We start from the raw sequence: 44,428 nt of genomic DNA on the forward strand, positions 1-44,428 counted from the left end.
CTGCGCCATCAAGAATGCCGCAAATGCAAATAGGATGAAAAGTTTCATTTAAGCTGAATTGTTTTTAAAATTTTATTAATATTCCGTATTCCTAAACCAGCCTGAAATCCTCTTTAACCGTGTTTAAAACTATGTTTGTCACCGTCTTGTCTACGTTTGGCTTTGAGGACAATGACTTGACAAATTTGCTCAGATCCTCCCTGTTTTTGAACTTGGCAACAACTACAGTGTCTGACTCTCCTGTCACGTCATATACTGCGCAAACGTTCTCGAGGCTAGACAGTTCGTTTTCAATTTCTACCATTTTGCCCTTCTTTGTAAAAATCTCAATTATTGCTGTAAGATCGTAGCCAAGCTTTTCATGGTCTATTATGGCGGTGTATCCTCTGACTATCTTTTCTCTTTCCATCTTTTTGATTCTAGTCAGGATGGTGACTGTGGACATGCCTAGCTTGAGCGCCATCTGCCTTGATGACAACCTCGCATCGACTAGCAGGTTTTTTAGAATTTTTATGTCAGTTTTATCCAGCAATGTGATCCATGATGGAATTTACAAATATTAAACCTTGCCGTGTTTTTTTGAATACTTTTTTACTCTACCCCTAATCTAGATTAAATTCATCATCCACGTATCATAAACTGTGAAAGCATGATTGAAAAATATTTTGACATTAACCGCCTTTACGGCAAAATCCTCAGGTACTACATTGACAAAAAACGCTACTCAAAGGAAGAGGCTAACGCCATTGCACAAAAAATCATCCAAAAAGAGCGACGTATGCGAATGTGCAAAAACGCAAACTGCAAGCATTTGCTCAATGACCACATTAGAAACTACGACTCGTGTCTCGTAGAGTCGTGCACATGTGAAAAATTTACTCGCTGAGGTTTTCGCCTTCTATTTTTTGCACAAAATCCCTAAGTGAGAATGGTTTTTGCAAAAAATCTACCTTTTTTTTGAGCTGCTTTGTGTTGTCGCTCCCAGTAAGAGCATAGGCTGACGCAAATATTATTTTCTGCCTTGGGTTTGCCTCAAGTATCTCCTCTGCCACCTCTGAGCCTGACTTTTTTGGCATGGACTGGTCCAATACTACGACATCAAACGGGTTATTGTCAAGCGAGTCAAACTCTGTTTTTTTGAGCTCATTTCGGTATTTTTCTAGGCACTCTGAGCCGTCCCTTGTTATGACGACATTGTGGCCGTACTTTCTCAAAATTCTGTCATACTGGGTTGCCGTAAACTGATTGTCCTCAGCAATGAGTATGTTCAAACTCATGCCTATGGTTTTACCGTTTGGCGTTTTAACCCTAGTCTGTTCTATTCAAACACACAATGATAACACAGAAACCTAGTATAGGAAGAATCACAAACGATATTGCATGCCTGATGTGAGCGAACTGGTGAAAAAAGGAAAGGCTCTGCTAGTCGAGGGAAACTTTGAGGATGCGCTGGCGTATTTTGAGCAGGCCCTTTTGTTAAGCCGAAACGATCCTGATATTTGGAATCAAAAAGGTGCCGCACTGAGAAGCCTTGGCAGGTACGACGAGGCACTGGAATGTTTTAACAAGTCCCTTGAGATGGACCCTGCAGACAGGCACTCCTCATAGATTCCATATCAAGAGCATGTGTCTTTGTTGTTGACAAAAGAATAATTATTATCTAAATCAAACACATTTGTAAATACGGAATTGAATAACATTGAAAAGATTTTGAGTCATGCCCTTGATTTGTGTGAGGATGGTGATTTTGAAAAGGCAGTAAATCTATATGATCGCATACTGAGAATGGACCCAAACAATGTCAATGCATTAATTGACAAGGGCGTGGCACTGCAAAACCTTGACAAGCTAAAACCCGCACTGCTATGCTTTGAAAACGCGCTTAAGATTGATAAAAAAAACATCACGGCCCTTGTCAACAAGGGCTCTGTATTGCACGGGCTAGGCGAGTTCCAAAAAGCAATTCTGGCATACGACGAGGCAATCGCAATTGATAAAAAATGCACGATGGCACTTGCCTACAAGGGGCTGTCCCTTGGAGAGATGGGCTCAGTAGAAGACGCACTCAAATATTTCAAAAAGGCGCTGAGAATAGACAAGGATTATGACGTTGCCCTCATAAACAAGCAAATAGCGCAGAATCTGCTAAGACAGTCCAAGTCCTAGTCTGATACTAGTTGCAAGAATCTGGGGTTGTCGTATAATTTTGCAAAGGCCTTGTGGTTCTTTGCCTTTATCTTGAACTGGCGGGAAACCCTTACTGCCTCCCTTAGCGTATCTAGGGCATGCTCTGTGCTGTCTAGCATTGCAAGGCTGGCTGATTTGTCAAACAATACGTCGCCATTTTCTGAATGTCCCTCTAAAATGACATCGCAGCAATAAACCGAATCCCTGTAGTTTCCTAGGGAAAACAGAATTCGCTCTTTATGGTACAACGCGATGGCGTCTTTTGGGTTTTCCTCTAGTATTTGATTGCAGTAATTGATGGCCTCCCCGTATTTTTTCATCTTTCTTAGAGACGATGCCTTGTTTATCAGGATAGTCTTGTCATTTGGGGTGATTTGCAGCGCCTCGTCATAGCACCGTATTGCACGTTCGTGATCCTTTAGCTTGCCAAGCGAATATCCCTTGTTGTTTAGCGCAACCACTTGCCTTGGATTGATTGCAAGTACCTTGTCATACATTGACAGCGCATCGTGAAATTTCTTTTTCAGAAACAAGCGATTTGCGTCTTCTAGCATTTCTTCAACTGACATTTCAAACCAACTAGAACACTGTTACGTCGCCAGGTGCCGGCTCTCGCCTGTGCGACTCGTGATGATCTACAAATTCCTTATGTGACGTTTCCTGATGCTCTCGCAACTTTTCTATTGTCTCAAATGCATTGTTGCAAATGTAGCATTTTGGCTTGTATTCGTCGACAATTGGGAGCACCATGAAATTGGTTTGTCTTAAAACCTACTTAATCCTTCACGTGTGTTTGGGGTGGCATGGTCGTTTTTTCATACGTGGCGTTCCATAGTGTTAAATATCGTCTAAAGTCGCATACAGGTATGCAAAAACTGGGATTCATGGCATCAGTATTGCTGTTAACTGCAGCACTGGTTGGACCAATTGGATTTTCGTTTGCGCAAACTGATGCCGGCTCAAATGCCACATCAACAGACACCGATGTCAAAATAGAACAAATGACACAAAAAATGGAAGTAAAGAAACAAAAGATTCAATCAAAAGTTGACGCCAAAGTCTTAGCGCTCAAAGAAAGATCACTAAAACAGCAACGAACACTAGACGACATTCTTGAGAAAAGAGCACAGAAACTGCAAGAGCACAGAGAAGCAAAAGAAGGAAAGATGGTAGAAAGGCGTGCACAAGCAGAAAAACAGATGGCAGAAAAGAAAACAAAGTCCGAGCAAAAAATGACTAATGTAAAAGCCGTATTTGAAGAAAAGATGGCAAAGCTGAGGGCCCAGTTCGAAGACAAGATGGCAAAAAAAATGGAGGCGCATGACAAAAAAGTGGCAGAAAAAAGAGAAGCACTTGCAAAAAAGATGGCATCTGTGAAAGCATTTGCACCTGAATCTATCAAAGTTTCAGTATCAAACAGCACATCTGCAAATCCATAACCAAAAGTGGCGCAGTTTTTTAATTTATAATCTGAATTTAGAATTGTTTCGCAGTTACTAATTTATAGTAAAAGCGTGATATTATGATGTGCAAAAAATAGGAATTACTGTGTCGATTCTACTTTTGGCATCTCTGATTGCGATTCCACATAATTTGTCGGCTGCAGAATCTGCCGATTCTAAAACCGATGTAAAGTCTGCAAAACAGACGGCCTCTGAAAGAATACGTGAATTTGAGTCAATCCAGGAAGAAAAAATAAAGGCAATTGAGGCAAAACAAAAGGCGCTCTTAGACGATCAAGTGAAGAAAAGTAAGGAGGTCCTTGACAAGAAAAAGCTGCAGCAAAAGGAACTGGACCTGAAGAGAAAGGCACTGCAGGAACAAAAGGACGCCGCAAGAAAAGAAGCACTTGCAAAAAAGCAGGAAAAGCTAGATGAAATCAAGGCAATAAAAGAAAGAGCCAAACAACAAGTCGATGAAATGATGCAAAAAAGACAACAAATGCTTGACGAGCAAAAGCAAGTAAACACAAAGGTAAAGATTGAAAAACAAAAAGCAGAACTTGATCTCAAACTAAAGGAGACAAAACAAAAAACACTGCTTGACCAGCAAGCGCTGCAAAAAGAACTGACAAAGAAGCGTCAAGAGGCTGCAGACGAAATCAAAGAGAAAAGACAAGCACTCGAAGACAAGGCAAAAGAGCGCATAAAGGAACTGTATGAAAAGAAGGCACAAAAAGCGCAGCAGGCTGCACTGGCAAAGGCAAAGCCAAAATCTGCAGACAGCACCTCTGATAACTGATCTGCCTGCACTCAGTTTATTTTATATTTACAGATTGCGCCAAACAAGCCGTTGCTACGCGATTTAATCAGTGAGTCAAAAGCCCTGGAACGAGTTTTCTCTGGAGAGGAGCTGTCATACAACGACGGACTGGAACTGATGGATAATGACAACCTTTTCACCGTTGGCGCAACTGCGGATCTAGTGAGAAAGAGTCTGGTTGGGGACAGGGTAACGTTTGCCGCCTCCTACTACATGAACTATACAAATCTCTGTGCTGCCAGCTGCCAAATGTGCGCGTTTTACCGCAAGGGCGACGAGTCTGACGCATATACGCTGAGCCCTGAGCAAATTGAGCAGAGGGTGGGACTTGCAAAACAAATGGGCGCAACTGAGGTACACATTGTCGGAGGATTTCATCCGACACTTACGCTTGACTATTATGAAAACATGATGAAGATAATCAAAAAGCATCACCCTGAACTTACAATCAAGGCGTTTACTGCCGCAGAAATATTCTTTTTATCAAAGCTTACAAAAAATTCTGTCAAGGAAATATTGTCTAGATTAAAGGCAGCAGGACTTGACTCCATGCCTGGGGGAGGCGCAGAGCTGTTCCACCCGGAAATCCGAAGTCAGATAGTGCGCGGCAAGTGCTCAGGCCAGGAATGGCTTGACACGATAGAACAGGCACATAACTTGGGAATTCGAAGCAATGCTACAATGCTTTATGGGCACATTGAAAAGCCTCACCATATCATAGATCATCTCATAAAGATTCGCGAACTGCAAAAAAAGACGGGCGGATTCATCACATTCATTCCACTAAAGTTTAGCCTTGACAACACGGAGCTTGAGCAAAACGATCTTGTAAAGCACGAGTGCTCATCCATCTATGATCTAAAAATTATAGCCGTATCGCGGCTCATGCTTGCAGGTGTGCTAAACAACATTTCTGTTTACTGGGTTGCGTTTGGGAAAAAGCTTGCACAGGTTGCACTCTCAAATGGCGGAAGCGACCTTGTGGGAACTGCGTTTTCTGAGGAAATATACCGTGCAGCAGGAAAGCCTACCACCTCTTCGGTAATGGAGCTAGCTACGATGGTAAAGGAAATAGGAAGAGAGCCAATCCAGCGAAACACGTTCTTTAAGACGCTACGGACCTTCTGATTTTAGATACTTGTTAACCGAGTCTACCTTTGAATCAATTGTCTGATTTTTGTCTGACCTTGAATCTATTTTGAGTATTACTTCTACTCGTTTTACTCCCATCCTGTGAACCGCATCTGTCATTATTTTTGTTGCCTCAAATATCCTCTCAATTCTGTCTGATTCAAGTACAGTCCCCATCGGGGTGATCTTGTACTTTACATCTTTAAAATCAGCAATTGCCTCAATTGCCCTTGCGACATAGATGCTAACACTAGTAGAATCCGTACCGATTGGGTAGATGCTGATTTCTGCGTGAATCATATCAAGATTTTAAAAATCAGTTTTGATTAAAATCTTTAGGCCTTTCGTCCTTTTCTATTGTCTTTGCGCCGCCTTTTTTCCTTCTCGCACCAAAACTAATCAGGACGAGCAAAAACCCAACGCCTGCCGCCATGCCTGCCAAGTTTGTATAGTTTCTATTTTCCTGCTGTTTTACCAAAAGGTCATCTGCCTGGGCCTGCGTCATGCCTTCGTGCCAAACCGGAGTTGAGGAATTGAGATAAAATATTATGACTAGTCCAACTGAGACCAACGATATTCCGCCGGCTAGTATTTTCTTGTCTACCAGAACCATGATCATCTATACTATGTGATAATTATATACAAATCTAACCCTAAAACTTGGCTTGGCTGATCTTAATCTCAAATTTTGGCACTAGGTTCTTCTCAGACGCCATCGAGAAAAATCGCCTGATTGATTCCTCGCCTGACTTTCCCATGTCTACTGTTACGTCGTTTACGTACATTGATACAAATTTCTTGATTAGGTCAGCCGGCTTGCCTCTGCTGTACTGCATGGAATAGTCAAGTGCATCATCGAGGTGCTCTAGTCCGTATTTTATTGAATCGTGCAGGTATTTGTCGAATCTCTGTATCGTCTCCTGGCCAAACTTGTCGCTCATTACGTTTGTCCCAAGGGGCACAGGGAGTCCGTTTGTTGTCTTGTCCCACCACTCCCCAACGTCGAGAATCTTTTGCAAGCCTTCGTGCTTGTACGATAACTGGGTTTCGTGGATCACCAGGCCTGCGTCTACCTTTCCGCTGTTTACTGCATCTGGGATGTCGCTAAACTTCATTTCAACATGGTCGAATTTGCCAATCATTAGCTGGAGCAGCAAAAACGCCGATGTCATTTTTCCCGGAATTGCGATTTTCAAATTCTTCAGCTCTTCTGGCTTGATGTTTTGTTTTGCAATCACAATTGGCCCGTATCCGATTCCAAAGCTTCCACCGCTGCGCAAAATAGTATAGTCTGGGATGTATGCACATGCATGAATTGACACTGCCGTGACGTCAAGCTCGTGCCTCTGCGCCCTCTTGTTTAGCTCCTCGATATCTGCAATAACATGTCTTATGGTAAACCCTTGTGATGGAATCTTTCCAGTTAGCATTCCGTAGAACATGAACGCGTCGTCTGAGTCTGGAGTATGTCCGACAGAAATTTCCATGCATGCTGTCTGAAATTTGGCTCTAAATATCTATTCTAAATTTCTTGCCTTGACAGTTCTCTGATGATGTCTTTTTCTGTGACAAAGCCAACTATCTTGCGACGATCGGTTATTGCGACGCCATGGATTCTGTATTCTAGTAGTATCTTTGCAATCCTTGGAAGGCTAGTCTGTGCCGTAACTGTGATTATTTGTTTTGTCATCACGTCTGATATCTTGCAGTTTTTTCCATAGTCTGTAAAAACACTTGATGCATCTTGCTCGTATCTGAACACCTTGCCGAGGAAGTTCCCAAAGGTCACAATCCCGACTGGCTCGTCTTGAGAGTTTTTAATCAAAAGGCGCGATACCTGGGCTGATATCATTTTTGCCAGCCCGTCATACATGCTAGCGTCGTCATGCACAAAAAAACTCCCATACGTCATGACGTCCTGAATTTTTTTAGAGTCCGTCGCGTTTTCATGATAGTGTTTGACCAAGTCGTGCTTTGTCATTATTCCGATGATTCCGTCTTTGCCCTTGATGCCGATCATGTTTGTCTTTTTTGCAAGCATCATTTCTGCGCAGTTTGGGATTGGCGCGTACTGGTCGACTAGGACCAGCTCCTTCATTACACTTGATACTGGAATCGTTTTGGTGTTTTGGTTTTTTGAAACTAGGGCCTTTCCGACATCCCTTGCGGACATGATACCACTCTGTGTTTTTTTTGCGTCTACTATCAGGCCCGATATCCTGTTGTCGATGATTTTTTCAATTCCGTCGTACACTGCCGAATCTTTGCCGATTGAAATTGGCTCCTTGGACAGGTCCTCTGCAGTTACCAAATAACTGCGTCTTTTTTGCTGGCTTAACAATAACACTGGAAATTTGCCCAAAACCATATAGTGTAGCATGTTTGATTCATCCAAACAAAATTTCCAAACCAATACACTGAAAATAAAAACCGCCGCTGGTAATAGATAGACGTGCGCACAATTTTGGCATTTGAACGTGACATCGAGTCACAGCTGGAGTTTTTAGATACGTTCAAACCGCAAAAGCAAATCAATCCAAAGGGTGCGCTGTTTTGCGGCAGCGGTGACTCGCTTGCGTCGTCAATGATGGCAGAATGCTTTTCTGACTATCAAGCCCTGGCAGTAGACCCGCTTGTTCTGGCAAAAAACAAGAGCATTTCAAAAAACAAGCATGTCTACTTTGTTTCAATATCTGGAAACACTATTTCAAACATCAGGGCCGCAAAAATGGTAAAAAAATCAACCGCAATAACAAAAAACCCAACAAGCAATCTTGCCAAGGCGTGCACTGATACCATTCCACTTGACTATTACGATTCTGGTGTGATGACATCTGGAAGCATCAGCTTTCTTGCCAGCATGCTTGCGTGCATGTCTCTTGTCTTTGGCTTTAGAGTTAAAAATGCCAGAAAACTGTTTCTCTCTGCCAAATCTCAGGCAAGAAAAATCGCACTAAAAAACAAAGTCTACTTTATTGGAAACCAGCACACGTATCCGCTGTGCATGTATGCTGCAGCCAAGCTTCATGAGGTACTGGGCATGGATGCGCATTATGATATGATAGAACAGTTCTCACACGCAGGTTTGTTTTCTGCCAAACCTGGTGACACCGTAATAATATTTGAAGGAAAAAACGCTCACAATGCATGCCTTGTATCGCAACTAAAAAGTCTCGGCCTGTCTGTGCACACTCCTTCAATCAAGTCAGGCAGCAAAATTTCCCAAGTTATTTTTTACACGTTTGTATCGCAGGTTCTGGCGCTAAATGGTGCAAAAAGAAAACGCCTTACGGACTGTTATTTTATTACGGAAAAGAAAATTCGAAATGTTAGCTCGTCAATGATTTACTAATTTTTACAAAAATTGCGTTCATTTTGCAGAAGATTTAATATGTGTTCTAGAAGGATTTCATTCAAATATGAAGTACAAGGCAACAGAGCAGATCCTAAAGATCATCAAGGACAAGAACCTGATTCGAAACTTTGGTGTAATTGCTCACGTGGACCATGGAAAGACAACCATGAGTGATAGCTTGCTTGGATATGCGGGAATCATTGCACCGTCTGCTGCAGGAAGAGCACTTGCCTTGGACTCGATGAAGCTTGAACAAGACAGACAGATGACAATAGTTCAGGCAAACGTTACTTTGCTTTATGAAAAAGCCGGACAGGAATACGTCATAAACATGATTGATACTCCCGGGCACATTGACTTTACTGGTAGGGTGACTAGAAGCCTTAGGGCAATTGATGGTGCAGTTGTGGTGTCTGACTCTGTAGAGGGAATCATGACGCAGACTGAAACCGTAACACGACAAGCACTGGAAGAACGAGTCCGACCTGTTTTGTACATCAACAAGATAGACCGACTCATAAAAGAGCTGAGGCTTACTCCAGAAAAAATGCAAGAGTGGCTTGTGAACATCATTACTACTTTTAACGGATTAATCGACACATACGCAGAACCTGAATACAAGGAAAAATGGAAGGTGTCAATCCAGGATGGCAGCGTATCTTTTGGCTCTGCAAAGGACAGGTGGGGCTTTAACATCGATATAATGAAGGAGAAGGGAATTTCGTTTAAGGACATTTTCACTGCATATTCAGAAGGCGGAAGCGTAGAAGAACTTGCAAAAAAGGCGCCGCTTGCAGAGGCCGTACTGGGAATGGTCGTAAAGCATCATCCGCCTCCACATGTGGCACAAAAATACAGAATCCCAAAAATCTGGAAAGGTGATCTTGATTCTGATATTGGCAAGGCACTTTTGAATTGCGATGACACCGGCCCCGCGGTAATGATGATTGTAAACATGGCAATGGACCCGGCAGCTGGTCCTGTCGCAATAGGGCGATTGTTTGCCGGCACACTGCGAGACGGACAAACTGTAAATCTTATTGACACTAAACGAGAGGGGAAAATCCAATCTGTCAACTTTTTCATGGGAAACCAAAGAGAAATGGTCGGCGAGCTTGGAGCAGGAAACATCCCTGCATTGCTTGGACTAACTGAAGCTAGAGCAGGACAAACACTATCCACCGTAAAAGATGTCGCATTATTTGAGGGAATCAAGTATGTGTCAGAGCCCGTGGTTCAGATAGCAGTTGAGGCAAAGCATCCAAAGGACTTGCCAAAGCTAGTCGAGGCGTTGCGCAGAATTACAATTGAGGATCCAAACCTGGTTGTCAAAATCAACGAGGAAAGCGGAGAGACAGTAATTGCAGGAATGGGCGTTTTGCACTTGGAAATTGCAGCGTCCCTAATTGCAGATGCCGGTGTTCAGGTAGTGACATCGCAGCCTTTGATTAATTACAGGGAAACAATACTTAGTGGAACCGATGCAGTCATGGCAAAATCTCCAAACAGGCACAACAAGATTTTCATGAGGGTGGAGCCACTGGAGCCTGAAATTGCAGACATGATACGAAGCGGCCAGCTTTCAGAAATGAAGGACAAAAAGGAGGTTGCCACCATTTTGCGTTCAAAAGGCTGGGACTCTGATGTTTCTAAAAATATAATGAGATTTGATTCTCGCGGAAACGTGATGATTAACGGAACAAAGGGTGTCCAGTTCATCCAAGAATCAACTGACTCTATTCTGTCCGGCTTTGAGGACGTGATGAAGGAAGGACCGCTGGCAAAAGAACAGGTGAGAAACTGCAAATTTACATTTACCCACTTTGTACCACACGAGGACACTGCACACAGGGGCCTGTCACAGTTGGGTCCTGCATCAAGACGCGCATGCATGGGTGCGATGCTAAAATCAAGTCCAATCCTACTTGAGCCGCTACTTGGAATCGAGGTGCGAGTTCCACAGGACATGATTGGAAACGTTGCATCTGTCTTGTCTGGAAAAAGAGGCAAGGTCCTTGACATGCAGCAAAAAGGAGTCACAAGCATTGTTACTGGTGAGGTACCGGCATCTGAGACATTTGATTTGGCAGAAATAATGAGGGGCCAAACCGCTGGAAAGGCAATGTGGAACACCCACTTTAAGGCCTGGTCACCAATTCCAAAATCAATTCAGGCAACACTGATTGCAGATATCAGAAAGAGAAAGGGTCTCAGCCCAGAGCCTCCGACTGCAGATGAGTTCATCGATAAAGAGTAAAAATAGAATCCCCACTTTTTGAGAACAAAAAATCTCAAGGAGGTTTTACATTTGGTGTCTTTTCTTATTTAGGGGGTATTCATTCTCTTAATTTTTTGAATCGTTCATAGTATTTCTCCTGGGATGGCAGGATTAATCCATGGTTAGTTTTGTCATCATATTTTGTTTCTTGGTTTTTGAATTCCTTTTGTAATTCATATTCTATTTCTTTTCTCAGTTCAGTCACTTGTAATATTGCATCTTTTTTTGCCTCATCTTCATTTTTTCCTTTTACAGCAAAGGATCTGTTCTGAAAACGCTTGGTTGTTTTATTTCTAATTTTTCTAGTGATTTCTTCTGCCAGATCAAAATGTCCTTGTTCATGTTTCAGGAGCAATACCCCTGCTTTCTTACTGATATTTTCCAATACCCAAGAGAGATCAGGGATGAAAATTGCACGTAGATACATATCTTTAATCTTAAATTTGAATTTGCCCCCAATAGCAATATGTTCAACAAGTGGCATTGATTCAAATCCTATTGCTAGGCTAGCTGATGCATTATCTTTAGGATTAGGTTTTTTCTTGAAATCACTCCATTTTAGAATCCTAGTCTTATCCCAAATAATTACTGAAATCTCTGATCTTGTTGAGATACCGCTAACAAAGGTTTGCATAGTCATCATTATTTATTGTCGGCAAAGGTATTAAGCGACGCTGACATCGGCGTAAGTTTCATGGACATAGCTATCAGCATTATTGACTAATGCCGGAGATAGTGGAGGCGAATGTTTTTCCATTTTCAGTTAAAACAACATTAATTTTGTTATCTTCAACTTTAGATTCAACGAGGCCTTTTTTCTCTAACCAGACAATATGCCTTACAAGTCGGGCATAGTTCAGATTGGCATCAAGCGATAACTTGGTCTTGCATTCAGAGCCATTTTCTATCATAGTTTGCATGATACGTGATAGAGCTGTCATGCTTGGTTTAAAATCAAGTGCTAATTTTTTATTTTTAATGTTTGTTTGTTTTCTTATCATCACTAGCTTATCGTGAGTAAAGGTATTAAGCGACGCTGACATTTGAGTTATGTTCATTGACATGTGGGTTAGGATTATGGACGAATTTGTCATTGTTATGGACAAACGCGTCGGATGATTTTGGTCTTTTATCGGGGAGACTATTTTTTACTCTATCGAAAAATAGTGCCAGGAGCGTGCCGGGACTCTGAATTTGATCGAGTCATATTTTATGTTTCATACTTTTTTTAAATACTGTCTGACAGATTAGTCAATAATACTGATGAATTTGTCCATGAAACTTACACTAGTGTAAGCGTGGCTTAATAGATTTATCAATGATTATTTAGCAATGACAAGAAACAACATCAAAAATTACTTCGTAATGTCTGTACTGATACTTTCAGCTTCAGGTATGATGCAAAACAACGCTTTTGCAGCGTCTCCGCTTGGAACGGCTAGCACATTTGCGGTCTTAGGTGGCACAACGGTAACCAATACTGGTCCGACTGTCGTCATAGGGGATCTCGGTGTAAGCTCACCAGGTGTCGCGTGCACCGGCTTTGTCGGTTGTACAACCACAGGACTTGGAACTGTATCTGGAACAATACATGTAGGTGATCCAATCGCAAATCAGGCTCATGCTGATGCCGCTACTGCATACGGCGTTCTAGCAGGCACAACATGCACGACAATCGAACCAGCCGTAGCAGACATAGGCGGGCAAACACTGACTCCAGGAGTTTATTGTTTTCCCTCATCAGCTGCTATAACTGGAACGCTTACTCTTGATGGCAGTGGAGTTTACATCTTCATAATCGGAAGTACGCTTATCACTGCAAGCAACAGTAATGTAGTTCTGACTAATGGTGCCACGGCAAGTGACATCTTTTGGATAGTAGGTAGTTCTGCAACTCTTGGAGCTAACTCTGTTCTCGAAGGAACCGTAATTGCATTCACGTCAATAACGGCAACTGCTGGAGCAACTGTAGATGGTAGACTGCTTGCAATAAACGGCGCAGTCACAATGGATACAAACAACGTCACCATAGTAGGCGATTCTGGATTCCCAACGCCACCACGCACCTCCGGTAAAGTTACAGGAGGGGGTTCAACATCAATAGAAAAAGGTAAGGATGTTAACTTTGGCTTTGTCGTAAAATCACAAACATCGACAACACCAACAGGCAGTCTGGAATTCCAGTCCAAGATCAATAACATCAACCTTCACAGCACCAGCTTTTACTCCCTTAGTGTGTATTCATCCACTTTGGCAGTGTTTAGCGGAACCGCAACCATCAACGGAGATCCGGGTCACACGTTTAAAGTGATAATAGAAGATAACGGTGAGCCAGGAAGAAATAGTGATAAATTCTCAATCGAGATCGATGGTGGAACATATTCCACAAGCGGCACACTAACAGCTGGTAACATACAGATCCACAAAAACTAAACTCCTCTCTTTTTTTTTAATAATGTTGTATGTTGTCAAATTATTACCATTGTGAATCATGGTCTAGAACTTTCAATCAACATCGATAAACCGATTTCATTGTTTAGGAATTCCTAAAACCTATTGTTGAGCATGCGTGTTGGCAGCTGGCTTTGTACTGTTTTCAAGTATATTAGAAGATACTGTGATTCTCAAAGCTGAAAATTATCAGTGCGTTTCCCTAATGTGATAAAGATCGATTATCAAATTTGGAAATCTGTTTTTGTCTTAAATATTGTTTGTACGTACCAATAATGGTGTATGATATGGCGCAAGTAGGAATTAGAACAAAATCAAAGTCTGACTTTGAACCAAGCATGAAAAACATATCTCGCATCATGAAGGTTATGACAGAAAATGGCTCTGAATGCAAGACCAAGTTATCGCTTGATGCCAATCTGAACTATGCCCGACTTGTAAGGCATATTGTCTGGTTAGAGAAAAAAGGCCTCGTTGAATCTAAAGTTGAAGATTCCAAGGTTAACGTTGCTTTGACTGGAAAGGGCGAAGTGTTTGCTTCAATATTTTCAGAAGATTAGATTCAGCAAAGGCAAGATGAATCATGTCTGAGTAAAAATAGAACACCACGACTTACGTGTGTAAATTCTGCTCATAATTCTTTAGAAACTAGTGCGAGCTGCCCAAAATTTTAAAGATTTGTTTTTTCTCATATATCGCAATACCAAATAATATGACTAGTCCTAAAATTAAGCTTATTTGCTCTGAAAATATTTCTTCAGATACTTGCCATATTCCACGCCAAAATAAGATCAGCCCAACGCCTGTTAATAGAAGAAGTGCGGCGCGCCCAATATAATTTGCAGATTCCCTCAAATCACTCGTTTGTCAATTCGTGATTATTTATGAATTATCCTAGTCAAATTAAAAGACATCTGTCTTCCAGATAGTTTTGTTTTTTTTATCTATCTTTCAATGATGATTTGAGCAGAATTTCTCTGTGGCATGAGAGTTTCGATTTTCAAATTTGATAATTATGTTTTGTAATAAATATTACATTTGTCCAATATGTGTATCGGGATAGTAAGTTATGCCTCAGGGGAATTCCAGACGTATAAAATTGGATCCGGACTTTGATCCTAGCATAAAGACTTTGTCGCACATTGTGAAAACCTTGGTAGACAAGGGACCTGAATGCAAGACCTACCTGGCACGTGATACAAATCTGAACTATGCCAGACTTGCAAAGCATATCATGTGGCTAGAGAAAAAAGGCCTCGTTGAATCTAAAATTGAATCTTCCAAAATTAATGTTGTTTTGACTAAAGATGGAAAAGAATTTGCCTCAATAATTTCTGATATTGGCTGACAGATTAGTCCATAATACTGCTAAACTTGTCAGTGAAACTTACACCATTGTAAGCGTGGCTTAATAGATTTACCAATAAAAAACTAGCAATGACAAGAAATAACATCAAAAACTATTTTGTAATGTCTGTACTGATACTCTCAGCTTCAGGCATGATACAAAATAACGCTTTTGCAGCACCAACGCTTGGAACAGCTAGCAATTTCGCAGTCTTGGGTGGTACAACAGTGACCAACACTGGTAACACGGTCGTAACGGGAGATCTCGGTGTAAGCTCACCAGGTGTCGCGTGCACCGGCTTTGTCGGATGTACGACCACAGGACTTGGAACTGTAACTGGAACAATACACGTAGGTGATCCAATCGCAAATCAGGCTCATGCTGATGCCGCTACCGCATACGGTTCACTAATAGGCGCGACATGCACGACAATCGAACCAGCCGTAGCAGACATAGGCGGGCAAACACTGACTCCAGGAGTTTACTGTTTTCCCTCATCAGCTGCTATAACTGGAACGCTTACTCTTGATGGCAGTGGAGTTTACATCTTTAAAATAGGAAGTACACTTGTTACTACAGCAGAAAATAGTAACGTCGTCCTGATCAACGGTGCAACAGCAGACAATATCTTTTGGGCAGTGGGTAGTTCTGCAACTCTTGGAACTAACTCTGTTCTTGAAGGCACTGTAATTGCTTACACGTCAATAACTGCAACTGCTGGAGCAACGGTAGATGGTAGACTGCTTGCAATAAATGGCGCAGTTACAATGGATACCAACAACGTCACCGTAGTAGGCACTGGTGATGGTGGTAACGGTAACCATGATGATGACGAAGATTGTACCGGCGGACATGGTCACGACCACGATGGTAAAGACCACGATGGTAAGGGTGGACATGGTAAAGGACATGATAAAGACCACGACAATAAAGGCCACAAAGACAAAGGCCACGATGGTAAATACTCTGGTAAGCAGTACGGCAAAAACTAACCCCCTCTCTTTTTTTAATATATCGTGCTTGTAAAAATCGTGTCTGGAACTTGATCGATTATTGTATTTTGGTAAACTTGTTTCGTCGTTTAGAAATCCCTAAAAACTAGTGTTGAACTATGTGCTGGCAACTGGCTCTAGTCGTACTCAATGCAGACTTGTTCACGATGGGCTGATAGAACTAATTTGTAAATGTGGATGTTATGTTGGATCCACAGGAACAGATCGGATTGAACTTACAGCAAAACATGTTGTGTGGGCTGCTCCTAAAGGGTAGCAAAATTTAGAATTCTAACGCCTGCGTTTCTGATATTTTGTTCCACCTTTTGGAATCTTTCCAAGTCATGTGGTCAGTTTATGGTATCTGAATTGGAATGTGCTTTTTAGAAGGGGTTTTTCCGTCAGTCTGACAACAATGCAATCCTAAAAAAACCGCTTTGAGCCAACTGTGGACCTAAGATCAAGAAGATGATCAAGGAAACTGGTGTTGCTCACTGAGGAGTCTTTCTTTTTTGCATCTTTTGCTTCTTTTAAAAATCTCACAAAAGTTTTCACTTTTATGCTGATTGTTTTGTATTCTTTTCTTGGCAGGCTAACACCATATGAGAATACTATATAAGCATTAGTATGAATTCATACTAATTTTTTTATTCAACTGAAAATCTCACACATATTTTATATGTGATTGTCCCGTACGAGTATATCGGGAAAGTAGCAAGTTATGACACAAGTAAGCATTGAATGCAAACAATTAGAGCGGGGCTTTCAACCTAGCATGAAAACTTTGTCTCGTATCATGCAAGCCTTAGTGTCTAATGGAATCGGAGGAAAGACACAGTTATCGCTTGATGCCAATCTGAACTATGCCCGACTCGCAAAGCACATCATGTGGTTAGAGAAAAAAGGCCTAGTTGAATCTAAAATAGAATCTTCCAAAATTAATATCGTTCTGACTAGAAATGGCAAGGCGTTTGCCTCCATGATCTCAAAAGATAGATACTGAGTCCATAATACTGATGGATTCGTCCATAAAACTTACACTAGTGTAAGCGCGTCTTAATAGTTTTTACCGATAATAAACTGATATTGGCAGGCATAAAACAAACCTTGATACTCATCGTATTAGTTACTATGATTTCTGTTTTTGTTACTCCTAATGCAATGGCACTAACTATTGTGGATGGCAAAACTGCATGTGAATCTGTACCTATTAGTGGCGTTTGGACTTTATCCACCAAGACGTGTACCGTCACTACCCTTGTAATTGGCACTGTTGACGAATTAATCGTTTCATCTGATGTGGTTTTAAGCATTGGAACAATCACTAACAATGGCATCATTACCAATAATGGGCAAATCCATATCGCAAGTGATGGCGCCATAACAACTTTTGGCAGTCTTAGCAATTATGGGACCATTACTGTTAGTGGCGGCACGATAACAAACAACGGTCAGTTCGAGAATGTTGGCAAAATCAATTCGTCTGGAACAATAATTAACAATCCGACAGGTGTTATGTCGATTCTGGGCAGCATGACTAGTAGCGGCATGATCACTTCGTCTGGGAACGTGATCATAAACGGCACCGGTGTGCTGGTAAACAATGGTACGCTAGTCAATGCACTGAACCTTCTTAATCGTGGCACCATAGTTACGTCTGGCACATTTGCCAACAGCGGATCTGTTTTGAACGCAGGTGACATCTGGAACTTGGACTTAATTGCCAATTATGATGTGATTACTAACAGCGGTAACATGTTCAATCTGTGCGGTGGAACAATCACTGATTCGGGAACAATAGCGATAAACACAGTATTGACATGTGAAGATTTAACCTGATGCTGATATCTGACTAATCTTGCAATGAACTATTCCTCAAGTTTACAAATAATAACTGACCAAACCGATACAGAATGAACATGTCCCAAATTTGGTTAGGCAGAATCTATCTGAAAGAAGAAGGAGGATATGAAATCATTTTGCGGGCCTTGAACCATTATAGGAAGAGGCTAAAGTCGATCGGAAAATCACCCGAACTAAAAGACGCGCCGATGTTTGCCACAATAGTGATTTCGGAGGCAAGCAAGACGGGACCTCAAATAGATCCGGCAATATCAAAAATAAAAAACGCATTAGAGCATCCAGAAACTCTATCCGAACTACAGGCAGACATTCCATTGTATGAAAAAGCGTTAAACTGCTACGAGTCAGACATCAAAAGGGCGCAAAACGAAAAATTCTACTCTGACTTGCTGTCTGGAAATGACCACGCAGCATCTGACTGTTCCAACATCCGAACTGCGCTGGAAAAGATAAACCAGTTTTCTTAGTGCTATCTTTCTAAATTCTTAAATCCTAAGTCGCATAGATGATCCCATTGCGTATTGCTATCTTGCTGTTGGTATTTGTAATATCTCTGTCTTTACTCTCAAGCCCAATTCTGGCGTACTCCAAGGCCGCATCTAAATCTGATACCCGCCTAAAGCATATCAAAGGAGTCCAAATTCCACTTGAAGACAAATCCGTAAAGATAACTAAAATAACTCAATCCAGATTCCTTCAGGTTTTGTATGTTGTAACAATTGAAATCTGCGCCGGAATGGACAAACTGTATTCGCCTGAGTTGATACTAAAATCCGACAAGGAATCGCTGACTCTGAAAATCTCCGGGCTGATCATGCCTAAAGCCTGTAGGACAAACGAGTTTTTCATCCGTGCTGATAATCCATACTCCATCTCGGTGAGTTTTTCAAATGTCAACCCTCACCTGGAGAAAGTACCCCACTAGCATACCAAAATAGCGTCTGAAAAGACTGAATCAAATACTGGAAAAATTTAATCGTGTCATGGGGATAAAGACCATGTCTGAATATGTGAAATTCTATGTCGGGCTGAACATGCAGGGGAGCATCGGGCTTTTGAGCTTTGTAAACAATGAAAGACTTGTCCTAAAGCACAAACTTGAAAACAAAAACCTGGCAAAGGAGCCCATTCTGCACGGCCTTCGTATTTTAGATGATCTAACAAACGAAATACAAAGTTTTGGTGAGGCTGCTGTCTTGGAAAAATATTCTAAATGAACATGGCTGATTGCACCTGTCGCGAAATGTTCCGGCTCAGCGAATCTTCTTGTGTCTGTAGCGGTTTTTGATGAATCTGTTATGATACTGATCGTGGGATAACGCATACTGCATCAGGCCATCGTGGATCTTTTTTGGTACCCCAAAGTACTGGTATACTCCTCCCTGCCGGAACTCTATTTCGAGAGTTTGTGTTGACTCGTCATACCCTACTGATTTTAGATCACTTGACTCAATTCGCATCCTTTCCATCATCTCATCTATGTGCAACGTATTCATAAAACCATGCCGCATGTTCATGAAAATCCCCCCTGAAAACAGAAAAGTACCTTGGACTGACCAAAACTAATTTTACCTGACTCCCTAATAATTTGTTCAAAGTGTTTATCAGCCAGTATTGGCAAGTCAATGCTGGCATGAATCTGCTACCTGCATTGTTACTATCCTCCGTTCTCATTTTGGTATCTCTTCACGCTGAGGTAAACGCAGCGACAGTTCCAGACGCACCGTCCGGACTCACAGTGACTGCCGTATCACCAACCCAGATCAATCTTTTCTGGTCTACTCCAAATGACGGCCAGTCAAGCATCACTGGATACAAAATAGAATACCGGGTTGGCTCTGGCTCCTACTCTGTCCTAGTGTCAAACACTGCCAGCACATCTACCACGTACTCTCACACCGGACTGACATCTGATCAAACCTACACTTACCACGTATATGCGATTAATTCGATTGGAACAAGCGCATCTTCATCTGAGGTGTCTGCGACTCCAACCTCGACATCCTCTGGAACAAATCCTGGTTCACCTACTGGTCTTACCGCAGTACCTGCATCGCCAACACAGGTCAACCTGTCCTGGAATGCCCCCTCAAACAACGGAGGGTACCAAATCACTGGCTACAGAATAGAATACCGGGTTGGCTCAAGCTCTTACACCACTCTGGTGTCAAACACTGGAAGTTTGTCAACAACTTATTCGCATACTGGACTTACCACCGGCCAAGTTTACATTTACCGTGTATTCACAATTACCTCATTTGGAACCAGCGTGCAGCCATCGACTGAGGCCGTGGCACAACCCCAATCCTCCTCTGCACTGACAGTTCCTGGCGCACCTACTGGTCTTACCGCAGTACCAGTTTCGCCAACACAGGTCAACCTGTCCTGGACTGCTCCATCAAACAACGGAGGTTCTGCAATCTCTGGTTACAAGATTGAGTCTAAATCCGGCTCTGGCTCCTACTCTGTCCTAGTGTCAAACACTGCCAGCACATCTACCACGTACTCTCACACCGGACTTGTAACTGGAACTGTCTATACGTACAAGGTTTCTGCCGTCAATTCTATCGGTACTGGAACCACATCATCTGAGGTGTCAGCGACTCCCACATCTTCGTCTTCTGCAACCGTTCCAAGCGCTCCTACGTCTCTGATTGCAACTAGTGTCTCTTCAACTCAAAACAACCTGTCCTGGAATGCCCCCTCAAACAACGGCGGTTACCCAGTCACTGGATACAAAATAGAATACCGGGTTGGCTCTGGCTCCTACTCTGTCCTAGTGTCAAACACTGCCAGCACAGTAACCACATACTCTCACACCGGACTGAGTGCAGGACAAACCTATGTTTACCGCGTTTCAGCAATTAATTCAATTGGAACTAGCAGCGCATCGGCAGAATCTTCTACTACTCTGTCCTCATCAAATATTCCAAGTGCGCCAACCGGTCTGACTGCAGTTACTGCATCGCCAACACAGGTCAACCTGTCCTGGTCTCCGCCCTCAAACAACGGCGGCTCTGCCATAACTGGGTACAAAATTGAGGTAAAAAAGGGCACGGGCTCTTACGAGACGCTGGTTGCAAACACTGCTAGCACCGCAACGTCGTTTATCCACACCGGACTGACAAAAGGAACCATATACTATTACCGCGTTTCAGCAATTAATTCCGTTGGAACTGGCCCTTCAAGTGATGCATCTGCAACACCAAAAGAGACAACGGCACCAGCGCTTACTGCGACGGCCGTCTCTCCAACCTCAATTATGCTGTCATGGGTTCCGCCGTCACAAACATACAAGCAGCAAATCACCGGATACAAGATAGATGAAAAAATAGGCCCAGATGCATACAAGACAATATCTGAAAACACCGGTTCTACTGCGACAACGTATTCGATCAGCGGGCTTACAACTGGGAAACCTCACACCTATGTAGTTTCAGCATTTTTTACCTTGGGTGCAAGTCCATTTTCAAACGAGGCATCTGCAACACCGCTGAGCACCTCGACTCCTCCCCCATCGCAATCAAACGTAAACCCTCCTGGGACACCAACCGGGCTTGCCGCAACGCCTTCATCCCCAACAACAATCAACCTGTCCTGGTCAGCCCCGTCAAACACGGGCGGCTCTGCTATAACTGGATACAAAATCGAAGTAAAAAAGAACACGGGTCAATTTGAGACCCTTGCACCTAGCACTCAAAACTCTACTACAAAATACTCTCACACGGGATTAACAACTGGGGCGACATATGTCTACAGGGTTTACGCAATTAACTCTGTTGGGATAAGCTCACCGTCTGCTGAGACCTCGGCAATACCGTCTGCAGTTTCGGCACACCCTCCTGGCGCCCCAATCCTTACCATAACTCACAGTGCAAACCGGGCAAATCTTCACTGGTCATCTCCCTCAAATGATGGAGGCGCCCCGGTCACAGGATACAAGATAGAATACAAAATTGGCTCTGGATCATACATGACTTTGATTACCAAGGCAACTGGCACGTCATATTCCCATACTGGGCTATTGGCAAACACCTATTCTTACAGGGTTTACGCGATAAACTCGGCTGGAATCGGTTCTCCGTCAAACGAAGTCTCAGTCGTGGTTGCGGCACCAACAAAACCGACAACTCCTACCGTTCCAGAAGAAACGGAGACGCCTACGGAAGAGCCAGAGCGGGAAGGGCCGAAAACCCACATTCCTGGATTCCCAGACCCTGCAAGAGATCCTCAATATTACGTAGATAGATACAACAACGAGCCTGAATTTACCGCATGGTTTGACAAAAACTTCCCAGGCGAATCAATCTATGACGTGGTGGGGGCCATTGATCCTAATGAAAAGAAAGTAATCACAACCCACATTCCTGGATTCCCAGACCCTGCCAAGGACTCTGAATACTACATTTACCTATACAAAAGCGAGCCTTCGTTTAAGGCATGGTTTGATGAAAACTTCCCAAGCCAAACAATCTATGCGTTATTTGGCGTTCCTGAACCAGAGCCTGTCCCAGATGCTACAAAATGTGGAGCGGGAACGCATCTTGAAGGTGGAGTCTGTGTGCTTGACGCTGAAAAAGGCGGCGGATGTCTTGTCGCAACTGCTGCATATGGGACTGAACTATCCACACAAGTGCAGCTACTGCGGGAAATACGAGACAGTGTCTTGCTCAATACTGACTCTGGTGCAACCTTCATGGCAGGATTCAACCAGTTTTACTATTCGTTTAGCCCAACCGTGGCAGATTTGGAGCGACAGAGCCCAGTTTTCAAAGAAATTGTAAAGGCGACCATGTTGCCAATGCTTTCCACACTGCCACTTCTAAACAATGCCGACTCTGAATCTGAAGTTGTGTTGTACGGGATGGGGATAATCCTGCTTAATGCCGGAATTTATCTTGGAATTCCCGTTTTTTCCATCTTGGCTATCAAAAATAGGTCAAAAATCCAACACTTCGCGTCTCAAAGACAGTAAACCTGTTCTAAAAAACACTCGCAAGACAATTGCATAGCAAAGACAATCGATCATTGTAAGAATGCAAAAATGATCACTCTGATCTGGCAGTCTGCGGTTTCTTTGTTTGGCAGTGTCGCATAAACTAGATCGCAACTTTTTATTTTGCTCAAAAACATTTTTTCAACATCAAGTCGATCTTTTTTGTAATTGATTTTATTTTTTCAAAACCAAATAACAAAAATTCCAAAATCAGCATGTTTAATAGCATACAAAAAACTTACAGGTATGGCTACAAAAGCAAAAGCAAAAAAATCACCTGCTAAATCCAAAAGCAAGAAAAAATAAGTCGACCTTAGAAAAAGGTCTACTTTTTTTCCTATTTCACAAGTTATTCCATATACAATAAATTTTTTAAAACAAAAATTGTAATGTAATAACTGTGAAAAAATCTGAATTAAAAAAACTGGTTTCCAATTATCGTGACCTAAAACTGAAGATAAGCAGGCGTAATTTACCGCATGATCACACCCTGTCAGAAAAATTGGACGGAATAAAACATCGATATTTTCATGAAACCGGAAGCGACATCGAGTACGATTTAAAATCAAATGCTGGGCATACTGCATAGTTTACGGAAACACTGCCCGCTCTTTTGCAACGCCTGCTATTCCATATGCACATTCTAAAGAACAATACTTGCTGTCTGGTGGCATCCCCTCTAGGCTTTTTCCACACGATTTACAGTTGTCCATAGGCACGTATGGTATGATGATCTTATAAGATAATTTAATTTCAAAATAAACAGACAAGCATAGATCACATTTGAATAATGCACACGTGGAACCATAGGAACTTTCAAAAGGCTATGAAATTCAAACGCATTCGATGAGGATTCTTCACGTCGTAATACTTGTGATCATCGGAATAATTGTCACCTATTACATCACAAGCGCATTTGTTTTGCAACAACAGGCAATCAACAAGCAGTCAGTCTACGTCCACCTGCTCCAAGACTGGAGGAGCTACCCTGGAAACATAGTGTATGATATAACAAATGTTTGGTCGCAAACAAAAGAGCAAACACTCCGGCCGGAAGCAAGACTGGAGATGGCAAAAGAAACAAGCGTCGATGAAGTAAGATCTGTTCATGGAAAATCATACATCCTAGTCCAGCACGATAACACTGACTGCCATGATGTGTGGGAGCCGCACTATGCAAGATTTGGCGCAGACGTGATACGCCACCAAATAGAATACCTTGCAGGAAAACAAAAGAGTCCGGATCCAAACATTACCATGTATACCCCAGTCAAAAGCAAACAGGGCGACAAGGAACACGAAGATGAATTAAAAACAGGATTTTCACAATTCATCCCAATCTGCACTTCAAAAGATGCTGCCTCGTTTGATTACAGCGTTAGAATAAACGATGAATCTGTCGGCTTTGACGTTTATTTTGTCCCGTCAATATCTGAGCAAGTAAACTATGATGAGCAAAACGCTAAATTCAAACACTATGGGGGCATGGGGTGTTTTGGCAAAAACTACGTAAGCTTTAGTGGCACATGCGAAAACGTAGATGAAAATTCTGGACTCTTGATCGTAGTTCCTGACACACTGAGCCTTCCACTGACAAAGCTGGACGTGTATCTGTATGAAAAATAATACTTGGATAACAATTTTAATTGCAGTGCGTTGTGATTAATGCATGAAAGCTACGTTTGGTGCGGGCTGTTTTTGGTGTGTAGAGGACATATTTAGAAAAACAAAAGGAGTCACGTCAACTGCGGTGGGATACAGCGGAGGATGGCAAAAAAACCCCACGTATCAAGACGTGTGCACCGATATGACAGGACACGCCGAAGTAGTGCAAGTAGAGTTTGATCCAGCCGTACTGCCATACGAAAAACTATTGGACGTATTCTGGCAATCCCATGATCCAACCTCGCTTAATCGGCAGGGGCCTGATGTTGGAAAACAATACCGTTCTGTCATATTTTGCCACGATGGTGAGCAGGAAAAAATCGCAAGGCAGTCAAAAGAAAATTTGGATAAATCAGGCAAGCTTGGCAAAAAAATAGCTACTGAAATCAAGCCTGCAGAGGAGTTTTACAAGGCAGAGGAATACCATCAGCAATATTACGCAAAGTGCGGCCTTGGATGATGAATGATTTCTTCGCGGCTTTTTTATACAAAAATACGTCTAACTGTTTTAGATAGATGGGATTAATGCCGTGCCAGACCATCCCGCCCATCTATCAACACAAACCAACGAACTATCCTCGATTCTTTTAAGCAGAAATTCCATCGTGTGTATGTGATTTTGGAATCCCTTCTGGTTCTGCTGCCTTGTTTATACTGGGCGCATTTGACCCCATTCTGCTAAATGATGAGACTGAAAATCTGGCTGAAAATGCATGAAAAAACCAGTTTGGGAATAACCTGCCTCGAGTCGGTGATTCCAAAAACAAGATCAATTTGATTCCCAACAATGGAAATTAAGCAATGTTCCCAATTTTGGGATTTCACAGTTAATTTATTATTTCATTTTTTATGCCAACATTATGTGAAGTGCAAAAACTGCGGAAAAGAGTTCCAAAACCGAGCATCAAACTTTTGCTCTACTGACTGTGCTGTAAATCACGCTGAAAACGCCACTGTCAATTAGAATAACTTATCAAAAGGGATTGGCAAGTTTTTGTATGAAATATCGCAGTCTTGTAATATTTGGATTATTGTTCATATTAACGGCAAATCACGCGTATGCCGAATCTCAAGTCATACTTGGTGATAAGCAAAAAACAATGTCACTTGAGGTCGGAAAGCAGGTGCAAATAACTGCAGACCTAAGAAACAATCAGGACATAGAGCAAGATTTTGCGTACATCGTACAGATACAAAATGAGGACGGTGTCACCGTGTCCCTGTCGTGGCTTACTGGCAAATTGGTTCCGGCGCAATCTTTTAGCCCCGCACTGTCCTGGACTCCAGACGAGACTGGGGAATACGTCGCAACAATATTTGTCTGGGAAAGCATTGACAATCCCTCTGCACTGTCTCCCACACTTTCGTTGACATTAAACGTGGGACCGTCCGTGTAGAGTTTATCGTAAACCATGGAACTGCAATTTGAAAAAGAGGCAAGCGATGTCAGGGGAAAAATACTGATGCTCCGATACGGTAACAAGAGGATCAACCTCGTAGAGACGAAAAAAGGGTTCTCACGTGGCGGTCATTACCATGATTTTGAATCAAAGCATTTCTTGATGTCTGGGCTCATTGAATACAGAGAAAAAAATCTGCAAATTGGTGAAGAAAAAACGCAAACCCTCCGTGCACCATTTGTTATCGTTACGCCTCCGATGACCCCTCACATGATTACTGCCATTACCGATTCTGTCTTTGCTGAGGAATTTGAACAGGATTATTCTGCAACTGACTATCCTGAATACCGGGCAATCATTACACAAAAGATGATCTGATGTTTTCTATTTGGGCAGAGCCTGCAACAAAAGACGCAAAATATCTGTTCCAAATAATTTGCAAGCTTGGGAAAAAATATCACTCCCATACGTTTAATCCGCACATCACAATGTATAGCGGGATACGGAGCGTCTCTGATGCAAAACTTGCCATTCAAAACTGCAAAAACATGGGAAAGTTCACAGTGATGGCAACTGGTTTGGACTTTTCTGACAGTCTGTGGAAGACAGTGTTTGTCAATGTGGAAAAAAATCAGAGACTAGAACAAATCCACGATACCGTAAAGGAAAACATTCGTCAAAGCACACAATATCGATTCAATCCACACATCAGCCTGATATACAAAAAAATGAGCAACTCTGAAAAACAAGAAATCATAGACGGCTTAAGAATAAAACAAAAATTTACGTTTGATAAAATTGCCGTAATTACGTCCTCCAGAAACGTGGAAAAATGGGAGGTAATTGATCGCGTGGTTCTCAAATAAAATTATTTTATGAAGCATATCATGATGCACGTTTTGTTAAATTAATTCAAGTTTTGAGTTATTAAAATACTAGCCCTGTATAGGAAAACAGAAGAACATGGCCATCTTATCGCCAGATGAAGCTCAATCTTTTGTTAAGAATCTAATAGCCTCCGGCAAGGGGGACTATGGAAGACTGAATCACATTCTAACCGTGCTAAGAGAAGGCAGGAATCTTTACGATTCTGATAAAAAATACCTAAATGCAAAACTTGCAGACGAAATAGGGGTTGCCAAAAAACCCCTAGTCGAGGAAAACCTCCTGACTAAGATCCAAAACCTGATTGCGTCGGGAAAAGGCGACACCGGCAGACTGCAGTTCATCTTGGAGAGCATTCAGCAGGGAAAAACGCTTTATCGTTCAGACCGCGCGTATCTTGAATCCAAGGTTGGAGGAAAAATTAATCCAAGTGACTTGAGCCGAGAAAACGATTCTAACAAAACAATAGACAATCTCAAGTCTCAGGTAATGCTTGCAAACCAAAAGATAACAAATCTGGAATCTGTACTGAACGAGAAAATTACCCGCCTTGGAGATGCAAGACTGGACATGCAGCTGCAAAAATCCAAACCAGTACACGGCGCAATGCCAAAAGGCTGGCAGCCTCCAGTGGAATCAAATGAGTTGGAACAAGTCAAAAGTCAAATCAAAACTGAACAAGAAAAACTCAATGAGAAAAAAACAGAAGCTGATGAACTTAAAATCGAACAATCAAAACTAATGCAAATCATTTTGAACAGGCAGGAATTTGAAAAGCAAGTAAAAATCGAGCACGCGCGACTTGAACAGCAAATTGAACTGGAGCGAAAAAGCGTATCGGAGCAAACAAAGATCGCCGAGCAAATTAGAGCTCAGGAGTCTGAGCTGGAAAAAGCAAAAAAAGTACGCGATGAGATAGTCTTACAATTGCAGCGGGAACAAGCCAGGCTGTCTGACGATCTTCAAAACCAAAAAGATGCACTAGATTATGTAAAAAACGAATACCAGAAAATCTCGTTAGAAATAACAAAAGAAGAGCAAGAAATTGCGCAAAAAGTCCAAATCGAGCGTCAGAGATTGGCAGAGCAGGCAAAAGCTGCCCAGCGCATACACTCTGAAAAAGAGCGTCTTGAAAACATACGTGCTGAATCTGAATCCATAATGCTGACTACAAAGGCACGAGAGGCCGAGCTTGCAACCCAGGTCAAAAAAGAGTCTGCCAAAGTTGCCATGCAGGCAAAACTACTCAAAAACATCACGAACTATGAAAAATATCTGGCATCTTCCAAACAAAAACAATCACTACTCACAAGCAAAATTGAAGACCAGAAGAAAAAAATTGCAAAAACTGCCTCCTCGATATCGCAAATAAATCAGGAAACTGAACTGTTGGAAAAAATTGTCTTGGAGAGAAAAGCGCTGGAGCAACAAATAACCTCCGCCGAATCTGAATTAGATTCAATCCGCAAGGAAAAATCCAGTCTTGAAAAACAGGTAATGGAGCAAAAGTCGTCCATATCAAACACGAAAAAACTAGAAACCCAAAAAATAAGGCAATTAAAAAGGCGTAAAAAAGAACTAGAGCAGGGAATAAAAAAAGAAGCAGCTGATCTGAAAAAAATCACAAACAAATCAAGTCCTAGTTGACGCCAGTTCATATGTTCTGCAAGTCATATGGCTGATCTGCAAAATTTTTCAATGGTATGCATGTTTCTATTTTTATTGTGTTATAACCCGATCAGAAAACTACCTCTGGCATTTCTAGCAATTATATTGGGCGGATTTTTAGTTGCAAGAAATTGAACGCGTACAAAAAGGCAACCCTGACTGAAATCGTTGAAGACTTGGTAAACATGGACCCAAGTATGAGATTTGCCGCAATAATCGATCTAAAGGGAAACATCCTTGAGTCAATAATGAAAAAAGGAAAGACCTCTCTGAAAACCCAAAAGGAAGAAGAGCATTTCTGCGTTCAGGTTGCCCAAAGGAGAAAAATGAGACAGGAATTTGACAAAGGGCTGGGCAAAGTAAGGTATGTCCAAGTTGAACGAGAAAAGGTAACCCAGATAGTGATTTATCCAAAAAGGAAAACAGTCTACTTTACACTGGAGCCTGAGCTTAGCGCGACTAAGAAAATGGCGATAATTAACCGTGCCAAAAAAATCACGATGCACCTGTAAATATAATCTGTTTATTCCAAACACCCTTGACATTACAATGTACCTGCGCGTAGCAATGTTGTGGACATACAACACGTGATTCTGTTGCTTGGCGGGCTAGTTGGGCTATCTACCATTCTGCCTTTGGTATTGGGCACACTACATCCGTGATTTCAAGAGATAAATACGGAAAAATAAATTCCAAAGAACGACCATGAAAATACTTGTCGACGAAATGGACGACGGAATGGATGAAAAACTGCGCAGTCTTGGATATGAGGCATATTCTGTAAAAAAGCTGCTCGCCGAGGGGAAAAAACTCCGAACCGATTACTCCATAATTAACTATGCACGGGAAAACCAAATGATATTGGTGACACGCGATACGGAAAGCGGTCAGGCGTGCGCAGAAAACAACCTTCCATGCATACTGCTTGACAACAACGAAATCTTCAAAATCGTAGTTGAGAAACTCAAAACCCTGTCCTGAGTCTAAGCTTTTATCCTTCAATGTCTTATGATATCCATGGACAGCTGTGACACCCGTACTAGGGCATACAAGAACGGCAAGACCTTTGATCAATGTGTGCAGGTCGCAGAGTCCCTAAACCCGGAATTTAAAAAAATGATAGAACAAAACGGAAAAATTCTCTGGTCTGACATACTGGCGCAAGTTGATCATGATGAGCTGATATACAAGCTCACGCTCAAATATCTGAGGCGCGACGGATACGACATAGGGAACTGGCAAATTCCGGAAGTCAAAAAGTTTGTAACCTAGGATTCTATTTTACAGCTCCATCCGCTGTTTCTGATTTTTCTTGCCATTATTATTGGCGTTATTATCAAAAGAGGAATCGATATTGCGATAAACATTGTTTGAAGCTGCGTAATTGCCAGAGTAAACGCAACTGCACCTGACGCGCTAACAAACAATGAAAGAAACGTTCCGGCACATGTGGGGCACGCAATAAACAGACCCGTTACTGCGGCTATCCCGCCGATGCCCGTATTCTTTTTCAAAATGGAAAACGCGTTTACCGCAACTGATGTGTTTAGCCCGACTAAATATGAAACAATTATCTGCAAAATCAGGTTTATGGGAATTACCTGCAGCCCTACCTGCTCTGTGATGTATACTATGAGTTTTGGAACATACCCTATCTCGCCACAGCATGGGGTTATGTGTGCAGATGGCACTGTAACGTCATAATGCTTTGAGAAAATGACGTCTGGCTGGTACACCAAAGTCCCAGATGTCAGGGCAAAAAACACGCCATATGAGACAAATGTTGCCAAAAATATCTTTCTTGACTTGGAATTCCACGTAATTTTTGCAATCACTGACAAGAGGCTGTCGTCGTTTTTGAGAATTTTCTGCTTGTGGTACTGGTACATGCCGTACGCGATTGCACCGAGCGCTACGAGCAGCATTACGTAAAATGCCGTTCCGATTCTTTCTATTGCCGACACTGCATCTGGCGTAACCGTTGTTCCGCCAAGTCTTGCATAAATTAAAAACAAGATGCCTATGCTTGCAAAGCCCAACGTGATCAAAAGCCTGCCGTCGTGTCCGGTGTCGTCTTTTGACATCATTACTGCCTGATTTACGGTGTGATTAAATCGTATCTTTTAAAATTCTAAAGAAGTTGGTTCACTTTGTCAAGCACAACAAAGTGTTTTTTTGAAATCTTCTACATTTCTTGTGAACTTGCATTCCTTACATACGTGCCAAGTTCTGTTTTTCAGTATTTTCAGTGTTGCTTCATATCCGACTGAATACATTTTTCCGCCGCACGATGGACACGGAAGCGGTATGTCGATTTGCATATTCTAATTTTGTATTTTCTGCATTTAAGAGCCGCGTAGGACTGATAACTTGTTCATTTTTTTGAAAATAAGTTGTATATTTAGGTTCTGTGTAATCTACAAGACCTGAACAATGCACTCATCGCTCCAGTCTGTGACCAACTTTGACACATCGACTCTGAGGATTGCCGGCTCTTCCAGGTTCCCCCTCATCGCTTCAACTGCGTCACCTTGAGGATTGCAAAACCTGTGCAACCCCTTGCAAGCAATATTCATTGCGGCAACGACATCCCTGTCGCGCCATCGCCTGCAACTACCGCACCACAAATCCCGACGTCTCTGCCTGTCCACTTGGAGTCTCCCTCTGCATGCCGGACATAGCGTGCTGGTGCATCTTGGATCTATCTTATAGAACGGAACGCCGTCCCATGCTGCCTTGTATGATGTCTGCCTTTCCAGTTCGTAAAAAGACCACGAGTTTAGCTTTCTTCTGAATTTATTTCCCTGGCCGTTTCCCTTTCGGTATAGTTTTCTGATTCCTTTCAAATCCTCAAATATTATCGCAGTCTTGTTTTTCTTGGCATAGTTTACTATTGATTTTGACATTCTGTGGATTCTCTGCCTTATCCTGTCTGCCTGTCTTTTTCCAAGTTTTCCGTAAACCTTTTTTCTGATTCGGTGGTCGTTTCGTGTGCATGTGGACTTGACATGGGAATAGTTCTCCTTTATTTTGAGCATCTCAGACGTGTTTACCTGGATTATTTCTTTGCCGTTTCCGAATGTGATGTTTCTCAGGTTCCTATCTACTCCTATTGTGGATTCCGTCTGGATTGGCTCAACATCCTTGGCAATCGATATTGACAGGGACTGGGGCGTTATGGTAAATGATCTAGGCGTGATGGACTGGTCTGATAAAATTCTGATCAGATGATCATTTAGCAGAATGTTTGCAAATTCCCTGTTACGTACTGGGAATGATAGCAACATTCCGTTGATCTTGAATCCATAGCATGATACGAGACATGGCTTTTGCACAAACGGTGATTTTGGATTTCTGCCTTTTTTGATGTCTCTTTTCATCTGGGACATTCTTCCACATGCTTGCGAGATTGCAGTCAGCTTGTAGTACGACATTATATCATAATCCTGCAGTGTGTGGTATGCCAGACTGGATAATCTCTTTAGCGTAGAGCAGTTGTTTTCAAGACCGATTCTTATGCAGTGGTTCACCATCTGGCGGAACGTCTTCATCATCGAGGATATTTCCGAGTTGGGATCAAAGTTTTGCCGCACTGACTTGACAGGCAATGGGGCATATGGTAGATTTTGGGATTAAAACGATCCGTTGTGTTAGATGTTAACCTCGGAATGACATCGGAGTTTAGGTCTCGTAGATTACCCACTACCTATCTTTATAAGAAATAAAGTCTAATGGGAGTCGTTGAACATAGATCAAAAAGAAGAGCCCGACTATTCCACTGCAAAAATTACTCATGTTGGATTTATTGATCCCTATGCACTGGAGGGAATAATCATTCTGCAATCTGATGATAAAAAGGAATTTCATATGCGCGCATTTTCTGGAGAGGTGGCAAGGCACATCAAGAGTTTTGTCGAGGGAAAGCGTGACAACCTGCCGACCATATACAACATGATTGAGCAGCTATGCGAGGAAAACGAGCTGTATCTGGTAAAGGTCAAAGTGTATGAGAGCGGAAGCGTCCTGCGCGCAAATCTTTACTTTACTGGCAAAAAGGACATCGTTCTTAGGAACTATAGGGCCTCTGATGCGGTTGCGTTGGGAGTGTTTTACAACATCCCGATTCTTGTGAGAAAAACTCTCCTAAAGAAAAGCCTCGAGGTCTAGGTTAGAATTTCAGCAAGCCTTCCCTCTTGGCTTGCCTTTTTGATTTCCATTGCTATTCTTCTTCCAACGCCAAAGGTTTCTCCATATTGGTATTTTGTGTATGGTGAGGTGGTCGCAACAATTGGATTTCCTGGGACCCTGAGCGATACGTCGTACACTACTAGCTCCAAGTCTTTTGTGATGACACTTTGTAGTGAAAACGGGCCAATTATTCCCGGAGGGTATACTTTTTGCACGCCTGCCACAAACTTGTCTCCCATCTTTAGCACCTTTTCTAGCAATGACTCCCTTATGCTTGCAGGGGTGTGGCCTACCTCGATGTTTTGTATGTCTATGTTGATGTCAAGCTGCTGTTTTGCTGGAATCGCGTTATAGTCATGCACGTTTGTCTGCAGTCTGCGCTCTATCCCGATAAAATCCACCTGGTCTGAAATGGGTGTGTGAAAGTAATTGAAATTCATGTATGTTCCGATTACCAGTTCCTCGACACTTGCCTTTTTGAGGTCGTCTCGTGCTATGATTCCTTTTTTGATCCTGTCTTCTGATTTTATTTTATAATCTTCGTATGATGATACTGTGAAAAATGCGCGCTCTAACTTTCTGCCTTTTTCTTGGACCTTTACTATTGCCGGCCTGTCTATGTCTTTTGGAGTTTTGAAAAGCTTTGGGTATCTGACATTTGATTTTTCAAGCAGATAGTACTGGTTTTTCTTGTGGCTTCGTTCCTCTGCTTGGAACAGTGAGCGGTTTCCAAAAATTGGGACCTTGAATTTGCTTTCTATGGTCTCGTATCCCAAATATGCTGTTAGTGCCCTGTGGGGAACTATTATCGTATTTGTATCAACTAGGCGCTTTTGCATCTTTTGCGATGCCATGTCTTTGAAGTCGTTGACTACGATTATCTCGTCTGCGATTCTCTGAAATCTTCGATAAGGTATGTCTCTGCCCTTTTGGCAAATCACCACTGTTTTTAGCCCCTCGTCTTTTGCCCCGTCCATGATTTCTAGCGCGGAATGGCTTCCCAAAACTCCGATTCTCAAGTCAGAGTACTTGTCTGCAATTTTATGAATTTCTGCAGGCTTTATCATGGACAAATTGACTGCAAATCTTTGGTAATATAATTAAAGGCTCTTTTTTCTTTGGACGGATGGTGCCCAACAGGATGCGAACCTAGTGTTAATTGGGGCAATAACTCGTTACATCTTAAAATAATCACTCTACCAAATAATACCAATGAAGCTTGTGATTGGAATTACGGGAAGCACTGGCGTAATCTATGGCGTGCGAATACTTGAGGCGCTCAAGGAATGCGGGGTTGAAACGCATTTGGTCATCACAGAATGGGCAAAAAAATGCCTTGCAATGGAGACTGACTACAAGCTTGACGACGTAAAAAACCTGGCATCCCAGTATTCTGACGACTCTAATCTGGCGTCTGGGATCTCGAGCGGTACATACCGAACCGATGGGATGATTGTGATTCCGTGCAGTATGAAGACTTTGTCCAGCATAGCAAATGGTTATGACGAGACGCTTGTCGCAAGGGCAGCTGGCGTCACACTAAAGGAGTCAAGAAAACTAATTCTGGTGACAAGGGAGACACCTCTTACTGCCATAAATCTCGAAAACATGCTCAAGCTTGCGCGACTCGGGGTCGTGATACTACCGCCAGTTCCGGGGTTCTATACCAAGCCAAAGTCAATTGAGCAAATAATTGATCATACTGTCGGTAAATGCCTTGACCAGTTTGGCATTGAACATAATTTATACAAAAGATGGGGAACTTAGCTAGTATTGCCAAAAGTTCACATTGAAAAGATAATCCATGCCGAGCGGCACCGCGTCTTTGATATCGTGGCAAACTTTGAGAACTTTCAAAACATCATGCCAAGATATTTCCCGTCAATTAGAGTAAGGTCAGTTAGGGAGAACACCGCAATAGTCGAAGAGCACCTCCGGCTTGGTAATCGGGAGTTTGTGATGATGACAAAACACGTCACGAAATATCCAGAAACGCATGAGGTTTTTGTAATTGGTGGCGATGCAAAAGGAACTCACATCATGGAAAAATACGAAAAGGCAAACGAGGCAACAAAACTAATAGTCGATGCAGACATCAAGATGGGCGGTTTTTTGAAAATCTTATCCGTCTTCTCTGGCGAAAAAATCAAAATAGAGTTTACAAAAATAATTGATGAGTTTGCTAAATTAGCTGAAAACTAACTAGTCTTTCTTTTCTTTTGGTTCTTTCTTTTCCTTGTGCTCTTTCTTTTCTAGGTCTTTGAGTTCTTTATCTGATTCTAATTTTCCTTTTTCAAATTCGCCTTTGGCTTTTCCAAGTGTTCTTGCTAGTTCTGGAATTTTCTTTGCACCAAATATCAGAATCGCTGCTATTATTATGATAAAGACGATCTCGCCCATACCGATTCCAGCGTTGGTTACATTCTGTAGTATCATTGCTTACTAATGTCCCGGATGAGATTTAAGTCTTTTATGTTCTTGAATCTGACCTCGTTGATGTCAACAAATCAAAGTCTGACTTTAGCAGATCCTTCTGATGTGATTTTGGAAAATCTGATTTCTAAAAACCTGACAGATTTGTCAATAAAGCTGACAAAAATGTAAGCACGTGTTATACTGTGGTGTGAGAATAGAAACTCATATGGGATTATTCAAAACACTAAGAGATGCTGCTGAAGAAGACCTCGAGCAAGGGGTAAAACTTGGCAGAAAATATGGAAAAATAGGTGCCAGGAGAGGATACGAACTCGGCAAAAAATACGGCAAAATCGGATTCGACAAAGGAGTGGAACTTGGCAAAAAAGGATTCGAGAAAGGCGTGGATATTAGCGTCGAGCAAGGACTAGCCTGGCAAAAAAGACGCAAGGTGCAATTGCCAAAGAAAACACTGGCAAAGTCATCACAGAAAACTTTGAAGACGTCAAAAAAGATCTTGAAGAAAACAACAAAGAAAGCTTTGAAGACGTCAAAAAAGATCTTGAAGAAAACAACAAAGAAATCTTTGAAGAAATCAAAAAAGATCTTGAAGAAAACAACAAAGAAAGCTTTGAAAAAATCAAAAAGATAACTGTATAGACGCCGCTTCTTTTTTTAATAAAACGGATGATTTCTCGGGAGTCAAAAAATGACCTTGGGCTATCTCTGTTGGGTTTTTTTAATTCTCAATTCTCGTCTTTCTATTACTACCATGCCTGCCAGATATAGAGCAATCATGGGTCCTGAAATGAACCACATCGTGACACCGCTCCCATCGGGAGTGGCTACTGCTCCAATAATCACTAGAATAACAATCGCGTACCTGATGTTTCTTCGCCAAAACTTGGCATCTGTGATTCCTGATGCTGTTGCAGCATACATGATTAGTGGGAGCTGAAACGCAACTCCAAAGGCAAGCAAGAATTGTAAAACAAACGATACAAAATCCATCACGTTCAAAAACGTAATCAGTCCTGATGCTTCCCCGTACTGGTACAGAAAATCTAACATGAACGGTATTACTGTAAAATACGAAAACACCACACCTGATACAAAAAGAACCAACGCCGGAATTGCTATTGAACGGGTTGCCTTGACTTCACTTTCCTTTAGTGCTGGCCTGATAAACGCGGTAAACTCTCTTACGATAATTGGCATGGACAGTACAATTCCAGCAATCGCTGCGACATACATTTGCGCATAAAATGCCTGGCCCGGAGCTGTCTGGATAAGCTGAACGCTTTCTGGCACAAGTTCTTGCCGCATGTGGTTTGTTATCTGTGCCGCAATGTTGTTGACTGGCTCTGGAATGGGATAGTAAAGTGTAATTCCATTGTAAACAAAGTGCTCAAGTCTAAACGTGAGAATAAATATGATGATGATGATTACTGCAATTGCTATTCTTGTTACTCTTTTTCGCAGCTCTGATATGTGCTGAAAAATTCCATGTAGTTCAGACATCTGATGTTTTAATGCGCCAAATCTCTAATTTAGGTTACTGGTTTTTAGCTGTGGTTTCCAGGTATTGGCAACAGTTTTGCGTCAGGTAGGCCTGATTTTTTTCGCTCCTCTTCTGTAAGGCTCTCAAACTCTATTGAAATGGTGGCCTTGAGGTTGAACCGTGTCTCCAAGTCCTTTGCAAACTGGCCCACTTCTTTTCCTGAATAGAATTCTTTAGAGCCTTCCAAAAATATACGAGTTCCCTTGTCCCTTACGTCACCACCGAACCTATCTTTGATGAATTTTGTAGCCTCATCAACTTCTTTTTTTAGAATGTTGTTGTGGTATAGTACGATTCCTTTTGTCGGGGTATAGTCAATTGGAGTTCCTCTTTTGTACAGAAATACTCCGATGAATCTTGCGTCCTCTTCTGGCTCCTTCACGCCCTTGATTTCCCAGTTTAACACCTTGGCTTGATCATAATCATACTTTTGAATGTCATCTGGTGTTATTTTCCAGTATCTGTGGCGAGTCACTGCAATTCCTGAGTTTTGATGTCATATAAAATGGCTCTGTCAAATTGCGAATATATTAGACCGATGGCAAATCTCGTCATGCCGATGTTTGAGGTCCAAGTTATAATTGAAAACAAACCCGGAATAAGTGATCCTGAAGGCGCTACAATCCTAAACGACTTGGTCCTGAAGGGTAGCTATTCATCGGTAAAAAAAATACGATCGGCAAAAATGCTAAGATTCCAGATAAGTACCACCAACAAAAAGACTGCAGAAGAAACAGTTCAAAAACTCTGCAACGAACTTAGAATCTACAACCCGATGGTAAGCAAGGTCACATTCACAGTGAACTAGTCTTCTTTTCCAATTGACTTTATTGTCTCGTCTATGAGCAGCTTGCTCCTCAAATGAGATGCAAGGTCTGTCTGCGTGATGACCCCTACCAGCTTTTCGTTTTCAAGTACCAGCAGCCTTCTGATGTTGTTGTTTAGCATTTTTTGCACCGCATCCTCGATTAGCGTAGTTGGCTCAACCCATCTGAACTTGGGGGACATTATCTCAGATATTGGTACGTCGGATGCAAGCCTGTTCTTGACTATGAGTTTTCTAACAAAGTCTGCCTCGCTTAGTATTCCTACTGGGTTTTGGCCCTCGGTTACTACAAGAAAGCTGATGTCTTTTTCCTGAAGTAATGATGCTGCCTCCAAACACGTCTTTTCCTTTGATATGGTGATTACCTGCTTGTTCATTATGTCTCGGACTTGGCCCATGATTCGTTTTGCGTATTTTCAAGATAAAAAAGGTTTGTCGTGATTCATACTGGCGTTCACAGGGTAGACTGCCGAGCCTTGTGATTTAATTAATTAATGGCGTCGTACAAATCACCGTGTGAAAGTCGGCATTGTCGTATTTCCAGGAAGTAATTGCGATCGCGATATGTACCACGTTTTGCTTGACGTTTTCAAACTAGATGTGAAATATTTTTGGCATGAGGACAAGCTACCCAAGGATCTGGATGCTATCGTCCTGCCCGGTGGTTTTTCTTACGGTGATAGGCTTAGGGCTGGGGTGATTGCAGCACACAGTCCAATAATTGCAGATGTCAAGAGGATGGCAGACAAGGGAATGCCAGTTCTTGGCGTGTGCAACGGATTTCAGATATTAGTAGAGTCTGAGCTTTTGCCTGGCGTATTGCTAAAAAACACGTCACTTAACTTCATGTGCAGATGGACTGAGCTCATAGTGGAAAACAACAAGACTCCGTTTACCAACAAATTTGCGCTAAAGGAGAGGATCCCAATACCTATTGCAAATGGCGAGGGGCGATACTATGTAGACAAAGCCACACTTGCCATGCTAAAGAAAAATAACCAGATTGTGTTTAGGTATGGAGAATCCGTAAACAATTCTGTGTTTGACATTGCCGGAATCTGCAACAAGGAGGGAAACGTAGTTGGCATGATGCCGCATCCTGAGCGTGCAGTTGAGGCTGAAATCAACCCCCGAGATTCCAAACCCGCATCTGTGATTTTTGAGTCTTTGATTACTACTGTTGGTGCAAGAAAATGAGTCTGCAGCCACAGGAACTAGACTATCTCTCAAAAAAAATTAAAAGAAAACTAAACGACACCGAAGCACACATCGTTGCTGCAGAGTGGTCTGAGCACTGCTCGTACAAGTCTTCAAAAAAGCATCTCAAAATGCTTCCAATGTCTGGACCGCGGGTAATCCGGGAAAAGGGATTTGACTCTGGGGTGCTAGATGTAGGGGATGGATACGTCGTAACCGTCCACATAGAAAGTCACAACCATCCGTCTGCTGTCGAGCCATATGGGGGCGCAGCCACTGGGGTGGGAGGGGTGATTCGAGATATTTTGTCTGCAGGCACAAGACCTATTGCACTTCTTGACGGACTTCGTTTTGGGAACATAGAAAAAGATTCCCAAGCAAGGTGGCTGTTCAAAAATGCCGTAACTGGAATTGCAGACTATGGCAACTGCCTTGGCATTCCGACCATCGGCGGCGAGGTAGAGTTTGACGAATGTTATGCAAATTATGCGCTAGTTGACGTCGCATCAATTGGGTTTGGAAAAAAAGAAAGATTGATCAAAAATCACGCCGATGCAGGTGACTTGGTGGTGTTGCTTGGGGGCTCGACAGGGCGTGACGGAATAGGAGGCGCCCAGTTTGCGTCAGACTCGCTTGAAACAGAAGACCGCTCTGCAGTGCAAATCCCGGATCCTTTTATTGAAAAATTGATCATCGAGGCAACCCTTGAGGCAAGAAACGAGGGATGCATCAAGGCGCTAAAGGACTTGGGAGGAGGCGGTCTTTCGTGCGCAATTTCGGAAACCGCGGACACCCTTGGAATCGGAATTGAGCTTGACGTGAACCGCGTCCACACAAGAGAGCCTGGTATGAATCCGAGGGAGATAATGACATCTGAATCTCAAGAAAGAATGCTGATTATCACCGACAAGAAAAAACTCGTAAAACTTGAATCCATCTGCAAAAAATTCCGAGTCACCTGTTCTGTCATTGGCAAGGTAACGTCTGACAAAATGATGAGGGTCAAAAACAACAACACAATCGTTGCATCAATGCCTGCTGAAATTGTTGCAAATGCGCCTCTTCTTGACAGGCCGTCAAAGGAGCCGGCATATCTTAAAGAACTACAAAAAAGAAAGGAGCCAAAACCTGCCTCTGATCTCTCTAAAACACTCATGAGGCTGCTGTCTTGTCCAAACATTGCAAGCAAAATTTGGGTATATGGCCAGTATGATCACGAGGTTGGAATCAGAACCGTAGTGAAGCCCGGGATGGATTCTGCCGTACTGCGTTTGGATAACGGAAAATACCTGGCTGCAAAAATTGATGGAAACCCAAAGCAGTGCTACATTGATCCAAAAAACGGCGCAATCGGATGCTTTGAAGAGGCGTGCAGAAACGTGGTGTGCACCGGCGCCACACCGATTGGGATGGTTGATCACCTGCAGTTTGGCAATCCTGAAAACCCTGAAATTTTCTGGACATTTTTAGAGTCACTAAAGGGAATATCTGAATTTTCAAAACACTTTGACATCCCATGCGTTGGTGGAAAAGTAAGCTTGTACAACGAAACCCCGCAGGGGCCAATCAAGCCAACCCCGCTAATTGGTGTCCTGGGGCTAATTGAGAAAAAACCACTGCACACGCAAAAGTCCGAGCAGGGAGACATTCTGATTCTGATTGGAGCTACAAAAGACGAGCTTGGCGGCTCTGAATACTATGAATACATTCATGAGTTTGTTGGAGGAAAATGCCCAGTAGTTGACTTTGCAGAGTCAAAACGAAACATGGAATCAGTACTACACATAATTGAAAACGAGTGGGCAAGAAACGTTCATGACTGCTCAAAGGGCGGACTTGCAACTGCAGTCTCTGAAATTGCTATGACTAGCGGCATTGGGTGTACTGTGTCACTTGATAACGTGCCGTCATCAAAGATGTCCGATGACAATGTTTTGTTTTCTGAGAGTCATTCTCGGTACTTGATGTCTGTATCAAAATCAAACCTTGACGCCGTACTGGGGTATCTGAGGGCAAAGAACGTAACCTTTGGCATAATTGGCAAGTTTGAAGGAAAAAGCATCATGTTTTCCAAAAGCAAAAAAGTGATTGTAAAACTAAGCGTTGATAAGGCACATGACAAGTGGTTTAATTCACTGAAGGATTTGGTTTTGCATGGTTAAAGAAAACTGCGGCGTAGTTGGAATTTTCAGCAGAGACGGAACAAACGTAATCCCAATGGTAATTGACGCGTTACGTGCACTGCAACACCGAGGTCAGGAAGCATGGGGAATTGCGATTCCAAAAAAAGCGCCAATCAAAAGACTGGGGCTTGTATCTGGCGCATCAGGCGAATATCAAAAAATCACCGAAGAATACGCATCGCCTGCTGCAATAGGGCATGTAAGGTACTCTACTGTTGGAAAAAGCAACCTGGAAAACGCCCAGCCGCTAAAGGTCAAGGATCTGTGCATTGCCCACAATGGAACCATAGCAAATGTTGCAGAACTTGCAAACCTAGTTGGGGGATGCACGTTTACGCCGCAAAATGCAAGTGATACGCTGGTGGCTGCCCAAAGGCTGGTCTCTCTAATGTCTACAAACGGCAAGCTTGGAAGTGCGCTGTCAATCCTAAAAAATGAGATGGCCGGTTCGTATTGCTTTACCTTTGTATCTGATGATAATGCAGTATATGCGGCTCGCGATCCTCGAGGATTTAGGCCGATGGTTCTTGGCTCAAAAGAAGATGGGCAGGTAACAATCGTCGCATCCGAGTCGTCTGCCCTAACTGCAATTGGCGCAAAACTTGTCCGCGACGTCCTTCCAGGAGAACTATTGAAGTTTAGCAACTCTGGAATGGAGTCTGAAATGTTTTCAGAAGAAAAAAAGCACGCACACTGCTCGTTTGAATTTACATATTTTGCACACCCTACGTCTAGAATGGAGGGGACAAACATCTACGTGGCAAGGAAAAGGATCGGCCAGTTTCTAGCCCGCAAGTTTCCAATCAAGGACGCAGACCTGGTAATCCCGGTTCCCGACTCTGCAAGGCCTGCAGCCCTCGGATACGCGCAGGAGCTTGGAATACAGTTTGATGAAGGGTTACTCAAAGACAGGTATAGCAAAAAGGGGCCACTGCGAAGCTTCATCGAGCCGCACCAAAGCGACCGAGTCGAGATAAATCGCTGGATCATACCGATTACAGAGATCATTGCCGGGATGCACGTGGTTGTAATAGATGACAGCCTAGTTCGGGGTACAAGCTCAAAGGCAATCATAAAGGCGCTAAGGCGGGCAGGCGCAAGAAAAATTAGCATGCTCATCACGTACCCACCAATCAAGTATCCGTGCTATGCAGGAATCGACTTTCCATCCCAGGACGAATTGGCGACTGGGGTAATAGGTGATGGTGTTACTGATGAGCAAGTAATTGACAAAATACGCCGGGACATCGGTGCTGACTTTTTGGGATATAATGATGCGGAAAATCTGGCAAATGCCGTCGGCATACCGCTTGATTCGATGTGCTTTACGTGCACAAGCGGGGATTACTCTACGCTGGGAATAAAGCCTATATTCAAGTCAAGAGAGGAAATGAAAGGCGAATAAAATGGAAATCGCGTTTGTCCTAGTAAAGTGTGAGGTGGCCCACGAAATGGATGTGATGCGAGATGTTCTAAAAATTGACGGGGTAAAAGAGGCGCACGGAACATACGGGATGTATGATATTTTCGTCAAGGTCCAGGGTCAGACCCATAAAATAGTATCGGATATTGTAACCAAGCAAATCCGAAAAATTCCGCACGTTGTATCTACGAGCACCCTTTCGACCATTCCAGAACAGGGCGGAAAATAATCCAAGTTAAACTATTTTTAAATCAGTACTGCGTCTCCACATTTGATGGTTTCATCGTACAAGTTTTTCATAATGATTGGAATCGCGGTAATTGCCGGAATTGGGGGTGTGATTGCAATTTCGTTATCCAAAGGAACCCTTTCGTCACAAGACTATGAGATTGACGTAGACCCGTTCAAGGATCCGCAGAATCTGTTTGTCACTGCAAGAGTCATGGTTCAAAACATTGGTGCAAAGCCTCTTACCAACGTGGTCGTAAATTACGGTGACGGGCACGTCCTAAGTCTTGGAACTCTGACTCCAGGTCAAAAAGTAATCCTGTCTCCTCCGTCTGAAAACTCGTTGCACCAAGTAAAGGTCACGGCAGATAACGGAATTTCAGTAACAAAGCCGTATCGAATTCCGCCAAAGATTCCTGGAATGATGGGCTCCTAGGTCCAAGCTTTTTTATCTTTTTTCCAGACTCGGACGTCGTCAACATAGACTTGGTCCTCAAGATCAAATACGGTGTGCCATTTTTTGTCGTGTGGCAGCAGCTTGTCTAGCTCGTTTACGTTGTTTTTTGTAGGGAACTTGTTAGTTAGCGCACCCCACTTCATATTTGGGATCTTGGGCATGATGTCATTGATGTCTCTCATGTCGTATGTGGGGGAAATTTCATTGATAAATTTTTGTTTTGGCGCACTAAACGTGACTGGTTAGGGCTGTTTTGAATTGCTCTTTTTGCTAAAATGCTGTCGTATCTTTACAATGGCAAACATGGGCATGACAAAATACATTGCAGAGTTTAGCAGTATGACTCCGATTCCATATCCTAGCATCTCTTGCTCTGAGTCAATATCTGCGTAATTTAGAATTGATAGGGTGGAGAGCATCGGGAATATAGCTACTTTTACAATCTCTCTGAAAGCAGGACTCTGCCTTTCCCAGTCTGCTATGGTTGGGCTAAATGAATAGTAAAACTGGTTGAATCCTGCCATGAAAGTCGTCCCAGAGCCAGTGTTGAACAAAACACCGTCTCGTATTTCTCGAAGCATCTGCACATGTGTGGATAACTCTGTCCCATATGTGGCAGTGGCAATAAGGCATCCACCACCTGCGTCTGACTTTTGGCCTGACTCCTCTGCCACTGCCTTTGGAAGAATTCTGAATATTTTTCCCTCTGAAAGCGACACAATGTAGACTAGTCCGTCTGGGCCTACCTCGATATCAGTCACGCATCCAAAGCCAGTGCCAAATAAAATCTCGTCCATCGATTCGTCAACGTTGTGAACCTTGTCTGATAGTTCTGGGGACTCGAAGACAAAACCGGTTCTGTCTGAATTGAGCTTGAATCTGTACAAGTTGCCTGTATTGCAGTCTCCGACAAATACGCTGTCCTCATAATCTTTTAGCTTGTCAGACTTTACAAAAGAAATAGCAGTTGGGGCAACTGGTTTTTGCCAAGTAAATTCTGGGTCGCTGTAAACAAAATTTCCGTATTTTGGTAATGCGTCAACCTGCTCTTGATTTTTTGCAGGTCCCATTATCTCAATCCACCCACTGTTGAAGTTTTCTGGAACAAGGTTGATCTCGTCATATTCGTCATCCCCGTTTTCCGTATCCCACATGCTTCCAGTGTTGGGATCAAACGTGATTCCAAAACTGTTCCTGACCCCCATTGCGTAATACTGCCCCGGCGGGTCAATTCTTAAAATCACACTGGTGTCGTTTTTCCACTCTGTCGCTCTGTTCTGCAATCTGCCATAGTTGCCATTGTCTCCAATTACTGCATATACTTGACCGTCAAAGTTAGTCATCGCTCCCCCGTTATGATAATAATTATCACTAGGAAGTGTCTTTATCAAAACTGGATTGATCAAATTATTTCCGTCCCACTCGTACTTGTAAATTCGGTTTTCAATTGCTTTTCCACCGTCCGTATC

The 44,428-nt window shown here is 42.6% G+C and carries 60 protein-coding genes (1 of these 60 only partly in view); 38 read left to right on the forward strand and 22 right to left on the reverse strand.

Annotation, left to right across the window (positions count from 1 at the left end; genetic code table 11):
• Both NKMY2_RS06315 and NKMY2_RS06320 read right to left on the reverse strand, forming a co-directional pair.
• On the reverse strand, nt 1–48 hold the 5' portion of the coding sequence (locus tag NKMY2_RS06315) for a DnaJ domain-containing protein (RefSeq protein ID WP_052347568.1). The gene continues 555 nt to the left of window position 1, outside the view; the window shows 48 of its 603 coding nt (coding positions 1–48); the start codon lies at nt 46–48; the stop codon falls past the left edge of the window.
• A 43-nt stretch (nt 49–91) separates the two neighbouring features.
• Nucleotides 92–529, reverse strand: a complete 438-nt coding sequence (locus NKMY2_RS06320; protein WP_042686287.1) for an Lrp/AsnC family transcriptional regulator — start codon at nt 527–529, stop codon at nt 92–94.
• Nucleotides 530–649: 120 nt separating this feature from the next.
• On the opposite strand from NKMY2_RS06320, the gene NKMY2_RS06325 reads away from it, so the two are divergent.
• The gene (locus NKMY2_RS06325; RefSeq protein WP_042686081.1) at nt 650–886 is read left to right on the forward strand and encodes a hypothetical protein; all 237 of its coding nucleotides are present in this window, start codon (nt 650–652) and stop codon (nt 884–886) included.
• On the opposite strand, the gene NKMY2_RS06330 is transcribed toward NKMY2_RS06325, so the two are convergent.
• The gene (locus NKMY2_RS06330) at nt 876–1,277 is read right to left on the reverse strand and encodes a response regulator (RefSeq protein WP_042686086.1); all 402 of its coding nucleotides are present in this window, start codon (nt 1,275–1,277) and stop codon (nt 876–878) included. The genes NKMY2_RS06325 and NKMY2_RS06330 overlap by 11 nt on opposite strands.
• Nucleotides 1,278–1,380: 103 nt before the next feature.
• Here NKMY2_RS06330 and NKMY2_RS06335 point away from each other — a divergent pair, with 103 nt between their 5' ends.
• Both NKMY2_RS06335 and NKMY2_RS06340 read left to right on the forward strand, forming a co-directional pair.
• A complete protein-coding gene (locus NKMY2_RS06335; protein WP_042686091.1) occupies nt 1,381–1,608 on the forward strand; it encodes a tetratricopeptide repeat protein in 228 nt (75 codons plus the stop codon).
• A gap of 81 nt (nt 1,609–1,689) precedes the next feature.
• Complete coding sequence (locus NKMY2_RS06340; protein ID WP_042686094.1) at nt 1,690–2,166, forward strand: tetratricopeptide repeat protein; 477 nt, start codon at nt 1,690–1,692, stop codon at nt 2,164–2,166.
• Here the strand turns inward: NKMY2_RS06340 and NKMY2_RS06345 are convergent.
• Both NKMY2_RS06345 and NKMY2_RS10895 read right to left on the reverse strand, forming a co-directional pair.
• Entirely contained in the window at nt 2,163–2,756 is a 594-nt protein-coding gene (locus tag NKMY2_RS06345) for a tetratricopeptide repeat protein (protein ID WP_042686097.1), read from the reverse strand. The genes NKMY2_RS06340 and NKMY2_RS06345 overlap by 4 nt on opposite strands.
• Before the next feature lie 10 nt (nt 2,757–2,766).
• Complete coding sequence (locus NKMY2_RS10895) at nt 2,767–2,937, reverse strand: hypothetical protein (protein ID WP_177316524.1); 171 nt, start codon at nt 2,935–2,937, stop codon at nt 2,767–2,769.
• 116 nt (nt 2,938–3,053) lie between these two features.
• Between NKMY2_RS10895 and NKMY2_RS06350 the strand changes: the two genes are divergently transcribed.
• The 3 genes from NKMY2_RS06350 (at nt 3,054) to NKMY2_RS06360 (ending at nt 5,577) form a co-directional block, all read left to right on the forward strand.
• A complete protein-coding gene (locus NKMY2_RS06350) occupies nt 3,054–3,626 on the forward strand; it encodes a hypothetical protein (RefSeq protein ID WP_042686099.1) in 573 nt (190 codons plus the stop codon).
• A gap of 88 nt (nt 3,627–3,714) precedes the next feature.
• Nucleotides 3,715–4,428 carry a hypothetical protein gene (locus NKMY2_RS06355; protein WP_042686101.1) on the forward strand — a complete coding sequence of 238 codons (714 nt, stop codon included), beginning with the start codon at nt 3,715–3,717 and terminating at the stop codon, nt 4,426–4,428.
• A gap of 51 nt (nt 4,429–4,479) precedes the next feature.
• On the forward strand, nt 4,480–5,577 hold the full coding sequence (locus NKMY2_RS06360) for a radical SAM protein (protein ID WP_042686104.1): 1,098 nt from the start codon (nt 4,480–4,482) through the stop codon (nt 5,575–5,577).
• Here NKMY2_RS06360 and NKMY2_RS06365 read toward each other — a convergent pair.
• From NKMY2_RS06365 to NKMY2_RS06380, 4 genes are read right to left on the reverse strand one after another with little or no spacing between them, the layout of a single operon-like run.
• On the reverse strand, nt 5,563–5,880 hold the full coding sequence (locus tag NKMY2_RS06365) for an MTH1187 family thiamine-binding protein (protein WP_042686107.1): 318 nt from the start codon (nt 5,878–5,880) through the stop codon (nt 5,563–5,565). The genes NKMY2_RS06360 and NKMY2_RS06365 overlap by 15 nt on opposite strands.
• 16 nt (nt 5,881–5,896) lie before the next feature.
• Nucleotides 5,897–6,193 (reverse strand): hypothetical protein, encoded by a 297-nt coding sequence (locus NKMY2_RS06370; protein ID WP_042686290.1) that lies wholly within the window; start codon nt 6,191–6,193, stop codon nt 5,897–5,899.
• Between the two features lie 40 nt (nt 6,194–6,233).
• A complete protein-coding gene (locus NKMY2_RS06375) occupies nt 6,234–7,067 on the reverse strand; it encodes a menaquinone biosynthesis family protein (protein ID WP_042686109.1) in 834 nt (277 codons plus the stop codon).
• Nucleotides 7,068–7,102: 35 nt separating this feature from the next.
• Nucleotides 7,103–7,975 (reverse strand): CBS domain-containing protein, encoded by an 873-nt coding sequence (locus NKMY2_RS06380; RefSeq protein ID WP_042686112.1) that lies wholly within the window; start codon nt 7,973–7,975, stop codon nt 7,103–7,105.
• A gap of 57 nt (nt 7,976–8,032) precedes the next feature.
• Between NKMY2_RS06380 and NKMY2_RS06385 the strand changes: the two genes are divergently transcribed.
• Together NKMY2_RS06385 and NKMY2_RS06390 are read left to right on the forward strand one after the other, a co-directional pair.
• Complete coding sequence (locus NKMY2_RS06385; RefSeq protein ID WP_042686116.1) at nt 8,033–8,932, forward strand: sugar isomerase; 900 nt, start codon at nt 8,033–8,035, stop codon at nt 8,930–8,932.
• A 67-nt stretch (nt 8,933–8,999) separates the two neighbouring features.
• A complete protein-coding gene (locus tag NKMY2_RS06390) occupies nt 9,000–11,192 on the forward strand; it encodes an elongation factor EF-2 (protein ID WP_042686119.1) in 2,193 nt (730 codons plus the stop codon).
• A gap of 79 nt (nt 11,193–11,271) precedes the next feature.
• On the opposite strand, the gene NKMY2_RS06395 is transcribed toward NKMY2_RS06390, so the two are convergent.
• A complete protein-coding gene (locus tag NKMY2_RS06395) occupies nt 11,272–11,847 on the reverse strand; it encodes a hypothetical protein (RefSeq protein ID WP_042686293.1) in 576 nt (191 codons plus the stop codon).
• 79 nt (nt 11,848–11,926) lie between these two features.
• Nucleotides 11,927–12,214: a winged helix-turn-helix domain-containing protein gene (locus NKMY2_RS10655; RefSeq protein ID WP_238549791.1), complete on the reverse strand. Its 288-nt coding sequence runs from the start codon at nt 12,212–12,214 to the stop codon at nt 11,927–11,929.
• A 331-nt stretch (nt 12,215–12,545) separates the two neighbouring features.
• Between NKMY2_RS10655 and NKMY2_RS10295 the strand changes: the two genes are divergently transcribed.
• The 9 genes from NKMY2_RS10295 (at nt 12,546) to NKMY2_RS06450 (ending at nt 19,084) form a co-directional block, all read left to right on the forward strand.
• Entirely contained in the window at nt 12,546–13,646 is a 1,101-nt protein-coding gene (locus NKMY2_RS10295) for an ice-binding family protein (protein WP_052347570.1), read from the forward strand.
• A gap of 305 nt (nt 13,647–13,951) precedes the next feature.
• Nucleotides 13,952–14,224, forward strand: coding sequence for a winged helix-turn-helix domain-containing protein (locus NKMY2_RS06410; protein ID WP_238549792.1), 273 nt, complete (start codon nt 13,952–13,954; stop codon nt 14,222–14,224).
• Between the two features lie 539 nt (nt 14,225–14,763).
• Nucleotides 14,764–15,012: a winged helix-turn-helix domain-containing protein gene (locus NKMY2_RS06420; protein WP_238549793.1), complete on the forward strand. Its 249-nt coding sequence runs from the start codon at nt 14,764–14,766 to the stop codon at nt 15,010–15,012.
• Between the two features lie 89 nt (nt 15,013–15,101).
• Nucleotides 15,102–16,004: an ice-binding family protein gene (locus NKMY2_RS06425; protein WP_052347571.1), complete on the forward strand. Its 903-nt coding sequence runs from the start codon at nt 15,102–15,104 to the stop codon at nt 16,002–16,004.
• Nucleotides 16,005–16,800: 796 nt separating this feature from the next.
• Entirely contained in the window at nt 16,801–17,007 is a 207-nt protein-coding gene (locus tag NKMY2_RS06430; protein ID WP_238549794.1) for a winged helix-turn-helix domain-containing protein, read from the forward strand.
• A gap of 83 nt (nt 17,008–17,090) precedes the next feature.
• On the forward strand, nt 17,091–17,843 hold the full coding sequence (locus NKMY2_RS06435) for a hypothetical protein (RefSeq protein WP_042686132.1): 753 nt from the start codon (nt 17,091–17,093) through the stop codon (nt 17,841–17,843).
• Nucleotides 17,844–17,923: 80 nt separating this feature from the next.
• On the forward strand, nt 17,924–18,334 hold the full coding sequence (locus NKMY2_RS06440) for a hypothetical protein (RefSeq protein WP_042686135.1): 411 nt from the start codon (nt 17,924–17,926) through the stop codon (nt 18,332–18,334).
• 47 nt (nt 18,335–18,381) lie between these two features.
• Nucleotides 18,382–18,792: a hypothetical protein gene (locus NKMY2_RS06445; protein ID WP_157832475.1), complete on the forward strand. Its 411-nt coding sequence runs from the start codon at nt 18,382–18,384 to the stop codon at nt 18,790–18,792.
• A gap of 58 nt (nt 18,793–18,850) precedes the next feature.
• Nucleotides 18,851–19,084 (forward strand): hypothetical protein, encoded by a 234-nt coding sequence (locus tag NKMY2_RS06450; protein WP_042686139.1) that lies wholly within the window; start codon nt 18,851–18,853, stop codon nt 19,082–19,084.
• A gap of 36 nt (nt 19,085–19,120) precedes the next feature.
• Here the strand turns inward: NKMY2_RS06450 and NKMY2_RS06455 are convergent, their stop codons facing one another.
• Nucleotides 19,121–19,384 carry a KTSC domain-containing protein gene (locus NKMY2_RS06455; RefSeq protein WP_320408962.1) on the reverse strand — a complete coding sequence of 88 codons (264 nt, stop codon included), beginning with the start codon at nt 19,382–19,384 and terminating at the stop codon, nt 19,121–19,123.
• A gap of 116 nt (nt 19,385–19,500) precedes the next feature.
• Here NKMY2_RS06455 and NKMY2_RS10300 point away from each other — a divergent pair, with 116 nt between their 5' ends.
• Nucleotides 19,501–22,842 (forward strand): fibronectin type III domain-containing protein, encoded by a 3,342-nt coding sequence (locus NKMY2_RS10300; RefSeq protein ID WP_157832476.1) that lies wholly within the window; start codon nt 19,501–19,503, stop codon nt 22,840–22,842.
• Between the two features lie 421 nt (nt 22,843–23,263).
• Nucleotides 23,264–23,452, forward strand: coding sequence for a hypothetical protein (locus tag NKMY2_RS06465; RefSeq protein ID WP_042686141.1), 189 nt, complete (start codon nt 23,264–23,266; stop codon nt 23,450–23,452).
• Nucleotide 23,453: 1 nt separating this feature from the next.
• Here NKMY2_RS06465 and NKMY2_RS11015 read toward each other — a convergent pair whose 3' ends face one another.
• Entirely contained in the window at nt 23,454–23,576 is a 123-nt protein-coding gene (locus tag NKMY2_RS11015; protein ID WP_255347566.1) for a hypothetical protein, read from the reverse strand.
• Between the two features lie 133 nt (nt 23,577–23,709).
• On the opposite strand from NKMY2_RS11015, the gene NKMY2_RS06470 reads away from it, so the two are divergent.
• From NKMY2_RS06470 to NKMY2_RS06515, 9 genes are all read left to right on the forward strand, one after another.
• Nucleotides 23,710–24,489, forward strand: coding sequence for a hypothetical protein (locus tag NKMY2_RS06470; RefSeq protein WP_042686144.1), 780 nt, complete (start codon nt 23,710–23,712; stop codon nt 24,487–24,489).
• A 43-nt stretch (nt 24,490–24,532) separates the two neighbouring features.
• Nucleotides 24,533–24,988 (forward strand): peptide-methionine (S)-S-oxide reductase MsrA, encoded by a 456-nt coding sequence (gene msrA, locus NKMY2_RS06475; protein ID WP_042686148.1) that lies wholly within the window; start codon nt 24,533–24,535, stop codon nt 24,986–24,988.
• 538 nt (nt 24,989–25,526) lie between these two features.
• On the forward strand, nt 25,527–25,925 hold the full coding sequence (locus tag NKMY2_RS06485) for a hypothetical protein (protein WP_052347573.1): 399 nt from the start codon (nt 25,527–25,529) through the stop codon (nt 25,923–25,925).
• Nucleotides 25,926–25,940: 15 nt separating this feature from the next.
• Nucleotides 25,941–26,306: a cupin domain-containing protein gene (locus NKMY2_RS06490; protein WP_042686156.1), complete on the forward strand. Its 366-nt coding sequence runs from the start codon at nt 25,941–25,943 to the stop codon at nt 26,304–26,306.
• Entirely contained in the window at nt 26,306–26,794 is a 489-nt protein-coding gene (locus NKMY2_RS06495; RefSeq protein ID WP_042686160.1) for a 2'-5' RNA ligase family protein, read from the forward strand. The genes NKMY2_RS06490 and NKMY2_RS06495 overlap by 1 nt, the downstream gene beginning before the upstream one ends.
• A 97-nt stretch (nt 26,795–26,891) precedes the next feature.
• Complete coding sequence (locus tag NKMY2_RS06500; protein WP_042686164.1) at nt 26,892–28,460, forward strand: coiled-coil domain-containing protein; 1,569 nt, start codon at nt 26,892–26,894, stop codon at nt 28,458–28,460.
• 152 nt (nt 28,461–28,612) lie between these two features.
• Nucleotides 28,613–28,993, forward strand: coding sequence for a DUF6659 family protein (locus tag NKMY2_RS06505; protein WP_420887349.1), 381 nt, complete (start codon nt 28,613–28,615; stop codon nt 28,991–28,993).
• A gap of 193 nt (nt 28,994–29,186) precedes the next feature.
• On the forward strand, nt 29,187–29,462 hold the full coding sequence (locus tag NKMY2_RS06510) for a DUF5615 family PIN-like protein (protein WP_042686168.1): 276 nt from the start codon (nt 29,187–29,189) through the stop codon (nt 29,460–29,462).
• A gap of 36 nt (nt 29,463–29,498) precedes the next feature.
• Nucleotides 29,499–29,753: a hypothetical protein gene (locus NKMY2_RS06515; protein WP_042686170.1), complete on the forward strand. Its 255-nt coding sequence runs from the start codon at nt 29,499–29,501 to the stop codon at nt 29,751–29,753.
• On the opposite strand, the gene NKMY2_RS06520 is transcribed toward NKMY2_RS06515, so the two are convergent.
• Both NKMY2_RS06520 and NKMY2_RS06525 read right to left on the reverse strand, forming a co-directional pair.
• The gene (locus tag NKMY2_RS06520; RefSeq protein ID WP_042686174.1) at nt 29,750–30,565 is read right to left on the reverse strand and encodes a hypothetical protein; all 816 of its coding nucleotides are present in this window, start codon (nt 30,563–30,565) and stop codon (nt 29,750–29,752) included. The two genes, NKMY2_RS06515 and NKMY2_RS06520, sit on opposite strands and share 4 nt — an antisense overlap.
• Before the next feature lie 333 nt (nt 30,566–30,898).
• Nucleotides 30,899–32,089: an RNA-guided endonuclease InsQ/TnpB family protein gene (locus tag NKMY2_RS06525; RefSeq protein ID WP_042686179.1), complete on the reverse strand. Its 1,191-nt coding sequence runs from the start codon at nt 32,087–32,089 to the stop codon at nt 30,899–30,901.
• A 133-nt stretch (nt 32,090–32,222) separates the two neighbouring features.
• On the opposite strand from NKMY2_RS06525, the gene NKMY2_RS06530 reads away from it, so the two are divergent.
• Entirely contained in the window at nt 32,223–32,648 is a 426-nt protein-coding gene (locus NKMY2_RS06530; RefSeq protein WP_042686182.1) for a bifunctional nuclease family protein, read from the forward strand.
• On the opposite strand, the gene NKMY2_RS06535 is transcribed toward NKMY2_RS06530, so the two are convergent.
• Complete coding sequence (locus tag NKMY2_RS06535; protein WP_042686186.1) at nt 32,645–33,736, reverse strand: formate--phosphoribosylaminoimidazolecarboxamide ligase family protein; 1,092 nt, start codon at nt 33,734–33,736, stop codon at nt 32,645–32,647. The two genes, NKMY2_RS06530 and NKMY2_RS06535, sit on opposite strands and share 4 nt — an antisense overlap.
• A 145-nt stretch (nt 33,737–33,881) precedes the next feature.
• Between NKMY2_RS06535 and NKMY2_RS06540 the strand changes: the two genes are divergently transcribed.
• A complete protein-coding gene (locus tag NKMY2_RS06540) occupies nt 33,882–34,436 on the forward strand; it encodes a UbiX family flavin prenyltransferase (protein ID WP_042686188.1) in 555 nt (184 codons plus the stop codon).
• Nucleotides 34,437–34,442: 6 nt separating this feature from the next.
• Entirely contained in the window at nt 34,443–34,871 is a 429-nt protein-coding gene (locus NKMY2_RS06545; RefSeq protein WP_042686191.1) for an SRPBCC family protein, read from the forward strand.
• On the opposite strand, the gene NKMY2_RS06550 is transcribed toward NKMY2_RS06545, so the two are convergent.
• Entirely contained in the window at nt 34,872–35,105 is a 234-nt protein-coding gene (locus tag NKMY2_RS06550) for a Sec-independent protein translocase subunit TatA/TatB (RefSeq protein WP_042686193.1), read from the reverse strand. It abuts the gene before it with no gap.
• Nucleotides 35,106–35,292: 187 nt separating this feature from the next.
• On the opposite strand from NKMY2_RS06550, the gene NKMY2_RS10305 reads away from it, so the two are divergent.
• Nucleotides 35,293–35,736 carry a hypothetical protein gene (locus NKMY2_RS10305; protein WP_157832477.1) on the forward strand — a complete coding sequence of 148 codons (444 nt, stop codon included), beginning with the start codon at nt 35,293–35,295 and terminating at the stop codon, nt 35,734–35,736.
• Nucleotides 35,737–35,804: 68 nt separating this feature from the next.
• On the opposite strand, the gene tatC is transcribed toward NKMY2_RS10305, so the two are convergent.
• Together tatC and NKMY2_RS06565 are read right to left on the reverse strand one after the other, a co-directional pair.
• On the reverse strand, nt 35,805–36,605 hold the full coding sequence (gene tatC / locus NKMY2_RS06560; RefSeq protein ID WP_042686195.1) for a twin-arginine translocase subunit TatC: 801 nt from the start codon (nt 36,603–36,605) through the stop codon (nt 35,805–35,807).
• 44 nt (nt 36,606–36,649) lie between these two features.
• On the reverse strand, nt 36,650–37,120 hold the full coding sequence (locus NKMY2_RS06565) for a hypothetical protein (protein WP_042686197.1): 471 nt from the start codon (nt 37,118–37,120) through the stop codon (nt 36,650–36,652).
• Nucleotides 37,121–37,198: 78 nt separating this feature from the next.
• On the opposite strand from NKMY2_RS06565, the gene purS reads away from it, so the two are divergent.
• Nucleotides 37,199–37,453, forward strand: a complete 255-nt coding sequence (gene purS / locus NKMY2_RS06570) for a phosphoribosylformylglycinamidine synthase subunit PurS (RefSeq protein WP_042686319.1) — start codon at nt 37,199–37,201, stop codon at nt 37,451–37,453.
• Here purS and NKMY2_RS06575 read toward each other — a convergent pair.
• Complete coding sequence (locus NKMY2_RS06575) at nt 37,450–37,869, reverse strand: CBS domain-containing protein (RefSeq protein ID WP_042686200.1); 420 nt, start codon at nt 37,867–37,869, stop codon at nt 37,450–37,452. The genes purS and NKMY2_RS06575 overlap by 4 nt on opposite strands.
• A 118-nt stretch (nt 37,870–37,987) precedes the next feature.
• On the opposite strand from NKMY2_RS06575, the gene purQ reads away from it, so the two are divergent.
• From purQ to NKMY2_RS06600, 5 genes are read left to right on the forward strand one after another with little or no spacing between them, the layout of a single operon-like run.
• Entirely contained in the window at nt 37,988–38,668 is a 681-nt protein-coding gene (gene purQ, locus NKMY2_RS06580) for a phosphoribosylformylglycinamidine synthase subunit PurQ (protein WP_042686203.1), read from the forward strand.
• A complete protein-coding gene (purL, locus tag NKMY2_RS06585) occupies nt 38,665–40,830 on the forward strand; it encodes a phosphoribosylformylglycinamidine synthase subunit PurL (protein ID WP_042686206.1) in 2,166 nt (721 codons plus the stop codon). The genes purQ and purL overlap by 4 nt, the downstream gene beginning before the upstream one ends.
• A complete protein-coding gene (locus NKMY2_RS06590; protein WP_042686209.1) occupies nt 40,823–42,256 on the forward strand; it encodes an amidophosphoribosyltransferase in 1,434 nt (477 codons plus the stop codon). The genes purL and NKMY2_RS06590 overlap by 8 nt, the downstream gene beginning before the upstream one ends.
• A 1-nt stretch (nt 42,257) precedes the next feature.
• A complete protein-coding gene (locus NKMY2_RS06595) occupies nt 42,258–42,503 on the forward strand; it encodes an Lrp/AsnC ligand binding domain-containing protein (RefSeq protein ID WP_042686212.1) in 246 nt (81 codons plus the stop codon).
• A gap of 45 nt (nt 42,504–42,548) precedes the next feature.
• Complete coding sequence (locus NKMY2_RS06600) at nt 42,549–42,938, forward strand: hypothetical protein (protein ID WP_042686214.1); 390 nt, start codon at nt 42,549–42,551, stop codon at nt 42,936–42,938.
• Here NKMY2_RS06600 and NKMY2_RS06605 read toward each other — a convergent pair.
• Nucleotides 42,935–43,141 carry a hypothetical protein gene (locus NKMY2_RS06605; protein WP_042686216.1) on the reverse strand — a complete coding sequence of 69 codons (207 nt, stop codon included), beginning with the start codon at nt 43,139–43,141 and terminating at the stop codon, nt 42,935–42,937. The two genes, NKMY2_RS06600 and NKMY2_RS06605, sit on opposite strands and share 4 nt — an antisense overlap.
• Nucleotides 43,142–43,201: 60 nt before the next feature.
• A partial coding sequence (locus NKMY2_RS10310) for a PQQ-dependent sugar dehydrogenase (protein ID WP_052347575.1) occupies nt 43,202–44,428 on the reverse strand: 1,227 nt, incomplete at its 5' end.

The sequence above is a fragment of the Candidatus Nitrosotenuis chungbukensis genome, from assembly GCF_000685395.1.
Taxonomy (GTDB): Archaea; Thermoproteota; Nitrososphaeria; order Nitrososphaerales; family Nitrosopumilaceae; genus Nitrosotenuis; species Nitrosotenuis chungbukensis.

What these genes read in the sequence shown, in the direction of transcription:
- NKMY2_RS10300 (WP_157832476.1), top strand. Translation starts at nt 19,501, where the DNA reads ATGAATCTGCTACCTGCATTGTTACTATCCTCCGTTCTCATTTTGGTA.
- NKMY2_RS06535 (WP_042686186.1), bottom strand. Translation starts at nt 33,736, where the DNA reads ATGATAAAGCCTGCAGAAATTCATAAAATTGCAGACAAGTACTCTGAC.
- NKMY2_RS06485 (WP_052347573.1), top strand. Translation starts at nt 25,527, where the DNA reads ATGAAATATCGCAGTCTTGTAATATTTGGATTATTGTTCATATTAACG.
- NKMY2_RS06550 (WP_042686193.1), bottom strand. Translation starts at nt 35,105, where the DNA reads ATGATACTACAGAATGTAACCAACGCTGGAATCGGTATGGGCGAGATC.
- NKMY2_RS10295 (WP_052347570.1), top strand. Translation starts at nt 12,546, where the DNA reads ATGACAAGAAACAACATCAAAAATTACTTCGTAATGTCTGTACTGATA.
- NKMY2_RS06430 (WP_238549794.1), top strand. Translation starts at nt 16,801, where the DNA reads ATGCAAGCCTTAGTGTCTAATGGAATCGGAGGAAAGACACAGTTATCG.
- NKMY2_RS06330 (WP_042686086.1), bottom strand. Translation starts at nt 1,277, where the DNA reads ATGAGTTTGAACATACTCATTGCTGAGGACAATCAGTTTACGGCAACC.
- NKMY2_RS06375 (WP_042686109.1), bottom strand. Translation starts at nt 7,067, where the DNA reads ATGGAAATTTCTGTCGGACATACTCCAGACTCAGACGACGCGTTCATG.
- NKMY2_RS06450 (WP_042686139.1), top strand. Translation starts at nt 18,851, where the DNA reads ATGGGGATAAAGACCATGTCTGAATATGTGAAATTCTATGTCGGGCTG.
- NKMY2_RS11015 (WP_255347566.1), bottom strand. Translation starts at nt 23,576, where the DNA reads ATGGACAACTGTAAATCGTGTGGAAAAAGCCTAGAGGGGATGCCACCA.
- NKMY2_RS06440 (WP_042686135.1), top strand. Translation starts at nt 17,924, where the DNA reads ATGTCCCAAATTTGGTTAGGCAGAATCTATCTGAAAGAAGAAGGAGGA.
- NKMY2_RS06575 (WP_042686200.1), bottom strand. Translation starts at nt 37,869, where the DNA reads ATGGGCCAAGTCCGAGACATAATGAACAAGCAGGTAATCACCATATCA.
- NKMY2_RS06425 (WP_052347571.1), top strand. Translation starts at nt 15,102, where the DNA reads ATGACAAGAAATAACATCAAAAACTATTTTGTAATGTCTGTACTGATA.
- NKMY2_RS06490 (WP_042686156.1), top strand. Translation starts at nt 25,941, where the DNA reads ATGGAACTGCAATTTGAAAAAGAGGCAAGCGATGTCAGGGGAAAAATA.
- NKMY2_RS06395 (WP_042686293.1), bottom strand. Translation starts at nt 11,847, where the DNA reads ATGCAAACCTTTGTTAGCGGTATCTCAACAAGATCAGAGATTTCAGTA.
- NKMY2_RS06370 (WP_042686290.1), bottom strand. Translation starts at nt 6,193, where the DNA reads ATGGTTCTGGTAGACAAGAAAATACTAGCCGGCGGAATATCGTTGGTC.
- NKMY2_RS06455 (WP_320408962.1), bottom strand. Translation starts at nt 19,384, where the DNA reads ATGAACATGCGGCATGGTTTTATGAATACGTTGCACATAGATGAGATG.
- NKMY2_RS06495 (WP_042686160.1), top strand. Translation starts at nt 26,306, where the DNA reads ATGTTTTCTATTTGGGCAGAGCCTGCAACAAAAGACGCAAAATATCTG.
- NKMY2_RS06365 (WP_042686107.1), bottom strand. Translation starts at nt 5,880, where the DNA reads ATGATTCACGCAGAAATCAGCATCTACCCAATCGGTACGGATTCTACT.
- NKMY2_RS10895 (WP_177316524.1), bottom strand. Translation starts at nt 2,937, where the DNA reads ATGGTGCTCCCAATTGTCGACGAATACAAGCCAAAATGCTACATTTGC.
- NKMY2_RS06345 (WP_042686097.1), bottom strand. Translation starts at nt 2,756, where the DNA reads ATGTCAGTTGAAGAAATGCTAGAAGACGCAAATCGCTTGTTTCTGAAA.
- NKMY2_RS06500 (WP_042686164.1), top strand. Translation starts at nt 26,892, where the DNA reads ATGGCCATCTTATCGCCAGATGAAGCTCAATCTTTTGTTAAGAATCTA.
- NKMY2_RS06325 (WP_042686081.1), top strand. Translation starts at nt 650, where the DNA reads ATGATTGAAAAATATTTTGACATTAACCGCCTTTACGGCAAAATCCTC.
- NKMY2_RS06335 (WP_042686091.1), top strand. Translation starts at nt 1,381, where the DNA reads ATGCCTGATGTGAGCGAACTGGTGAAAAAAGGAAAGGCTCTGCTAGTC.
- NKMY2_RS06390 (WP_042686119.1), top strand. Translation starts at nt 9,000, where the DNA reads ATGAAGTACAAGGCAACAGAGCAGATCCTAAAGATCATCAAGGACAAG.
- NKMY2_RS06600 (WP_042686214.1), top strand. Translation starts at nt 42,549, where the DNA reads ATGGTTTCATCGTACAAGTTTTTCATAATGATTGGAATCGCGGTAATT.
- NKMY2_RS06510 (WP_042686168.1), top strand. Translation starts at nt 29,187, where the DNA reads ATGAAAATACTTGTCGACGAAATGGACGACGGAATGGATGAAAAACTG.
- NKMY2_RS06540 (WP_042686188.1), top strand. Translation starts at nt 33,882, where the DNA reads ATGAAGCTTGTGATTGGAATTACGGGAAGCACTGGCGTAATCTATGGC.
- msrA (WP_042686148.1), top strand. Translation starts at nt 24,533, where the DNA reads ATGAAAGCTACGTTTGGTGCGGGCTGTTTTTGGTGTGTAGAGGACATA.
- NKMY2_RS06595 (WP_042686212.1), top strand. Translation starts at nt 42,258, where the DNA reads ATGGAAATCGCGTTTGTCCTAGTAAAGTGTGAGGTGGCCCACGAAATG.
- purS (WP_042686319.1), top strand. Translation starts at nt 37,199, where the DNA reads ATGCCGATGTTTGAGGTCCAAGTTATAATTGAAAACAAACCCGGAATA.
- tatC (WP_042686195.1), bottom strand. Translation starts at nt 36,605, where the DNA reads ATGTCTGAACTACATGGAATTTTTCAGCACATATCAGAGCTGCGAAAA.
- NKMY2_RS06410 (WP_238549792.1), top strand. Translation starts at nt 13,952, where the DNA reads ATGGCGCAAGTAGGAATTAGAACAAAATCAAAGTCTGACTTTGAACCA.
- NKMY2_RS06520 (WP_042686174.1), bottom strand. Translation starts at nt 30,565, where the DNA reads ATGTCAAAAGACGACACCGGACACGACGGCAGGCTTTTGATCACGTTG.
- purL (WP_042686206.1), top strand. Translation starts at nt 38,665, where the DNA reads ATGAGTCTGCAGCCACAGGAACTAGACTATCTCTCAAAAAAAATTAAA.
- NKMY2_RS06515 (WP_042686170.1), top strand. Translation starts at nt 29,499, where the DNA reads ATGGACAGCTGTGACACCCGTACTAGGGCATACAAGAACGGCAAGACC.
- NKMY2_RS06350 (WP_042686099.1), top strand. Translation starts at nt 3,054, where the DNA reads ATGCAAAAACTGGGATTCATGGCATCAGTATTGCTGTTAACTGCAGCA.
- NKMY2_RS06470 (WP_042686144.1), top strand. Translation starts at nt 23,710, where the DNA reads ATGAGGATTCTTCACGTCGTAATACTTGTGATCATCGGAATAATTGTC.
- NKMY2_RS06590 (WP_042686209.1), top strand. Translation starts at nt 40,823, where the DNA reads ATGGTTAAAGAAAACTGCGGCGTAGTTGGAATTTTCAGCAGAGACGGA.
- NKMY2_RS06605 (WP_042686216.1), bottom strand. Translation starts at nt 43,141, where the DNA reads ATGAGAGACATCAATGACATCATGCCCAAGATCCCAAATATGAAGTGG.
- NKMY2_RS10655 (WP_238549791.1), bottom strand. Translation starts at nt 12,214, where the DNA reads ATGATAAGAAAACAAACAAACATTAAAAATAAAAAATTAGCACTTGAT.